At 71.6% G+C, this 55,022-nt stretch carries 59 protein-coding genes (1 of these 59 running past the window's edge); 44 read left to right on the plus strand and 15 right to left on the minus strand.

All coding sequences use genetic code 11. The annotated features are described in order from the left end of the window. Positions 1-207: 207 nt before the first annotated feature. Positions 208-621 carry a peptidase inhibitor family I36 protein gene (locus B9B60_RS00510; RefSeq protein WP_143445372.1) on the plus strand — a complete coding sequence of 138 codons (414 nt, stop codon included), beginning with the start codon at positions 208-210 and terminating at the stop codon, positions 619-621. Between the two features lie 84 nt (positions 622-705). Here B9B60_RS00510 and mce read toward each other — a convergent pair whose 3' ends face one another. Continuing rightward, on the minus strand, positions 706-1,137 hold the full coding sequence (gene mce / locus B9B60_RS00515) for a methylmalonyl-CoA epimerase (protein ID WP_084449378.1): 432 nt from the start codon (positions 1,135-1,137) through the stop codon (positions 706-708). A gap of 153 nt (positions 1,138-1,290) precedes the next feature. Here mce and B9B60_RS17375 point away from each other — a divergent pair, with 153 nt between their 5' ends. The 4 genes from B9B60_RS17375 to meaB all read left to right on the plus strand — a co-directional run bounded on the left by B9B60_RS17375 (position 1,291) and on the right by meaB (position 4,062). Then, the gene (locus B9B60_RS17375) at positions 1,291-1,626 is read left to right on the plus strand and encodes a hypothetical protein (RefSeq protein WP_084449379.1); all 336 of its coding nucleotides are present in this window, start codon (positions 1,291-1,293) and stop codon (positions 1,624-1,626) included. Continuing rightward, on the plus strand, positions 1,623-1,829 hold the full coding sequence (locus tag B9B60_RS17820) for a hypothetical protein (RefSeq protein WP_407656433.1): 207 nt from the start codon (positions 1,623-1,625) through the stop codon (positions 1,827-1,829). The genes B9B60_RS17375 and B9B60_RS17820 overlap by 4 nt, the downstream gene beginning before the upstream one ends. A 62-nt stretch (positions 1,830-1,891) precedes the next feature. Further along, the gene (locus B9B60_RS00525) at positions 1,892-3,091 is read left to right on the plus strand and encodes an acetyl-CoA C-acetyltransferase (protein WP_084449380.1); all 1,200 of its coding nucleotides are present in this window, start codon (positions 1,892-1,894) and stop codon (positions 3,089-3,091) included. Positions 3,092-3,093: 2 nt separating this feature from the next. Next, positions 3,094-4,062: a methylmalonyl Co-A mutase-associated GTPase MeaB gene (gene meaB, locus B9B60_RS00530; protein ID WP_084449381.1), complete on the plus strand. Its 969-nt coding sequence runs from the start codon at positions 3,094-3,096 to the stop codon at positions 4,060-4,062. 202 nt (positions 4,063-4,264) lie between these two features. Here meaB and B9B60_RS00535 read toward each other — a convergent pair whose 3' ends face one another. Then, a complete protein-coding gene (locus B9B60_RS00535; RefSeq protein ID WP_084449382.1) occupies positions 4,265-4,813 on the minus strand; it encodes a hypothetical protein in 549 nt (182 codons plus the stop codon). A 103-nt stretch (positions 4,814-4,916) separates the two neighbouring features. Between B9B60_RS00535 and B9B60_RS00540 the strand changes: the two genes are divergently transcribed. From B9B60_RS00540 to B9B60_RS00565, 6 genes are all read left to right on the plus strand, one after another. Further along, complete coding sequence (locus B9B60_RS00540; RefSeq protein WP_084449383.1) at positions 4,917-6,392, plus strand: serine/threonine-protein kinase; 1,476 nt, start codon at positions 4,917-4,919, stop codon at positions 6,390-6,392. Between the two features lie 12 nt (positions 6,393-6,404). Continuing rightward, positions 6,405-6,716 carry a thiamine-binding protein gene (locus tag B9B60_RS00545; RefSeq protein WP_084449384.1) on the plus strand — a complete coding sequence of 104 codons (312 nt, stop codon included), beginning with the start codon at positions 6,405-6,407 and terminating at the stop codon, positions 6,714-6,716. 89 nt (positions 6,717-6,805) lie between these two features. After that, positions 6,806-7,447 carry a hypothetical protein gene (locus tag B9B60_RS00550; RefSeq protein WP_084449385.1) on the plus strand — a complete coding sequence of 214 codons (642 nt, stop codon included), beginning with the start codon at positions 6,806-6,808 and terminating at the stop codon, positions 7,445-7,447. Beyond that, positions 7,444-8,421 (plus strand): hypothetical protein, encoded by a 978-nt coding sequence (locus B9B60_RS00555; protein ID WP_143445373.1) that lies wholly within the window; start codon positions 7,444-7,446, stop codon positions 8,419-8,421. The genes B9B60_RS00550 and B9B60_RS00555 overlap by 4 nt, the downstream gene beginning before the upstream one ends. Positions 8,422-8,464: 43 nt before the next feature. Beyond that, on the plus strand, positions 8,465-9,472 hold the full coding sequence (locus tag B9B60_RS00560) for a co-chaperone YbbN (RefSeq protein ID WP_084449387.1): 1,008 nt from the start codon (positions 8,465-8,467) through the stop codon (positions 9,470-9,472). A gap of 143 nt (positions 9,473-9,615) precedes the next feature. Next, positions 9,616-10,110: a C40 family peptidase gene (locus tag B9B60_RS00565; protein WP_084449388.1), complete on the plus strand. Its 495-nt coding sequence runs from the start codon at positions 9,616-9,618 to the stop codon at positions 10,108-10,110. A gap of 10 nt (positions 10,111-10,120) precedes the next feature. On the opposite strand, the gene glgB is transcribed toward B9B60_RS00565, so the two are convergent. From glgB to B9B60_RS00580, 3 genes are read right to left on the minus strand one after another with little or no spacing between them, the layout of a single operon-like run. Continuing rightward, on the minus strand, positions 10,121-12,313 hold the full coding sequence (glgB, locus tag B9B60_RS00570) for a 1,4-alpha-glucan branching protein GlgB (RefSeq protein ID WP_084449389.1): 2,193 nt from the start codon (positions 12,311-12,313) through the stop codon (positions 10,121-10,123). Further along, positions 12,310-13,725, minus strand: coding sequence for a maltokinase N-terminal cap-like domain-containing protein (locus tag B9B60_RS00575; RefSeq protein WP_084449390.1), 1,416 nt, complete (start codon positions 13,723-13,725; stop codon positions 12,310-12,312). The genes glgB and B9B60_RS00575 overlap by 4 nt, the downstream gene beginning before the upstream one ends. Then, positions 13,725-15,770 carry an alpha-1,4-glucan--maltose-1-phosphate maltosyltransferase gene (locus B9B60_RS00580; RefSeq protein WP_084449391.1) on the minus strand — a complete coding sequence of 682 codons (2,046 nt, stop codon included), beginning with the start codon at positions 15,768-15,770 and terminating at the stop codon, positions 13,725-13,727. Before B9B60_RS00580 ends, B9B60_RS00575 begins: the two co-directional genes overlap by 1 nt. Positions 15,771-15,842: 72 nt before the next feature. Between B9B60_RS00580 and glgP the strand changes: the two genes are divergently transcribed. Beyond that, on the plus strand, positions 15,843-18,461 hold the full coding sequence (gene glgP / locus B9B60_RS00585) for an alpha-glucan family phosphorylase (RefSeq protein WP_084449586.1): 2,619 nt from the start codon (positions 15,843-15,845) through the stop codon (positions 18,459-18,461). 280 nt (positions 18,462-18,741) lie between these two features. On the opposite strand, the gene glgX is transcribed toward glgP, so the two are convergent. After that, entirely contained in the window at positions 18,742-20,805 is a 2,064-nt protein-coding gene (gene glgX / locus B9B60_RS00590) for a glycogen debranching protein GlgX (RefSeq protein ID WP_084449392.1), read from the minus strand. A gap of 34 nt (positions 20,806-20,839) precedes the next feature. Here glgX and B9B60_RS00595 point away from each other — a divergent pair, with 34 nt between their 5' ends. The 8 genes from B9B60_RS00595 to B9B60_RS17380 all read left to right on the plus strand — a co-directional run bounded on the left by B9B60_RS00595 (position 20,840) and on the right by B9B60_RS17380 (position 27,141). Next, entirely contained in the window at positions 20,840-21,349 is a 510-nt protein-coding gene (locus tag B9B60_RS00595) for a T3SS (YopN, CesT) and YbjN peptide-binding chaperone 1 (protein ID WP_084449393.1), read from the plus strand. Beyond that, on the plus strand, positions 21,346-22,125 hold the full coding sequence (locus B9B60_RS00600; protein ID WP_084449394.1) for an enoyl-CoA hydratase/isomerase family protein: 780 nt from the start codon (positions 21,346-21,348) through the stop codon (positions 22,123-22,125). The genes B9B60_RS00595 and B9B60_RS00600 overlap by 4 nt, the downstream gene beginning before the upstream one ends. Continuing rightward, positions 22,125-23,087, plus strand: coding sequence for a class I SAM-dependent methyltransferase (locus B9B60_RS00605; RefSeq protein WP_084449395.1), 963 nt, complete (start codon positions 22,125-22,127; stop codon positions 23,085-23,087). Before B9B60_RS00600 ends, B9B60_RS00605 begins: the two co-directional genes overlap by 1 nt. Before the next feature lie 13 nt (positions 23,088-23,100). After that, complete coding sequence (locus B9B60_RS00610) at positions 23,101-23,742, plus strand: acyltransferase (protein ID WP_223277779.1); 642 nt, start codon at positions 23,101-23,103, stop codon at positions 23,740-23,742. A gap of 1 nt (position 23,743) precedes the next feature. After that, positions 23,744-24,082 (plus strand): YqfO family protein, encoded by a 339-nt coding sequence (locus tag B9B60_RS00615; protein ID WP_084449396.1) that lies wholly within the window; start codon positions 23,744-23,746, stop codon positions 24,080-24,082. Positions 24,083-24,247: 165 nt separating this feature from the next. After that, the gene (locus B9B60_RS00620) at positions 24,248-25,027 is read left to right on the plus strand and encodes an electron transfer flavoprotein subunit beta/FixA family protein (RefSeq protein ID WP_084449397.1); all 780 of its coding nucleotides are present in this window, start codon (positions 24,248-24,250) and stop codon (positions 25,025-25,027) included. Positions 25,028-25,058: 31 nt separating this feature from the next. Beyond that, positions 25,059-26,000, plus strand: a complete 942-nt coding sequence (locus B9B60_RS00625; RefSeq protein ID WP_084449398.1) for an electron transfer flavoprotein subunit alpha/FixB family protein — start codon at positions 25,059-25,061, stop codon at positions 25,998-26,000. A 226-nt stretch (positions 26,001-26,226) separates the two neighbouring features. Beyond that, positions 26,227-27,141 carry a VldE C-terminal domain-containing protein gene (locus B9B60_RS17380; protein ID WP_143445374.1) on the plus strand — a complete coding sequence of 305 codons (915 nt, stop codon included), beginning with the start codon at positions 26,227-26,229 and terminating at the stop codon, positions 27,139-27,141. 91 nt (positions 27,142-27,232) lie between these two features. Here B9B60_RS17380 and B9B60_RS00640 read toward each other — a convergent pair whose 3' ends face one another. After that, positions 27,233-27,595 (minus strand): ArsR/SmtB family transcription factor, encoded by a 363-nt coding sequence (locus tag B9B60_RS00640; protein ID WP_084449588.1) that lies wholly within the window; start codon positions 27,593-27,595, stop codon positions 27,233-27,235. A gap of 84 nt (positions 27,596-27,679) precedes the next feature. On the opposite strand from B9B60_RS00640, the gene B9B60_RS00645 reads away from it, so the two are divergent. From B9B60_RS00645 to B9B60_RS00685, 9 genes are all read left to right on the plus strand, one after another. Further along, complete coding sequence (locus tag B9B60_RS00645) at positions 27,680-28,147, plus strand: ArsI/CadI family heavy metal resistance metalloenzyme (protein WP_084449401.1); 468 nt, start codon at positions 27,680-27,682, stop codon at positions 28,145-28,147. A gap of 2 nt (positions 28,148-28,149) precedes the next feature. Then, positions 28,150-29,253 (plus strand): ACR3 family arsenite efflux transporter, encoded by a 1,104-nt coding sequence (gene arsB / locus B9B60_RS00650; protein ID WP_084449589.1) that lies wholly within the window; start codon positions 28,150-28,152, stop codon positions 29,251-29,253. After that, positions 29,250-29,873 carry an arsenate reductase ArsC gene (locus B9B60_RS00655; protein ID WP_007928070.1) on the plus strand — a complete coding sequence of 208 codons (624 nt, stop codon included), beginning with the start codon at positions 29,250-29,252 and terminating at the stop codon, positions 29,871-29,873. Before arsB ends, B9B60_RS00655 begins: the two co-directional genes overlap by 4 nt. 24 nt (positions 29,874-29,897) lie before the next feature. Next, positions 29,898-30,320, plus strand: coding sequence for an arsenate reductase ArsC (locus B9B60_RS00660; protein ID WP_084449402.1), 423 nt, complete (start codon positions 29,898-29,900; stop codon positions 30,318-30,320). Continuing rightward, positions 30,317-30,733, plus strand: a complete 417-nt coding sequence (locus B9B60_RS00665; RefSeq protein WP_143445375.1) for an arsenate-mycothiol transferase ArsC — start codon at positions 30,317-30,319, stop codon at positions 30,731-30,733. Before B9B60_RS00660 ends, B9B60_RS00665 begins: the two co-directional genes overlap by 4 nt. A 232-nt stretch (positions 30,734-30,965) precedes the next feature. After that, a complete protein-coding gene (gene cmtR, locus B9B60_RS00670; RefSeq protein ID WP_084449591.1) occupies positions 30,966-31,325 on the plus strand; it encodes a Cd(II)/Pb(II)-sensing metalloregulatory transcriptional regulator CmtR in 360 nt (119 codons plus the stop codon). Beyond that, complete coding sequence (locus tag B9B60_RS00675; protein ID WP_016997609.1) at positions 31,322-31,924, plus strand: cadmium resistance transporter; 603 nt, start codon at positions 31,322-31,324, stop codon at positions 31,922-31,924. Before cmtR ends, B9B60_RS00675 begins: the two co-directional genes overlap by 4 nt. Before the next feature lie 531 nt (positions 31,925-32,455). Further along, a complete protein-coding gene (locus B9B60_RS00680; RefSeq protein ID WP_234993679.1) occupies positions 32,456-32,731 on the plus strand; it encodes an ArsR/SmtB family transcription factor in 276 nt (91 codons plus the stop codon). Continuing rightward, positions 32,728-33,684: a cation diffusion facilitator family transporter gene (locus B9B60_RS00685; RefSeq protein ID WP_084449404.1), complete on the plus strand. Its 957-nt coding sequence runs from the start codon at positions 32,728-32,730 to the stop codon at positions 33,682-33,684. The genes B9B60_RS00680 and B9B60_RS00685 overlap by 4 nt, the downstream gene beginning before the upstream one ends. A 93-nt stretch (positions 33,685-33,777) precedes the next feature. Here B9B60_RS00685 and B9B60_RS00690 read toward each other — a convergent pair whose 3' ends face one another. After that, positions 33,778-33,975: a hypothetical protein gene (locus B9B60_RS00690; RefSeq protein ID WP_084449405.1), complete on the minus strand. Its 198-nt coding sequence runs from the start codon at positions 33,973-33,975 to the stop codon at positions 33,778-33,780. 38 nt (positions 33,976-34,013) lie between these two features. Then, entirely contained in the window at positions 34,014-34,136 is a 123-nt protein-coding gene (locus B9B60_RS17645; protein WP_255494285.1) for a hypothetical protein, read from the minus strand. 340 nt (positions 34,137-34,476) lie between these two features. On the opposite strand from B9B60_RS17645, the gene B9B60_RS00695 reads away from it, so the two are divergent. From B9B60_RS00695 to B9B60_RS00705, 3 genes are read left to right on the plus strand one after another with little or no spacing between them, the layout of a single operon-like run. Further along, positions 34,477-35,661 (plus strand): cysteine desulfurase family protein, encoded by a 1,185-nt coding sequence (locus B9B60_RS00695; protein WP_084449406.1) that lies wholly within the window; start codon positions 34,477-34,479, stop codon positions 35,659-35,661. Beyond that, complete coding sequence (mnmA, locus tag B9B60_RS00700) at positions 35,661-36,776, plus strand: tRNA 2-thiouridine(34) synthase MnmA (protein ID WP_084449407.1); 1,116 nt, start codon at positions 35,661-35,663, stop codon at positions 36,774-36,776. The genes B9B60_RS00695 and mnmA overlap by 1 nt, the downstream gene beginning before the upstream one ends. Continuing rightward, positions 36,773-37,786: a uroporphyrinogen decarboxylase/cobalamine-independent methonine synthase family protein gene (locus B9B60_RS00705; RefSeq protein ID WP_084449408.1), complete on the plus strand. Its 1,014-nt coding sequence runs from the start codon at positions 36,773-36,775 to the stop codon at positions 37,784-37,786. Before mnmA ends, B9B60_RS00705 begins: the two co-directional genes overlap by 4 nt. A gap of 112 nt (positions 37,787-37,898) precedes the next feature. Here B9B60_RS00705 and B9B60_RS00710 read toward each other — a convergent pair whose 3' ends face one another. Beyond that, entirely contained in the window at positions 37,899-39,398 is a 1,500-nt protein-coding gene (locus B9B60_RS00710) for a long-chain-fatty-acid--CoA ligase (RefSeq protein WP_084449409.1), read from the minus strand. A 95-nt stretch (positions 39,399-39,493) separates the two neighbouring features. Here B9B60_RS00710 and ligA point away from each other — a divergent pair, with 95 nt between their 5' ends. From ligA to B9B60_RS00730, 4 genes are all read left to right on the plus strand, one after another. Further along, the gene (gene ligA, locus B9B60_RS00715; RefSeq protein ID WP_084449410.1) at positions 39,494-41,704 is read left to right on the plus strand and encodes an NAD-dependent DNA ligase LigA; all 2,211 of its coding nucleotides are present in this window, start codon (positions 39,494-39,496) and stop codon (positions 41,702-41,704) included. Continuing rightward, positions 41,701-42,174, plus strand: a complete 474-nt coding sequence (locus B9B60_RS00720; protein WP_084449411.1) for a mycothiol transferase — start codon at positions 41,701-41,703, stop codon at positions 42,172-42,174. The genes ligA and B9B60_RS00720 overlap by 4 nt, the downstream gene beginning before the upstream one ends. Positions 42,175-42,344: 170 nt before the next feature. Further along, positions 42,345-44,156, plus strand: coding sequence for a DEAD/DEAH box helicase (locus B9B60_RS00725; protein WP_084449412.1), 1,812 nt, complete (start codon positions 42,345-42,347; stop codon positions 44,154-44,156). Continuing rightward, the gene (locus B9B60_RS00730) at positions 44,156-45,178 is read left to right on the plus strand and encodes a class I SAM-dependent methyltransferase (RefSeq protein WP_084449413.1); all 1,023 of its coding nucleotides are present in this window, start codon (positions 44,156-44,158) and stop codon (positions 45,176-45,178) included. Before B9B60_RS00725 ends, B9B60_RS00730 begins: the two co-directional genes overlap by 1 nt. A gap of 46 nt (positions 45,179-45,224) precedes the next feature. On the opposite strand, the gene tpx is transcribed toward B9B60_RS00730, so the two are convergent. The 3 genes from tpx to B9B60_RS00745 are packed head-to-tail and all read right to left on the minus strand — an operon-like array spanning position 45,225 to position 47,005. Continuing rightward, the gene (tpx, locus tag B9B60_RS00735; protein ID WP_084449414.1) at positions 45,225-45,719 is read right to left on the minus strand and encodes a thiol peroxidase; all 495 of its coding nucleotides are present in this window, start codon (positions 45,717-45,719) and stop codon (positions 45,225-45,227) included. Between the two features lie 54 nt (positions 45,720-45,773). After that, positions 45,774-46,565 (minus strand): hypothetical protein, encoded by a 792-nt coding sequence (locus B9B60_RS00740; RefSeq protein ID WP_084449415.1) that lies wholly within the window; start codon positions 46,563-46,565, stop codon positions 45,774-45,776. Then, a complete protein-coding gene (locus tag B9B60_RS00745; protein ID WP_084449416.1) occupies positions 46,562-47,005 on the minus strand; it encodes an HIT family protein in 444 nt (147 codons plus the stop codon). Before B9B60_RS00745 ends, B9B60_RS00740 begins: the two co-directional genes overlap by 4 nt. 84 nt (positions 47,006-47,089) lie before the next feature. Between B9B60_RS00745 and B9B60_RS00750 the strand changes: the two genes are divergently transcribed. The 5 genes from B9B60_RS00750 (at position 47,090) to gatB (ending at position 51,928) form a co-directional block, all read left to right on the plus strand. After that, complete coding sequence (locus B9B60_RS00750) at positions 47,090-47,623, plus strand: type II toxin-antitoxin system RatA family toxin (RefSeq protein WP_084449417.1); 534 nt, start codon at positions 47,090-47,092, stop codon at positions 47,621-47,623. Further along, positions 47,620-48,459, plus strand: a complete 840-nt coding sequence (locus tag B9B60_RS00755; RefSeq protein WP_084449418.1) for a carbon-nitrogen hydrolase family protein — start codon at positions 47,620-47,622, stop codon at positions 48,457-48,459. Before B9B60_RS00750 ends, B9B60_RS00755 begins: the two co-directional genes overlap by 4 nt. Positions 48,460-48,528: 69 nt before the next feature. Continuing rightward, positions 48,529-48,825, plus strand: coding sequence for an Asp-tRNA(Asn)/Glu-tRNA(Gln) amidotransferase subunit GatC (gene gatC / locus B9B60_RS00760; protein ID WP_072624058.1), 297 nt, complete (start codon positions 48,529-48,531; stop codon positions 48,823-48,825). Between the two features lie 16 nt (positions 48,826-48,841). Next, entirely contained in the window at positions 48,842-50,356 is a 1,515-nt protein-coding gene (gene gatA, locus B9B60_RS00765; RefSeq protein WP_084449419.1) for an Asp-tRNA(Asn)/Glu-tRNA(Gln) amidotransferase subunit GatA, read from the plus strand. A 3-nt stretch (positions 50,357-50,359) separates the two neighbouring features. Then, complete coding sequence (gene gatB / locus B9B60_RS00770; RefSeq protein WP_084449420.1) at positions 50,360-51,928, plus strand: Asp-tRNA(Asn)/Glu-tRNA(Gln) amidotransferase subunit GatB; 1,569 nt, start codon at positions 50,360-50,362, stop codon at positions 51,926-51,928. Between the two features lie 65 nt (positions 51,929-51,993). On the opposite strand, the gene B9B60_RS00775 is transcribed toward gatB, so the two are convergent. After that, the gene (locus B9B60_RS00775) at positions 51,994-52,581 is read right to left on the minus strand and encodes a hypothetical protein (protein ID WP_084449421.1); all 588 of its coding nucleotides are present in this window, start codon (positions 52,579-52,581) and stop codon (positions 51,994-51,996) included. A gap of 126 nt (positions 52,582-52,707) precedes the next feature. Between B9B60_RS00775 and B9B60_RS00780 the strand changes: the two genes are divergently transcribed. Then, a complete protein-coding gene (locus B9B60_RS00780; protein WP_327078562.1) occupies positions 52,708-53,625 on the plus strand; it encodes a 2-hydroxyacid dehydrogenase in 918 nt (305 codons plus the stop codon). A 34-nt stretch (positions 53,626-53,659) separates the two neighbouring features. On the opposite strand, the gene B9B60_RS00785 is transcribed toward B9B60_RS00780, so the two are convergent. After that, positions 53,660-53,926 (minus strand): hypothetical protein, encoded by a 267-nt coding sequence (locus B9B60_RS00785; RefSeq protein WP_072624063.1) that lies wholly within the window; start codon positions 53,924-53,926, stop codon positions 53,660-53,662. Positions 53,927-54,098: 172 nt separating this feature from the next. Between B9B60_RS00785 and B9B60_RS00790 the strand changes: the two genes are divergently transcribed. Both B9B60_RS00790 and B9B60_RS00795 read left to right on the plus strand, forming a co-directional pair. Continuing rightward, entirely contained in the window at positions 54,099-54,620 is a 522-nt protein-coding gene (locus tag B9B60_RS00790) for a SixA phosphatase family protein (protein ID WP_084449423.1), read from the plus strand. Positions 54,621-54,712: 92 nt separating this feature from the next. Further along, on the plus strand, positions 54,713-55,022 hold the 5' portion of the coding sequence (locus tag B9B60_RS00795) for a DUF4189 domain-containing protein (RefSeq protein ID WP_072624065.1). The gene runs 140 nt beyond the window's last position; 310 of the gene's 450 nt are visible here — the first part of the coding sequence; its start codon is at positions 54,713-54,715; its stop codon lies beyond the right edge, outside the window.

Below are 55,022 nucleotides of genomic sequence, written 5' to 3' on the forward strand. Positions count from 1 at the left end.
AGCATCCGTACCCATCGTGTCCCGTCCACCGCGCTGGAGACGGACGTGCGGCCGTGACCTCCCTCTCACAGCCTCGGCACGGGCGGTGGCCCGGCCGTGTCATGGCACTCCCGGACCGGCGCCGACCCCTGCCGACGAGCCCTGCGGCGCACTAGGAATGAGGCAGTTGCCGGCGCAGGGCCGGTGACCGGACACAAGGGGAACACCATGAAGAGCACCATGCGAGTCCTGGCGGTCGCGGCGTCGACCGCCGCCCTCCTCGGCAGCGGCCTGAGCGCCCAGGCGGCGCCGACGGCCAACACGGCGACGGCCGGGACCTCGGGGACCCAGGCCACCTCGGCTGCGTGGTCCTGCCCGGCCTACCGCCTGTGCGTGTGGACCGGCAAGAACGGCACCGGCACCCGAGCGGTCTTCAAGTACGGCGACGTCAACCTCGCCGACAGTGTGGGCCCGCGCGGGATGAACAACAAGATCAGCAGCTACCGCAACCGCACCGGTCGCAACTGGAGCTTCCACAACTACACCAACTACAACGGCACGACGCGCTACGCACACCCGTGGACCTACGGCAACGTCGGCTCGACGATGGACGACCAGGCCTCGTCGATCAAGCGTCGCTGACCACGGCACGACGAAGGGGGCGTGGCACCGGTTCGTCCGGTGCCATGCCCCCTTCGTCCCCGGTGTCTCGTCGCGGCGTCGACGTCAGTGGGCGGCGTCGGCGGCCGGCTCGACGAGCTCGACGAGGATGCCGCGCGCGTCCTTGGGGTGGATGAAGTTGACCCGGGACTTGCTCGTGCCGCGCTTGGGGGTGTCGTAGAGCAGGCGCAGGCCGCGCTCGCGCAGGGTTGCGCACACGGCGTCGATGTCCTCGACGCGGTAGGCGAGCTGCTGGATGCCCTGGCCGTTGCGGTCGAGGAACTTCGCGATCGTCGACTCGGGGGAGAGCGGCGCCAGCAGTTGGATGCACGAGCCCGAGGCGCCGACGCGCATCATCGCCTCGCGCACGCCCTGCTCCTCGTTGACCTCCTCGTGGGCGAGCTCCATGCCGTAGGAGTCGCGGTAGAAGGCGATGGCCTCGTCGAGGTCGGGGACGGCGACGCCCACGTGGTCGATGGCGGTGAAGAGATCGGTCATGTCGGCAGCCTAGAGAGCCGAAGGGGGGCGGCGCGCCCCCCTTCGGCTGTGGCCTGTCCCACCCGCGCGGGGCGGTCAGGAGCGGACGCGCTCCTCGTCGCCACCGGGCCAGCCGGTGGTGATCGGGCGGTCCGGCGATCCGGCGGTGACCTGATGGGTCGTGGTGGTGTCGCTCGTGACGGCCGCGGCCGGCGCGGCGGTGAGCGCCAGCCCCAGTCCGGCGATGGCCCGGGTGAGGCACTGACCGTCGAGCAGATCGAGTCCGCACTGATCAGTGACCGGGACATCGCCGGGCGCGGCCTCGACTGCCGGATGATCATCACGCCCGCCTCGCTCGGACCGGCGCACTGGGACGACTACCTCGGACAGCTGCAGTCCCTCGGGCACCAGCTGCGCCTGCCCAAGGCCGCGACCCAGGTCTGCCTCGTCTTCGACACGTCTCCACCGAGCGGGTCCGACAGGTCGTCGCCCTCCTCGCCCGCGGCATGAAGGACGAGGCGGTCGCCCGTCGCCTCGGGGTCTCCACCCGCACGATGCGTCGACTCGTCGCCGCGACGATGGACGAGCTGGGGCCCAGAGCCGCGTCGAGGCGGGGATCGAGGCGGTGCGGCGCGGCTTCGTCGAATGACCGGTCATGTGTCGTGCCCCACCCGGGCAGGGCTGCCCTCCCTTCGTCCTCGTCGCTAGGGTGAGCGCAAGCCGTGGCGCCGGGACCGGTGCCGCGAGACCACACACCGTTGTTGGAGGCATCCAGATGTCCGATCGTCCCGTGTCCGTCATCGTCGCCGGGGCCCGCACCCCGATGGGCCGCATGAGCGGCTCCCTCAAGGGCTTCTCCGGCAGCGACCTCGGTGGCTTCGCCATCAAGGGCGCGCTCGACAAGGCCGGCGTCAAGGGCGAGGACGTCGACTACGTGATCATGGGCCAGGTGCTCACCGCGGGCGAGGGCCAGATCCCGGCCCGCCAGGCGGCGATCAAGGGCGGCATCCCCAAGGACGTCCCGGCCCTCACCGTCAACAAGGTCTGCCTCTCGGGCATCGACGCGATCGCGCTCGCCGACCAGCTCATCCGCGCCGGCGAGTTCGACATCGTCGTCGCCGGGGGCCAGGAGTCGATGACCAACGCCCCGCACCTGCTGCCCAAGAGCCGCGAGGGCATCAAGTACGGCGACACCAAGCTCAAGGACTCGATGGCCTACGACGGCCTGCACGACGTCATCACCGACCAGGCGATGGGCGCGCTCACCGAGGGCAAGAACGCCGAGGACTCCGCCTTCTCCCGCGAGGAGCAGGACGCCTTCGCCGCCGCGAGCCACCAGAAGGCCGCCCAGGCCTGGGCCGACGGCAAGTTCGCCGACGAGGTCGTCCCGGTCGAGATCCCGCAGCGCAAGGGCGACCCGGTCGTCTTCGACACCGACGAGGGCGTGCGTGGCGACACCACCGCCGAGTCGCTGGGCAAGCTGCGTCCGGCCTTCGCCAAGGACGGCACCATCACCGCCGGCTCCGCCTCGCAGATCTCCGACGGTGCCGCCGCGGTCGTCGTCATGAGCAAGGCCAAGGCCGAGGAGCTCGGGCTGACCTGGCTCGCCGAGATCGGCGCCCACGGCGTCGTCGCCGGCCCGGACTCGACCCTGCAGGCGCAGCCGGCCAATGCCATCGAGGCCGCCGTGGCCAAGGAGGGCATCGCCGTCTCCGACCTCGACGTCGTCGAGATCAACGAGGCCTTCGCGGCCGTCGGCCTGGCCTCGGCCAAGCAGCTGGGTCTGGCCGACGAGCAGGTCAACCCCAACGGTGGCGCCATCGCCATGGGGCACCCGCTCGGCATGTCCGGTGCCCGCATCACCCTCGCCCTCGCCCACGAGCTGAAGCGCCGCGGTGGCGGCGTCGGTGCCGCCGCCCTATGCGGTGGTGGCGGTCAGGGTGACGCGCTGATCATCCGCGCGCCGAGCGCCTGAGCTTGAGCCGCACGGTCGACGTCCCCGTCCTGGTCGAGGAGGCCAGGGCGGGGACGTCGCGCGCCGTCGGGCGACTCATCTCGCTCGTCGACGACCAGCACCCCGCCCTGCCAGAGGTCATGCGCCTGCTCGCGCCGCACACGGGTCGGGCGCACGTCGTCGGCATCACCGGCGCTCCCGGCGTCGGCAAGTCGACGACGACCAATGCCCTGGTCCGCGAGCTTCGGGCCCGCGGGCAGCGGGTCGCGGTCCTGGCCGTCGACCCCTCGTCGCCCTTCAGTGGTGGGGCGCTGCTCGGCGACCGGATCCGGATGACCGAGTCGGCCGGTGACCCCGACGTGTGGATCCGCTCGCTCGCCAGTCGCGGCCACCTCGGCGGCCTGTCCGTCTCGACGCCGCAGGCCGTGCGTGTGCTCGACGCGGCGGGCTTCGACACGGTGCTCGTCGAGACCGTGGGTGTCGGCCAGTCTGAGGTCGAGATCGCCGGCGCCGCCGACACCACTCTCGTGCTCCTCGCGCCGGGGATGGGTGACGGGATCCAGGCGGCCAAGGCCGGGATCCTCGAGATCGGCGACGTCTTCGTCGTCAACAAGGCCGACCGCGAGGGTGCCGACGCGACCGTGCGCGACCTGCGGCACATGATCCAGCTCGGCGAGGGCACCGCCCCGGGCGGCTGGCGCCGTCGGGTCGTGCGCGCCTCGGCGATGAACGGCGAGGGGGTCGACGACATCGCCGCCGCCGTGACCGACCACCTGCAGCACCTCGCCGCCAGCGGCGCCCTGCGGCGTCGCCGAACCGCCCGTGCGCGCGACGAGATCACCGCCCTGGCCATCGCCCGGCTGCGGGCCCGCATGGGCGACCTCGGGTCCGGCGGTCTGCTCGAGCGGCTCGCCGAGCAGGTCGTGGACGGTGGCCGCGACCCCTTCGCCGCGGTCGACGAGCTGCTCGAGACGCTCGACCTGTCCTCCTGACTCTGCATTGCCCTACGGCAATGCAGGGTCAGAGGGCATTGCCGTAGGGCAATGCAGAGTCCGGCCACCGGGATGCTGCATTGCCGTAGGGCAATGCGGAGTCAGGGGTGGAGTGACGGCGCAGTGGGGGCAGGCAGGCTGCACGACGAAGGCCGACCGCACGGGATTGTGCGGTCGGCCTCGGTCGTGCCGGGGGCGTGGGTCAGAGGCCCTCGGAGACCCGGATCTCGTCGAAGCCGCCGATGTCCGAGATGGCGCCGATGCAGGTGGGGTTGTAGTCGGAGCTGCCGGCATCGAGGTAGTCGGTGTTGCAGGTGACGTCGTCGATGACGCTGCCGTCCTTCATGAAGTAGAAGGTCAGGTAGAAGGACTCGCTGGACCCGCTGTCGTTGCGGACGGTCAGACCCGAGATGTCGTCACCGATGACGCTCCAGCCGGACTGGATCGCGGCGCCGCTGACATTGGCCGAGCCGCCCTCGCTGATCGTCGTCGCGCCGGCTGCGTCGGCGTCCTTGGACGAGTTGGCCGAGGAGGTGTAGCTCGAGATCTGGTCATCGGCCTCGTTGACCGCGAAGACGAAGAACCCGCCGACGGCGCAGCAGCACAGGATGATGACCGCGGCGATGATGCCGAGGATCCACCACAGGGTGTTGTCCTTCTTCTGCGGAGCGGCACCGAAGCCGGCGCCCGCCGGGGCCTGGTAGGGGTTGGGACCGGCGCCACCGGGCGGCGGCGGGGCTGGGTACGACATGGGTGGATCCCCCTGGAAAACGTGGCGTCTGGACCGGGCGAGTGCCCGTGCGCGCCAGTCTACGTGCCGGTAGCCCAGCCCGAGCATCTACGCTGGCCCGGACATGACTGACGACACGACGCCCGAGCTGATCGGTGGCCGCTACGAGCGCCTGCGCCCGATCGGCCGCGGGGGCATGGGCACCGTGTGGCTGGCCCGCGACACGGTCCTGGGGCGTCAGGTCGCCCTCAAGCAGATCGGCGACTTCCCCGGCGAGAGCGAAGGGGAGACCCGTCGCGCGATGCGCGAGGCGAGGGCGGCGGCGGCCCTCAACCACCCGAACGTCGTCGCCGTCTACGACGTCACCGAGCACGCGGGCACACCCTGGCTCGTCATGGAGTACGTCGCCGGCCCGACGCTCTCCTCCGCGATCCGCGAGCGCGGACCGATGACGCCGAAGGGGGCCGCGGACCTCGGCGCGCAGCTCGCCGGCGCGCTCGCCGCCGCCCACCGGGCCGGCATCGTGCACCGCGACGTCAAGCCGGCCAATGTCCTCATCGGCGGCGGGCGACCCAAGCTGGGCGACTTCGGCATCGCCCGCGCCGGCACCGACGACCAGCTGACCCAGACCGGCCTGGTGACCGGCACCCCGAGCTACATGGCCCCCGAGGTCGCCGTGGGCGACGAGGGTGGCGAGGCAGCAGACGTCTGGGCGCTCGGCGCGACGATCTACTTCGCCGTCGAGGGCCAGGACGCCTACCCTTCGCAGGGCAATGCCCTGGCCACTCTGCGCAGCATCTCCGCGCACCCGCCGCGCCGCCCCGAGCGAGCCGGTCCGCTCGAGCCGGTGCTCGCCGACATGCTCTCGCGAGACCCGGGCCGCCGCGGCACGATGGCGCAGGTCCTGCGCCGGCTCGAGAGCATCGCGGCCGGCGGCACCGCCGGCACCTCACCGGCGGCCGCCCGCACGACCGTGGCACCCGCGGCCGGCGCTGCGGGAGGTGTGGGGGCCCCCTTCGACCGGCAGTGGAGTGCGCCCGCGCCGCGCAAGGGCAATGGCCTGCTCTGGGCGCTGCTCGTCGCCGGGATCATCGCGTTCGCAGTCGCCGCGATCGCCTTCGCCGCAACCCGCGGCGACGACCCCGGAGCCGGCGAGTCGAGCTCGACGACCCCGACCTCCAGCGAGCCCGAGACGCTCACCGAGACCACGACCGAGACCGAGACCGCCGAGCCGACGCAGGAGCCCACGACCGAGGAGTCCTCGGAGTCGTCCGACGAGACCTCGCAGGAGTCCTCCGACGACGCGCCGATCACCGAGGAGGAGGGGCGCAGCTTCGTCGAGGAGTACTTCGCGACCGTCACCTCCGACCGCGATGCCGCCTGGGACATGCTCGCGCCCGCTCGCCAGACCGATCGTGCGGGCTACGACGAGTTCTGGGAGGGCATCGCCTCCGTCCAGACCGAGGACATCTCGGTCGACGAGGAGGCCTCCACGGTGAGCGTCAAGCTCACCTACAACCCCAAGGGTCGGCCCAAGAGCGTCGAGACCCACACCTACGAGCTGACCCGGATCGACGGCCGGATCAGGATGACCAAGTGACCGGAGGACCCCGTGCTGCTCGCCTTCAGCATCGCGCCGTCGTCGCCTGACGACAGCGGCTCCTACGCCGAGGCCGTGGCCGCGGCGCTGCGCATCGTCCGCGACAGCGGCCTGCCCCACGACCTCGGGTCGATGTTCACGACGGTCGAAGGGGAGTGGGACGAGGTGATGGCCGTCGTCAAGCAGTGCGTCGACGCCATGGAGCCCTACGGCGACCGCGTCGGACTCGTCATGAAGGCCGACATCCGGGCCGGTCGCACCGGGCAGATGAGCGCCAAGGTCGAGCGGGTCCGGGGCCTGCTCGACGACCCCGGCACTTCGTGACGATTTTGTGACCTTCGGGGGTCTTTGGGATGGTGGACCGTCCGCCACGTCGGCGGGCACCCACTGATGTCCCACGGAAAGTCCCCGATGTGAGCACGCTCATCCCGCGCGTGGCCGGCGCCCTCCTGGCCGTCGTCGGCCTCGTCGCCGCGGTCGTCGGCGGTTGGTTCCTCGCCAACCTCGGTACCTCCGGCACCGCCACCTTCACCGCCGAGCCCGGCCAGCGCGTCGTCGTCCTCGAGCCCGACGTGCTCAACCGCGTCGACCACCCCGTCGAGGTCACCGCGACCGGCTCCGGAGAGCTGTGGTCGGGCACGGCCCGTCCCTCCGACGTCGAGGCACTCGTCGGTGACGGTGCCCGCGTGCACGTCGCCGGCGTCGACGTCTCCGACTGGGCCCTGACGTCCACCGACGAGGGCAAGGGTCAGTCCGTCGACCCCGGCAGCCTCGACGTGTGGCAGGAGAGCGCGACCGGCACCGATGAGGTCAGCCGCACCATCGAGCAGGCGGACGCGCCGCAGACCCTCGTGGTCGCCGCGCCCGAGGGCGCCGAGATCGAGTCCGTCGAGATGACCGTCGTCGACGGCTCGTGGGGCACGACCGCGCTCGTCACCCTCGTCGTCGGGATCCTGCTGCTGCTCGCCGGCCTGGCGCTGCTGCTTCGCTCCACCGGGCGCCTGCGGGGGCTGCGCCGGTCCGCCCGCCCGACCACCGAGGAGGGCTCCGCATGAGCCGCCGTCGTACTCCCTTCGTCATGACCGTGGTGGCCCTGCCGCTCGCCCTCGGGGGCTGCGGCCTCGGCTCCTCGATCGCCGGCATCCACGACGCTCCCGCCGAGCAGTCCGGCGGTGCGTCGGTCACCTCCGGCACCGCGACCAAGGTCGTCGAGCGCGTCGTCGGTGACGCCGCCGAGGTCAGCCGGGCCAAGGCCGACTCCGCCGCCCGCCGCAAGATCCTCTCCGGCCCGGCCCTGCGCGAGATCGAGGCGGCCGCGGTGAGCAAGGACTCGGCGGGCCGCACCTCGGCCAAGACCGAGGGCCTCGAGGTGCTTGCCGTGAGCCGTGGCACCGACTGGCCCCGCGCCGTCCTGGCGACCTCGCGCACCGGCGACGTCCAGTACCTGCACGTGCTCGTGGCCGAGAAGGCCGACCGGCCGTACACCCTCTTCGCCGACGTGCCCATGGCAGCCGGGGCCAGCGTGCCGGCACTGCCGGCCGTCGACGAGGGCGCACCCGTCAAGCTCTCCTCCGCGCCCAGCCAGGACGTGGCGACCGCGGCCACGTCGTGGGGCAAGGCCGTGGCCTTCCCCGCGCCGAAGAAGGCGCCGCAGGACGTGTCCGTCGCCGACGGCTTCTCCAGCGCGCTGAAGAAGAACGCGAGGGCGACCAACAAGGACCTCGGCGACCTCGCCGACTACACCCAGCGCCAGGCGATCGCCGACGGCGAGACGGTGAGCTTCGAGCTCGCCGACGGCGGGGCGATCACCTTCGTGCCGATGACCCGGACGGACACGATCCGGGCGACTGACAAGCTCAAGGAGCTGAAGATCGAGCAGCAGGCGCTCAGGCGCGTGCTCGACGCCTCCACGGTCAAGCGGGCGCTGTCGGTCAAGCACGCCGAGACGCTCGCGCTCGTCACGCCCGCCGAGGGCAAGGCCCGCGTCGTCGGCGCGAGCGAGGTCGTGGAGTCGGCTGCGGGCAGCTGATCCCGGGTGACCGGCGGCCCCGCGGGTGGGGGACAATGAGGTCATGAACGACCCGACCCGAGCCCTCCGCGGCGCCGTCGATCTCTCCGGCCTCGGCGGCCCCGCCCGCCCCTCGACCCCCGCGGGTGCGCCCGCCGGCCCGACGCAGACCGGCGCTGCCGGCCCCGCCGCTCCGGCAGCCCCTGGTGCGCCAGGCGGGTCGCCCGGTGGTGCGCCCGCACCTGCGGCCGGTGGGTCGCTCGACGCGCTGCTCGTCGAGGCGACCGATGCGACCTTCAACCAGGTGGTCAGCCGCTCCGGTGTCGTCCCGTCCGTGGCCGTCGTCTGGTCCTCGCAGCACCCCGAGAGCCAGGCGCTGCTGCGCGACGCCCTCGACATCGCCACCGGCCTCGAGGGGCGCCTGCAGGTCGTGAGCATCGACATCGCGACCAACCCGCAGATCGCCCAGGCGATCCAGCCGCCCGAGGTGCCGCTCGCCCTCGGGCTCGTCGGCGGCCAACCGGTCCCGCTCTTCAGCGGGCTCGTCGACCGCGAGCAGTTCCGTCAGGTCCTCGACCAGCTGCTGCAGGTCGCCGTCCAGCACGGCATCACCGGGCGGGTCAGCGCCGACCAGGTGCCCGAGGGGGCCGAGGAGGAGCTGCCGCCGCTGCACCAGGAGGCCTACGACGCCATCGAGCGTGGTGACCTCGACGCCGCGGCCGCGGCCTACGACAAGGCGATCGCCGCCGACCCCAAGGACACCGACGCCCAGCTCGGGCTGGCCCAGGTCGGCCTGATGAAGCGCACCCAGGGGGTCGACCTCCAGGCCGCCCGGGCAGCCGCGGCGGGCGACCCGAGCGACGTCGACGCCGCGCTCGTCGTCGCCGACCTCGACGTCCTCGGTGGCCATGTCGAGGACGCCTTCACCCGGCTCATCGACCTCGTCCGGGTCACCGCGGGCGAGGAGCGCGACCGGGTCAAGACCCACCTGCTCGATCTCTTCGCCGTCGTCGGCAACCATGACGAGCGCGTGCGCAAGGGCCGCACGACGCTGATGAGCGCGCTCTTCTAGGCGACATCGCGCCGGACCCACGAGGGCCGCACTCGCCGCGAGGGAGTGCGGCCCTCGACGCATGGTGACACGCCGCCCGTGATCTCGACTTGACCTCTCCGTGATCCATCTGTGCGCCCCTGCTCCGACCGGAAGTCCTGATCGTGCGCCACATCCTGCCCAAGACCACCACCGCCCTGGCCGCCGTCGCGGTCGCCGCCACCGGCGGCATCGCCGTCGAGACCGCGGCCCCGCAGACGGCCGAGGCGGCCTCGACCGGCACCACCTCCCGCGTCACCGCCAACTCCAGCGACCGCTGGCAGGCGACCAAGCTCGCCTCCGCGCGCGTCAACAAGACGCCCTACCGCTATGGCGGCACCTCGCTGTGGACCGGCGCCGACTGCTCCGGCTTCGTCCAGACCGTCTTCAAGAAGCAGGGCGTGAGCCTGCCGCGCACCGCGGTCCAGCAGAAGTCGGCCGTGCGCAAGATCCACCGCACGTGGCTGCGCGCCGGCGACCTCGTCTTCTACGGCAGCTACCACGTCGGCGTCTACGTCGGCAACGGCTACATCGTCGACGCCCCGTCCTCCGGCCGCATGGTCAGCAAGCACAAGATGTGGTCCGGCTCGCGGACCTACGGCACGCTGCGCCCGGCCTGACCCGAGCCCGTCAGCGCGCCGGCGTGAGGTAGAGCGCGCCGAGCGCGGCCACCGACACCTCGACCGACCACGGCTGGCCCTGCCAGGGCTGCTCGTCGGCGGTGAGCACGACACCGGCCTGGCTCGCTGAGCCCGCCCCGTCGTAGCCCGAGGTGTCGAGCGCGACCTCCCAGCGACCCCCCTTCGGCACACCGATGCGAAGGGGGGTCCGCGCTACCCCACCGAAGTTGACGACGACCGCCACGACGTCGTCGTGGCGTTGCGCGTCGCCGAAGCGGAGGAAGGAGACTGTGTTGCCCTGCTCGTCGTCGGCGTCGAGCCACTGGAAGCCCGCCGGCTGCTCGTCGAGCGCCCACAGGGCCGGGTGCGACGTGGCGAAGGAGTTGAGGTCGGCGACGAGCTCGGCGACCCGCCGGTGGTCGGCGTGGTCGAGCAGGTGCCAGTCGAGGGAGCGGCTCTCCGACCACTCGCTCGTCTGGGCGAACTCGGTGCCCATGAAGACCAGCTGCTTGCCCGGGAAGGCCCACTGGTAGGCGTAGAAGGCGCGCAGCGTCGCGAAGCGCTCGGGGTCGCCGCCGGGGATCTTGTAGGGCATCGAGCCCTTGCCGTGGACGACCTCGTCGTGGCTGATCGGCAGCAGGTAGTGCTCGGCGTAGGCGTACATCATCGCGAAGGTCAGCAGTCGGTGGTGGTGCTCGCGGTTGATCGGGTCCTCCGCGAGGTAGCGCAGGACGTCGTTCATCCAGCCCATGTTCCACTTCAGGCCGAAGCCCAGCCCGCCCTCGCTCGTCGGACGGGTGACGCCCGGCCACGCGGTCGACTCCTCGGCGACGGTGACGATGCCCGGCGAGCGTCGGTAGGCGGTGGCGTTGACCTCCTGCAGGAGCGCGACGGCCTCGAGATTCTCCCGGCCGCCGTGGACGTTGGGCACCCACTCGCCGTCGCTGCGGGAGTAGTCGAGGTAGAGCATCGAGGCGACGCCGTCGACCCGCAGGCCGTCGATGTGGAACTCCTCGAGCCAGTAGAGGGCATTGGCGACGAGGAAGTTGCGCACCTCGGGGCGCCCGAAGTCGAAGACATAGCTGCCCCAGTCGGGCTGCCACCCGCGCCGCGGGTCGGGGTGCTCGTAGAGCGGCAGGCCGTCGAAGCGCACGAGCGCCCACTCGTCGGTCGCGAAGTGCCCGGGCACCCAGTCGAGGATGACCCCGATGCCGGCGCGGTGCAGCTCGTCGACGAGGTGGCGGAAGTCGTCGGGTGTGCCGAAGCGCGAGTTGGGCGCGAAGTAGCTCGTCACGTGGTAGCCCCACGACGGGGGATAGGGGTGGTCCATGACCGGCATGAGCTCGACGTGGGAGAAGCCGTGGTCGCGCACGTGGGCGACGAGCTCGCGGGCGAGGTCGCGATAGCTCAGCCCCTGCCGCCACGAGCCGAGGTGCACCTCGTAGATGCTCATCCGACCGGTGTGCGGGTCGGTCGCGGCCCGCTGCTCCAGCCAGGTGTCGTCACGCCACGTGTAGGTGCTGTCGGTGACGACCGAGCCGGTCGCGGGAGCCGTCTCGGCCAGGCGTGCCATGGGGTCGGCCTTGTGGCGCAGCACGTCGTCGGCGCCGCGCACGGCGAACTTGTAGATGCTGCCGACGGGGACGTCGGGGACGAAGAGCTCCCACACGCCCGACTCGCCGAGCAGCCGCATCGGGTGGGTGCGCTCGTCCCAGCCGTTGAAGTCGCCGATGACGTGCACGGCCTTGGCCCGGGGCGCCCACACCGCGAAGGCCACGCCGGTGACCTCACCCATCGGGCCGTCGTATCGGCGCGGCCGCGCCCCGAGCACGGTCCACAGCTGCTCGTGGCGGCCCTCGCCGATGAGGTGCAGGTCGACCTCCCCGAGGGTGGGGACGAAGCGGTAGGCGTCGTCGCCGACGTGCTCGATGCCGTCCTGCCAGGTCGTGAGGACCCGGTAGTCCATGGTGCGCGTGGCGTCCGGCCGCACGCCGGAGAAGATGCCGTCGCTCTCGTGCGCGAGGTCGATGACGACGTCGTCCTCGAAGCGCACCCGCACCCGGGTGGCCAGCGGGCGACGCACCCGCACGCGCAGCCCGCTCGGCTCGAGGTGCTGGCCCAGGACGTCGTGGGGTTGGCTGCTGCGTCCGTGGGTCACGGCCCACAGGGCGCCGGGCAGGGCGGAGTCGGGGACGGGTGTCACGAGCGTGCCTCCTGGAGCAGTCGGTCGATCGCGTCGGTCGGCAGGCCCAGCCAGGTCGGCCGGTTGCGGGCCTCGTAGACCACCTCGTAGAGCGCCTTGTCGAGGACGAAGGCGGTGAACAGCGGCCCGTGCGAGCGCGGGTCGACACCGACGTCGGCGTAGCCGTCGAGGAAGGCGGTCTGGGCGTCGGTGCACCAGCGGCGCACGTCGGTGGTCGGCTCGGCGCGGGCGACGGTGCCGGCGACGTAGTCGAGGGAGCGCAGCACGCCGGCGACGTCGCGAAGGGGGGAGTCGAGGTCGTTGCGCTCGGCCAGAGGTCGCAGGGGCTCACCCTCGAAGTCGATGAGGACCCAGCCCCGGTCGGGGACGTCGAGCACCTGGCCCAGGTGCAGGTCACCGTGGATGCGTTGCAGCGCAGGCCAGCTCGCCTGCTCGGCCGCGCTCCACACGGTGTCGAGAGCGGCGGAGTGGGCCGCCAGCCCTGGGACCTCGCTCATGGCCATCGCCGCGCGCCGCCGCATCGCCGCCACCCGGCGCACGATGTCGTCGGCCGTCGGGGCGGCCGTGGGCAGGGCTCGGGCCAGGGTCGAGTGCACCTGCGCGGTGACCCGGCCGAGCTCGCGGGCCCGCTCGGTGAAGTCGGTGCCCTCGGCCGCCAGCCGCAGGCAGACGCGCCACGCGTCGGTCGTGCCCTCGAGGTACTCCTGGGCGAAGGCGAGCTGGCCCATCTCGCGCTCGCCGTCGCCCTCGGGACGTTGCCAGGCGCCGGCGACGTGGCCGACGCTGGCCGGGACGAAGGGGGAGTGGGACGCCGCGAGCGCGCCCTGGAGGGTGATGTCGGGGTTCTCTCCCGGCGAGAGGGTGCGGAAGACCTTGAGGATCACCGGCGCCCCGGTCTCGGCGGCGGTCTCGATGATGATCGAGGTGTTGGACTGCTCGCCCGTGAGGACCCGGCTCGAGGCGACGACCGGGTCGTGCGACCACGCCGGGTGCGGAGCCCCGACGATGTCCGGGTCGACGGTGTCGGAGACCGACCCGGCCTGGGCCTCGACGCGTCGCCGCAGCAGGGCGAGCAGCTGGGTGACGTAGACCGGGTCGTGCGGGGCGTCGTAGACCCACCGGTGGCCGAGGACCGAGTGCTCCATCTCGCCGACGAGCGCGGCTTCGGCGCCGGGCAGCGGCGCGCCCCGGTAGGTGAGCGGTACCTGGTAGACGACCGGCGTCGGTGTCGACTCGTCGAGCAGCACGAGGGTCTCGATGCCCACCTCGCCCTCGGGGTCGTCGAGTCGCCACGAGTCGAGCCGGCGCAGGCGCGGGCGCAGGGGGCCGCCGTACCACCGCTGGTCGCCGATCCAGTCGGCGACCAGATCGAGCTTCGAGGGGGTCAGCTGTGCCTCGTGGACGGTCGCCATCAGCGGCGCACCGAGACGATGTGGACCGGCTCGGCGTCGGGGCCGAGGCGCACATAGGTGGCCTGGCCCCACTCCCAGCGGGCGCCGGTCACGTGGTCCTCGACCTCGAAGCGCGCGTCGGGCGCGAAGCCGAGGGCGCCCAGGTCGAGCCGCAGCGTCGACTCACGCGTCGTGTGCGGGTCGAGGTTGGCGACGACGACGACGGTGTCGACGGTGCCGTCGGGCAGGGTGCGTGACTTGGAGTAGGCGATGAGGTTCTCGTCGTCGACGTGGTGGAAGGTCAGGTTGCGGAGCAGCTGCAGGCTCGGGTGCTGCCGACGGGCGCGGTTGAGCATCGTCAGCCAGCCGATGAGCGAGTCGCCGCGCTCGGCGACCTCGTCCCAGCGACGGTCCTTGAGCTCGTACTTCTCGTTGTCGATCTGCTCCTCGGCGCCGGGGCGGGCCACGTGCTCCATGAGCTCGTAGCCGGCGTAGACGCCCCACGTCGGCACCATCGTCGCGGCGAGGGCGGCGCGAACCTGCCACGCGGCCCGGCCTCCGAACTGCAGGTAGGGGGTGAGGATGTCGTGGGTCGTCGGCCAGAAGCTCGGCCGCATGTAGGCCGCCGCCTCGCCGCTCACCTCGGTGCCGTACTCGACGAGCTCGGCCGCGGTGTTGCGCCAGGCGTAGTAGGTGTAGCTCTGCTGGAAGCCCACCTTGGCGAGGGTGTGCATCATCGCCGGCTTGGTGAAGGCCTCGGACAGCCAGATGACGTCGGGGTGGTCGACCGCGACATCGGCGATCAGCCACTGCCAGAACTCCACCGGCTTGGTGTGCGGGTTGTCGACGCGGAAGATCTTCACCCCGTGGTCGATCCACACCTGCACGACCCGGCGCACCTCGGCGTAGATGCCGGCGGGGTCGTTGTCGAAGTTCAGCGGGTAGATGTCCTGGTACTTCTTCGGCGGGTTCTCCGCGTAGGCGATGGTCCCGTCGGCGCGCGTGGTGAACCACTCGGGGTGCTCGGTGACCCACGGGTGGTCGGGGGAGCACTGCAGCGCCAGGTCGAGCGCCACCTCGAGGCCCAGCCGGGTCGCGTCGGCCACGAAGGCGTCGAAGTCCTCGAAGGTGCCCAGCTCGGGGTGGATCGCGTCGTGGCCGCCGTCGGGGGAGCCGATGGCATAGGGGGAGCCGGGGTCGTCGGGGCCGGCGTCGAGGGTGTTGTTGGGTCCCTTGCGAGCCGTCGTGCCGATGGGGTGGATCGGCGTCAGGTAGACGACGTCGAAGCCCATGGCGGCGATCGCCGGCAGTCGCCCGGCGGCGGTGCGCAGGGTGCCGGTGACCCAGCGCCCGGTCGTCTCGTCGAAGTGCGCGCCCTCGCTGCGCGGGAAGATCTCGTACCACGAGCCGAAGAGCGCCAGCTCGCGCTCGACGAGCAGCGGCAGGTCCGTGCTCGGGGTGACCAGCTCGCGCAGCGGGCGGGCCTCGAGCTCCGCGGCAGCGGGCCCGGTCGTCACGAGGTGCAGCGCCGCGGTGGCCTGGTGGCCGGTGCGGTCGCGCAGGACCGCTGCCGCCTGACGAAGGGAGGTCCGCCCCCCTTCGTCACGGAAGGTCTGCGCCGCCGCCCGGTCGAGGACGATCGCCCCCTCCTCACGCATGAGGTCGGCGTCGATGTCGGCCGGGATCTTGATGCCGGCGTCGTGCACCCACGTCGCCCACGGGTGCGACCAGCCCTCGACGCGGTAGTGCCACAGGCCCTCGCGGTCGGCGACGACCTCGGCCTCCCACAGGCTCAGACCGGGGTTGGTGCAGGTCATCGGGAGGTGGCGCTCGGCGCCGTCGGGGTCGGTGAGCACGAGGGTCGCGCCGACCGCGTCGTGGCCCTCGCGGAAGACCTCGGCGCTCACGGTGAAGGGCTCGCCGACGACGGACTTCGCGGGGCGCGCGCCGTGGTCGACCACCGGTCGCACACCCGTGACGGGGATGCGGCCGAGCGGCTGCTGCGGCGCCACGGACACGGGGGCCGTGCTCGCGGGGGCGGGGGCGACGGTGAAGTCGGTGCTCACTCCCGCAACGTTACCCGCGGTCCGCCCGGCGGAGGTTGGCGCGCCGGGGTCGAATCCCCCAAGATGGGGGAGGTGAAGGCCATCCGACGTTTCAGTGTCCGCACCGCCCTCCCCGAGCCCGTCGCCGCCCTCGGCGACCTCGCGATGAACCTGCGCTGGAGCTGGCACACGCCGACGCGCGAGCTCTTCGCCGACATCGACCCCCAGCGCTGGGCGGACGTGCGCCACGACCCGGTCCGACTGCTCTCGGCCTTCTCCGCGAGCGAGCTCGAGGAGCTTGCTGGTGACGGCGACTTCGTCGCCCGGGTCGACGCCGCCAAGGCCGACCTCGACGCCTACCTCGGCTCCCGACGGTGGTACCAGGACGAGGCTTCCCGGTCCCTGAGGAGCGACGAAGGAGCCTCGAAGGGAGCCTCGAAGGGGGACCTGCCCGCCTCGATCGCCTACTTCAGCCCCGAGTACGGCATCACCGAGGTGCTGCCGCAGTACTCCGGCGGGCTCGGCATCCTCGCCGGCGACCACCTCAAGGCCGCCTCCGACCTCGGCGTGCCGATCGTCGGCGTGGGCCTGTTCTACAAGACCGGCTACTTCAAGCAGAGCCTCGACGCCTCGGGCTGGCAGCAGGAGACCTACCCGGTCCTCGACCCCCAGGGTCTGCCGCTGCACCTGCTGCGCGAGGACGACGGCACCCCCTGCGTGGTGACCGTCGCGATGCCGGGGGGCGCCTCCCTTCGCGCTCATGTCTGGCGTGCCCAGGTGGGCCGGGTGCCGCTGCTGCTGCTCGACTCCGACGTGCCGGGCAACGACGACGCGATGCGTGCGGTGACCGAGCGGCTCTACGGCGGCGGAGGCGAGCAGCGCCTGCAGCAGGAGATGCTCCTCGGCATCGGGGGCGTGCGCGCGCTGCGCCTGTGGTCCCGGCTCACCGGTGCGCCCGCGCCCGAGGTCTTCCACACCAACGAGGGCCATGCCGGCTTCCTCGGCATCGAGCGGATCAGCGAGTTCACCCAGGGCGCCGGGCTGGGCTTCGAGGAGGCGATGGAGGCCGCCCGCGCCGGCACCGTCTTCACGACGCACACCCCGGTGCCCGCCGGCATCGACCGCTTCGACGTCGCGCTCCTCGAGCGCTACTTCGGCGGCGCCCAGGAGCTGCCGGGCGTGCCGCTCGACAAGCTGCGCGCGCTCGGCGCCGAGACCTACGAGGGCGGCTCCGAGGGCATCTTCAACATGGCGGTCATGGGGCTGCGCCTGGCCGAGCGGGCCAATGGCGTCTCCCAGCTGCACGGCCACGTCTCGCGCGAGATGTTCGACGGGCTGTGGCCGGGCTTCGACGACGCCGAGGTGCCGATCACCTCGATCACCAACGGCGTGCACGCGCCGACCTGGGTCGACGACGCGGTCTTCGACGTCGCCGCCGAGCACCTCGGGGGTCGAGACGTCGAGGCCGGTGACCAGTGGTTGCAGATCGGGGACGTGCCCGGCGAGGCGATCTGGGCGGCCAAGGCGCAGATGCGCGCCCGGCTCGTCGAGGACGCCCGGGCCCGGCTGCGCTCCAGCTGGGCCAAGCGCGGCGCGACCGACGCCGAGCTCGGCTGGACCGACTCCGTGCTCGACCCCGAGGTGCTGACGATCGGCTTCGCCCGGCGGGTGCCGACCTACAAGCGCCTGACGCTCATGCTGCGCGACCCCGAGCGGCTCAAGGCCCTGCTGCTCCACCCCGAGCGGCCGGTGCAGCTGGTCATCGCCGGCAAGTCGCACCCCGCCGACGAGACCGGCAAGCAGCTGATCCAGCAGATGGTGCGCTTTGCCGACCAGCACGACGTGCGCCACCGCATCGTCTTCCTGCCCAACTACGACATCGCGATGGCCCGCACGCTCTACCCGGGCTGCGACGTGTGGCTCAACAACCCGCTGCGCCCCTTCGAGGCGTGCGGCACCTCGGGCATGAAGGCCGCCCTCAACGGCGGGCTCAACCTGTCGATCCTCGACGGCTGGTGGGACGAGTGGTACGACGGCGACAACGGCTGGGCGATCCCCACCGCCGACGGTGTCGCCGACGAGGCGCGTCGTGACGACATCGAGGCCGCCGCGCTCTACGACCTCATCGAGACCCAGGTCGCACCGCGCTTCTACGACGTCGACGAGCAGGGCCTGCCGCAGCGCTGGCTGTCGATGCTGCGGCACACCCTGACGACCCTCGGCCCCAAGGTCCTCGCGACCCGCATGGTCCGCGACTACACCGAGCGGCTCTACGCCCCGGCCGCCGCGCACAACGCCCGGGTCAACGCCGACGACCACGCCGGCGCGCGGGCGCTGGCCGACTACAAGGCCCGGGCCCGCGCCGGCTGGCCCGCGGTGCGGGTCGACCACGTCGAGGGGTCCGGCATCTCCGACAGCCCGCTCGTCGGGGAGTCGCTGGCCGTCGACGCCTACGTCGCGCTCGACGGCCTGGCGCCGCACGAGGTCGACGTCCAGGTCGTCGCCGGTCGGGTCGAGCTCGGCACCGACGACCTCGTCGACTGGGACGCCACCTCGCTCGACGTCGTCGAGGTCTACGAGGACGGCAAGGCGAAGTTCTCCGGTCGGGTCCCCATCGAGCGCACCGGCCAGTTCGGCTGGACCGTGCGGGTGCTGCCCCGGCACGAGCTCATGGCCTTCCCTGCGAGCCTGGGGCTCGTGGCCAACGCCTGAGCCCTCCGGTCCCTGAGGAGGCGCGCCAGCGCCGTCTCGAAGGGCCCGCGTGGTCCCCTCTCCGTCGCGGGTGCCTCTGGCGTCGCGGGCGAAGGGAGGGGAGGCCCTAAGGAAAAGTCCCGCCACCTGACGGATTCAGCTCACCTCGTCGGGTTGGGCGGGACTTTCCCATGAGTCGGGCCACCCCTCCCTTCGCCCGCTCCTGCCGCGCGTCGGGTGGAGGTGGTGGCGTCCGGCTATCCGGTCGCAGGTACCTCGACTCGCGCTCTCGGCCCGGCGGTCAGGTCGTGTAGAGGCGCAGGCTGAGGGGGGTGAGGGTCTGCTCGCGGTCGGCGGGGCCCGAGTCGGCGGCCTGCGGGCGCTCCCAGGCGCTGTCCCACCTCAGGCGAAGGGGGCCGACCTCCGGCAGCGTGACGGCAGCCTCGGCCAGGCCCCCGTGCACCACGATCAGGGCCGCGGGCTCGCCGGCGAGGTGCAGCTGGAGCGTGCGCCGCTCGTCCTGGGCCCAGGTCTCGTCGGTCATCGGGGCGCCGGTCTCGTCGTACCAGCCGATGACCGACTCGTCGTGGTCGCGCAGCACCGGTACCTCGCGCCGCAGCGCGGTGAGCGCCCCGGCGCTCGCGAGCAGGTCGCGGCGCGCGTCGTCGAGGTCCCAGTCGAGCCAGGTCATCTCGTTGTCCTGGCAGTAGGGGTTGTTGTTGCCGTCGTGGGTGCGACCGATCTCGTCGCCGCTGGCGATCATCGGTACCCCGGCCGACAGCAGCAGCGTGCCGAGGAGGTTGCGGACCGACCGGCGCCGGGCGAGTGCGATGACGGCGTCGTCGGTGGGGCCCTCGGCTCCGTGGTTCCACGAGCGGTTGTGGTCGTTGCCGTCGCGGTTGTCCTCGCCGTTGGCCTCATTGTGCTTCGTGTCGTAGGCGACGAGGTCGGCCATGGTGAAGCCGTCGTGGGCGGTGACGAAGCCCACCGACGACAGGGGAGTGCGCTCGCCGAAGAGGTCGCGGCTGCCGACGAGCCGGGTCGCGATCTCGCGCACTCCCGGCCCGCTCACCTCGCCGCGCGAGAGCGCACCGGCGTCGGCGAGCCAGAAGTCGCGGGTGGCGTCGCGGAAGCGGTCGTTCCACTCCGCCCACGCGCGGGGGAACTGCCCGGTGCGCCACCCGTCGGGCCCGAGGTCCCAGGGCTCGGCGACGTGCAGCACCCGCGAGAGCACCGGGTCCTCGCGCAGCGCGACGAAGAAGGGGTGGTCCGGGTCGTAGCCGAGGTCGTCACCGCGGCCGAGCGCGACGGCCAGGTCGTAGCGGAAGCCGTCGACGTGGACCTCCTCGACCCAGTAGCGCAGCGAGTCGAGCACCATCTCGAGCACGAGCGGCTCGGTGAGGTCGAGCGTGTTGCCGCAGCCGGTGACGTCGACGTCGTGGCCCTGCTCGTCGAGCCGGTACCAGGTCGCGGCGTCGAGGCCGCGCCACGACAGCGTCGCGCCCCCGGTGCTCTGCTCGGCGGTGTGGTTGTAGACGACGTCGAGGAGCACCTCGATGCCGGCGGCGTGCAGCAGCTTGACCATGCCCTTGAGCTCGCGCAGCACCTCGTGCGGGTCGGCGTCGCTCGCGTAGGGCGCGTGCGGGGCGAAGAAGCCCAGCGTGTTGTAGCCCCAGTGGTTGGTCAGGCCGAGGTCGACGAGGTGCGGCTCGTCGGCGAAGGCGTGCACCGGCAGCAGCTCCACGGTCGTCACGCCGAGCCGCTGCAGGTGCTCGATGGTCACCGGGTGTGCCATGCCGGCATAGGTGCCGCGCAGGTGCTCGGGCACGCCGTCGAGCAGCCGGGTCACCTCGCGCACGTGCGCCTCGTAGACGACTCGGGAGTCCCGGGGGTGGGCCGGGGGAGCGTCGTCGCCCCAGTCGAAGGTCGTGTCGAGCACGACGCTGCGCGGGACGAAGGGGGCCGAGTCCAACTCCGAGCGGACGGTCACGTCACCGTCGCCGGACTCGTCGACGGCGTGCCCGTAGACGGCCGGCTCGTAGGTCACGCGGCCCTCGACGGCGCGGCCCCACGGGTCGAGGAGCAGCTTCGCGGGGTTGTGACGGTGGCCGGCGGCCGGGTCCCACGGGCCGTCGACCCGCAGCCCGTAGCGGGCGCCGGGGTGCACGTCGGGGACGAAGCCGCCCCACCAGCCCTCGCCGGCGGCGGGCAGGGAGACGCGAGATTCCTCCCCTTCGTCGTCGAAGAGGCACAGCCAGACGGCGCTCGCGGAGGCCGCCGGCACGGCCACCGTGACGCCGCCGTCGACGGGACGCACGCCGGGTGCGGGCCGGTCGGGGAGCGGCTGGGCTGTGGTGGTCGACATGGCTCACAGGGTAAGCAGTCGGTACGTTGAGGTCATGAGCGATCCCACCGCCCTTCCCAACTTCGGCACCACCCCGACCCCCGATGGCGACCAGCCCGAGCCCGAGGCCCCACTGCGCGACCGCATCGAGGAGGCCCTGCGCGAGCTCGGCCTCGAGCCGCGCATCGACGACGAGGGCGATGTCGCCTTCACCTTCTCCGAGCAGCAGATGTTCGTGCGCGCCGCGGACGACGAGTCCAACGTGCTGCGCGTCTTCGGCCAGTGGGCCCTCGAGGACCCGGTGCCGACCGACCCGATGGAGCGCCTGCAGGTCAGCAACGACCTCAACGTCGCCTTCAACCTCGTCAAGGCGGCCGTCGCCGGCGACACCCTGCTCGTGACCAGCGAGCACATCCTGCCGCGCGGCGCCGACGTGCGCGGTCTGCTCGGCCTGGCCCTGCCGCTCGTCCTGCAGGGCGTCCAGCTGTGGCACCAGCGCGCCACCGGCCAGGAGCTCGAGGACGCCGTCGAGGGTGACCAGCCGGGCCAGGAGCCGCAGGCATGAGCCAGCTCGTCCGACTCGAGGTCGCCGACGGCATCGGCACGATCGTCCTCGACCGCCCGAAGATGAACGCGCTCGACGCCGAGATGCAGCGCCAGCTCGTCGCCGTCGCCGACGAGGCCGCGACCCGCGACGACGTCAAGGCGGTCATCGTCTGGGGCGGCGAGCGCGTCTTCGCCGCCGGCGCCGACGTCAAGGAGATGGCCGAGATGTCCTACACGGACATGGCCGCCCACGTGCGTCTGCTCCAGCGCTTCTCCCGCGCCCTGGCCTCGATCCCGAAGCCGACCGTTGCCGCGATCACCGGCTTCGCGCTCGGTGGCGGCCTCGAGACGGCGCTGTGCTGCGACTTCCGGGTCGTCGCCGACAACGCCAAGCTCGGCCTGCCCGAGATCACCCTGGGCATCATCCCCGGCGCCGGTGGCACCCAGCGGCTGCCGCGACTCGTCGGCCCGGCCAAGGCCAAGGAGCTGATCTTCAGCGGCCGGATGGTCGACGCCACCGAGGCCCTCGAGATCGGTCTCGCCGACCGGGTCGTGCCGGCTGCGGAGGTCCTCGACACGGCCAAGGCGCTCGTCACCCCCTTCGTCACCGGGCCGACGCAGGCCCTGCGCGCGGCCAAGGAGGCCGTCGACAAGGGGCTGGAGACCAGCCTCGACACCGGTCTGGAGATCGAGGCGCAGCTCTTCTCCGCGCTCTTCGCCACGCAGGACCAGAAGTCCGGCATGCGCAGCTTCGTCGACAACGGCCCCGGCAAGGCCACCTTCGAGGGCAACTGATGGGCGGGGCCGGCGCCGCGAGCGCGGAGCAGGTCGAGGCGGCCTGGGCGGACAACAAGCTCGCCCAGGTGCTCTACCACGACTGGGAGGCGCAGACCTACGACGAGAAGTGGTCGATCAGCTTCGACGACCGCTGCACCTCCGTCGTGCGCGACCGCTTCCTCCACGTGCTCGAGTCGACGCGTCGCCCCGGTGAGTCGCTGCCCTTCGGTCGTACGCTCGAGCTCGGCGCCGGCACCGGCTTCTTCTCGCTCAACCTCAAGCTCGCCGGCCTCGTCGACGAGGTCCACGTCTCCGACCTGTCGCCGGGCATGGTCGAGGCGGCCAAGGCCAATGCCCAGCGGCTCGGCTTCGAGATCGAGGGGCAGGTCGCCGACGCGGAGTCGCTGCCCTACGACGACGACACCTTCGACCTCGTCGTCGGCCATGCCGTGATCCACCACATCCCTGACGTCGAGGGTGCGCTGCGCGAGGTGGTGCGCGTCCTCAAGCCGGGCGGGCGCTTCGTCATCGCCGGTGAGCCGACGACGATCGGGCACTGGTACGCGCGGCACATCTCGCGGGCGACGTGGGAGACGGCGACGCGGGTGACCAAGCTGCCGCCCCTGCGCCGCAAGTGGGCTCGTGCGCAGGCCGAGCTCGACGAGTCCTCACGGGCGGCCGCCCTCGAGGCCGTCGTCGATCTGCACACCTTCGACCCCGCTGCGTTGGCCGCGATGGCCCGCCACGCCGGGGCCGAGCACGTCGGCACGGCCACGGAGGAGCTGACCTCCGCGTTCGCCGGGTGGCCGATCCGCACCTTCGAGTACGCCGTGGCCGAGGACGCCCTCGGCTTCGGGTGGGCGAAGTTCGCCTACGGCACGTGGAAGAACCTCATGAAGGTCGACGCAGTCCTCGGCCGCGTCGTGCCGCAGCGCTTCTTCTACAACGTCGGCGTGACCGGCACCAAGCCCCTGCGGTGACGGGGGCCGTCTGATGTCGGCGCAGCGCCTCACCTGGTGGCACTGGGCCCGGTGGGTCGTCGCCAACCGCGCCTGGAGCCACCACCACGTGCTCGGCTACCTGCGCATGGTGCGGGCCCGGGCCCGCACGCCCGGGCTGGTCTTCGAGGGGCCCTGCTTCATCGGTCCCGGTGTCCAGTTCCAGGTGACACCGGGCACCGGGCGGCTCGTCGTGGGCGCCTACACGCACATCGGTGGTGGCTCGGCGCTGCGGGCGCACGAGGGCACCCTGCGCATCGGCGCCAAGACGGTCATCGGGATCCGCAACACCGTCAACACCTGGCTCGACATCGAGATCGGCGAGGCCTGCCTCTTCGCCGACGACGTCTACGTGTGCGACTTCGACCACCGCACCGAGGACCTCGAGACCCCGATCAAGGACCAGGGGATCATCAAGTCCCCGGTGCGCATCGGCGACGACGTGTGGGTTGCGACCAAGTGCGTCATCACCCGCGGCACCGACATCGGCGCCCACACGGTCGTCGGGGCCGGTGCCGTCGTCCGGGGCAGCCATCCCCCCTTCGCCGTCATCGGTGGGGTGCCGGCCCGCGTCCTCAAGCACCGCCAGCCCGTGCCCGTGACCGACGACGACCTCGACCTGCCGGCGGGGTGGTGACGTGAGCACCCGCGAGCCGCTCGACGTCCTCGTGGCGCACATCCCGGCCACCCACACCGACGAGGTGCTGGCGGCGCTCTTCGCCGCCGGCGCGGGGGCGGTGGGGGAGTACCGCGAGTGCGCCTTCGTCCAGCGTGGCGAAGGGAGGTTCCGTCCCGTGGGATCGGCCAACCCGACGATCGGCGAGGTCGGTCGGTCGGAGCGGGTCGTCGAGGACCGGGTGGAGGTCGCCCTCCCGCGATCGCGAAGAGCAGTGGTGGTCGCGGCGCTTCGCGCCGCCCACCCCTACGAGGAGCCTTCCTTCCACGTGCTCGCCAATGTCGCGGACGAGACGCCCTGAGCCGGGTGTGGTGAAGGGCACCCTCACCCGCGTTGGAGGTCTGGGGTCGCGCTAGATAGCGTGAGCGGACTGGGAGCCTTCCCACAGTTCGGGCCCAACCGGCGCGACTGCTGAGAGGATCGCCCGGTACCCAGCCCCCTCACCCAGGAAGAGGACGATTCGCCGATGAACATCGTCGTCTGCGTGAAGTACGTTCCGGACGCACAGTCCGACCGCGGATTCAACGAGGACAACACGACCGACCGCGAAGGCGTGGACGGCCTGCTGTCCGAGCTCGACGAGTACGCCGTCGAGCAGGCCCTCCAGATCGTCGAGGCCGGCGAGGGCGAGGTCACCGTGCTGACCATCGGTCCCGCCGACGCCGCCGAGGCCGTCAAGAAGTCGCTCCAGATGGGTGCCGACAAGGGCGTGCACGTCTCCGACGACGCGATCGCCGGCTCGGACTCCCTTGCCACCTCGCTCGTCCTCGCCGAGGCCATCAAGAAGATCGGCACCCCCGACATCGTGCTCACCGGCATGGCCTCGACCGACGGCACCATGGGTGTCGTCCCCGCGATGCTCGCCGAGCGCCTCGGGCTGCCGCAGGTCACCTACGCCTCCGAGCTGACCGTCGACGGCGGCGTCGCCAAGATGCGTCGTGACGGCGACACCGCGAGCGAGACCGTCGAGGCCTCCCTCCCGGCGCTGATCTCGGTCACCGACCAGATCAACGAGCCGCGCTACCCCTCCTTCAAGGGCATCATGGCCGCCAAGAAGAAGCCGGTCGAGGAGTGGAGCCTCTCCGACCTCGGCGTCGACGCCGGCCAGGTCGGCCTGGCCAACGCGGCCACGGCCGTCGAGGCGACGACCAAGCGTCCGCCGCGCGAGCAGGGCACGATCGTCACCGACGAGGGTGACGGCGGCACCAAGCTCGCCGAGTTCCTGACCACCAACAAGTTCGTCTGAGCGACGACCCGGACACCAAGGAGCAACAGACATGGCTGAAGTCCTCGTCCTCGTCGACCACGCAAACGGTGAGGTGAAGAAGCCCGCCGCGGAGATGCTGACCATCGCCCGCCGCCTGGGTGAGCCCTCCGCCGTCTTCATCGGCCCCGGCGCCGAGACCGCCAAGGACCTCCTCGCGCGCTACGGCGCCGAGAAGATCTACGCCGTCTCCGACCCGGCCGCCCTCGAGCACCTCGTCGCCCCCCAGGCCGAGGTCCTCGCGCAGCTGGTGCAGGAGAAGTCCCCCGCCGCCGTGCTCATCCCGAGCAATGCCGCCGGCAAGGAGATCGGTGCCCGCCTCGCGGTCAAGACCGACTCCGGTCTGATCACCGACGCCGTCGACGTGCAGGAGGGGCCGGTCACGACCCAGTCCGTCTTCGCCGGCAGCTACACGGTCCAGGCCAAGGTCACCAAGGGCACGCCGATCATCTGCGTCAAGCCCAACTCCGCTGCGCCGGAGCAGGCCAATGGCGCGGGTGCCTTCGAGGAGCTCTCCGTGAGCATCTCCGACGACGCCAAGGCCGCCAAGGTCACCGCGTCCGAGCCGAAGAAGGCCTCCGGCCGTCCCGAGCTCACCGAGGCGGCGATCGTCGTCTCCGGTGGTCGCGGCACCGGTGGCGACTTCTCCCCGGTCGAGACCTTCGCGGACGCCCTCGGTGCCGCTGTCGGTGCCTCGCGCGCCGCGGTCGACGCCGGCTGGTACCCGCACTCCTCGCAGGTCGGCCAGACCGGCAAGCAGGTCTCGCCGCAGCTCTACGTCGCGGCGGGCATCTCGGGTGCGATCCAGCACCGCGCCGGCATGCAGACCTCCAAGACGATCGTCGCGATCAACAAGGACGAGGAGGCCCCGATCTTCGAGCTCGTCGACTTCGGAGTCGTCGGTGACCTCTTCACCGTCCTGCCCCAGGCCACGGAGGCCGTCAAGGGCAAGTGACCTCCGGTCATCCCTGACGAAGGCTTGCACTGAGGTGCGAGCGCCAGCGAGCCACGAAGGGGGGCACGCACCAACTCGGTGCGTGCCCCCTTCGTCGTGCCGAGCAGCCTTGGGGGAGAGCCTCTTCACATCCCTTTACCAAAACGTGACTTCCGGGCGAGGTTGTGGCTATGGTGGGTCGCGGCCGTGAGGCCCGTTCCCCTGTTTTCCACCCACGAGGTCTCGCGTGAGCTCCCCCCGTTACGTCGGTCGCCACGGCAGCCGACGCCCCAGCCCCCTGTCCCGCCTGGGCAGCCTGCCGTCGTCGGTCGGCTCCCACGGTGCCCGCACCGTCGCCAAGTCCGTTGCCGGCGTCGGCATCGTCCTCGGGTCCGGTGCCTTCGTCATCGCCCCGAGCCAGGCCGAGGGCAACCCCGCGCCGGTCGCCGACAGCGTGGCCACGGCCCAGACGAGCGTCGAGGACCTCTTCTCCGACCGCACCGGTGACGGCAGCGCCTCGCGCTCGTCCGCCCGGGTCGCGGCAGCGATCACCGCGCCCGACGGCAAGCAGGCCGAGGACGTCCACGACGGCGCGGGTGCCCTCGCCGTCGAGCCGGTCGTGAAGCCGAAGCCCAAGCCGAAGCCGAAGCCCAAGCCCACGCCGAAGCCCGAGGCCGTCGAGCAGACGGAGGAGGAGACCGAGGCTCCGGCGCAGCAGGAGCAGGAGCCTGCCGACGAGCAGGAGCAGACGGTCGAGGCCCCGCAGGCCGAGTCGACGACCAGCTCGACGAACAGCTCGACGGCCGCCGCCCCCGCGACCGACAACTTCGCGTCGCAGGCTGCCGCCCTGGGTCTGGGTGCCAATGCGCAGAAGGTCTACTCGGCTGTGCGCACGCAGTTCCCCGACATGAGCAACATCGGCGGCTACCGCGCCGGCGACCCGGGCGACCACGGCTCGGGCAATGCGGTCGACATCATGGTCACCGGTGCCCGCGGCGACCAGGTCGCGGCCTGGCTGCAGTCCAACGCCGGCTCGCTCAACATCAAGTACATCATCTGGCAGCAGCGCATCTGGATGCCCGGCGGCAGCTGGAAGCCGATGGAGGACCGCGGCGACCCGACGCAGAACCACTTCGACCACGTGCACGTCTCGGTCAGTTGAGACCCGCACCGGCACGCCCCGTCACGCAACCTCGTGACGGGGCGTCCGTCGTCGTGCCCGGGGTCGGTCGCTCGCTCCCGAGCCGAGTGGCTCAGACTTCGAGGACCTGGCGGGCGAGCGCGAGCCGGTCGGGGACGAGGGTGAACCATGCCCATTGTCCTCGACGTTCGCGAGCCAGCAGGCCGGCGTCGACGAGCACCTTGAGATGGTGACTCACGGTCGGCTGGGCCAGGCCGAGGGGCTCCGGTAGGTCGCAGGCGCACACCTCCTGATCGGGAGAGCAGCGCACGATGCCCAGGATCTGCAGTCGGACAGGATCGGCCACCGCCTTGAGCAGCCGGGCCACCACCTCGGCGTCCTCGCGCGAGATTGGTGCGCTCCCCTCGGTGGCGCAGCACCGCTCCACCGCCTGGCTGAGGAGGGTGCGTCCGTCGGTAGAGGGGGCGATCGACATGGCCCCATATTGACATGCGTCGATGCGCAGTGCCAAGGTTGGCATATCGACACACGTCGATATGACCCGATGGAGGAACCCCACGTGAGCCGCGTTCAGATCGCTCTCAATGTCGTCGACCTCGAGGCGTCCATCGCCTTCTACTCCACCCTCTTCGGCGTCGAGCCGCACAAGCGCCGGCCCGGCTACGCCAACTTCGCGATCACCGAGCCGCCGCTGAAGCTCGTGCTCATCGAGACCGACGAGGCGACCCGCGAGAGTGGGCCGCGGGGTGCGCTGAACCACCTCGGCGTCGAGGTCGACGGCGCCGAGCAGGTCAGCGAGGCGCGCACCCGGCTCGCGGATGGCGGGCTGGCGACCTTCGACGAGGACGACACGACGTGCTGCTATGCGCTCCAGGACAAGGTGTGGGTCCACGACCCGGCCGGCGCTCCGTGGGAGGTCTACGTCGTCAAGGACGACAACCCGGCGAATGCGCAGCCGGCCACCGCGTCCCTGCCCGTCCTCGAGCAGTCCTCGCCGTGCTGCGCCCCGCAGGGGAGCCGGGCGTGACGATGTCTGAGGTGGCCACCGAGCGCGCGCCCGCGCGCCTGGCGATGCTGGATCGTTACCTGCCCGTGTGGATCGGCATCGCCATGGTCGCCGGGCTCGTGCTCGGTCGTGGGGTGCCTGGTCTGGGGTCCGCGCTGGACGCTGTGCAGCTGCATGGCATCTCGCTGCCGATCGCCCTCGGCCTGCTCGTCATGATGTACCCGCCGCTGGCCAAGGTCAGGTACGACCGCCTTGATTCGGTCACCCGTGACCGCAGCCTGCTCGGGTCCTCCCTCGTGCTCAACTGGATTGTCGGGCCGGCGCTGATGTTCGCCCTGGCGTGGGCCTTCCTGCCCGACCTGCCGGAGTACCGGACCGGTCTGATCATCGTGGGCCTCGCCCGGTGCATCGCCATGGTGATCATCTGGAACGACCTGGCCTGCGGCGACCGTGAAGCGGCTGCCGTGCTCGTCGCGCTCAACTCGATCTTCCAGGTCATCGCCTTTGCGGGCCTCGGGTGGTTCTACCTGTCGGTGCTGCCTGGCTGGTTGGGTCTGGAGCAAAGCGCGCTGGACGTCTCGTTCGGCCAGATCGCCGTGTCGGTCCTGATCTTCCTCGGGGTCCCCCTGCTCGCCGGGTACCTCTCCCGGCGCATCGGCGAGCGGCGCTGGGGCCGGCAGGCATACGAGGGCACCTTCCTGCCGAAGATCGGCCCGTGGGCGCTCTACGGCCTGCTCTTCACCATCGTCGTCCTCTTCGCCCTGCAGGGCGACGCCATCACCTCGCGCCCACTGGACGTCGCCCGCATCGCGGTGCCCCTCCTGGCCTACTTCGCCCTGATGTGGGGCGCCGGATACCTCACCGGTCGCGTACTCGGGATGACCTACGAACGCACCACCACGCTCGCCTTCACCGCGGCGGGCAACAACTTCGAGCTGGCCATCGCCGTCGCCATCGCGACCTTCGGCGTCACCTCCGGCCAGGCCCTCGCAGGCGTCGTCGGACCTCTCATCGAGGTGCCGGTCCTCGTCGGCCTCGTCTACGTCAGCCTCGGCCTGCGTCGACGATTCCCCCACCCTTCGTCAGCCGTGGCACCATCTCGCATCCCAGCAGAGGACCGCACGTGAGTACCGCACCCCACACGCCCGACACGTACGACCGACTCATCGACGACCTGACCTACGCCTACGACGGGGTCTTCTCACCCGAGACCATCGCCACAGTCGTGCACGAGGCCCGCGCCCTGCTCGAGCCGCGCGCCACGATCACGCAGTACCTGCCGATCTTCGTCGCGAAGCAGGCACGCGAGCAGCTCATGACCGTGGCCCAGGCTGAAGGGAGAGTCGCCAAGCAAGTCCCCGAGATCCTCTTCGTCTGCGTGCACAACGCCGGGCGGTCCCAGATGGCGGCCGCCCTGACCGAGCACCTGTCTGCCCGCAAGGTCCATGTGCGCTCGGCCGGGTCCGAACCCGTGGACACGGTCAACCCCACCGTCCTCGACGCCCTGGCTGAGCGTGGCATCCCGCTCAGCGCGCCATACCCGAAGCCATTGACCCACAGCGCCGTCCAGGCAGCAGACGTCATCGTCACCATGGGCTGCGGCGACGCCTGCCCGGTCTTTCCCGGCAAGCGCTACGAGGACTGGGACGTCGCCGACCCCGACGGCCAACCACTCGACGTCGTGCGGGACATCCGGGATGACATCCAACAGCGGGTGACCCGCCTCCTTCGTGACGTCCTCGCCTGACCTCTCCCACCCTCTGGAGCCCACATGACCGACCAACTCTCAGTCCTCTACGTCTGCGTACACAACGCCGGCCGCTCCCAGATGGCCGCCGCCTACACGCGCACTCTCTCTGGCGGCGCTGTCGAGGTGCGTTCGGCCGGATCGGCACCCGCCGACACGATCAACCCTGCCGTCCGAGAAGCGATGCTCGAGGAGGGCATCGACCTGTCTGCGGAGACGCCCAAGATCCTCACGACCGAAGCCGTCGAGGCCTCCGACGTCGTCATCACGATGGGCTGCGGTGACACCTGCCCGATCTTCCCCGGCAAGCGCTACGAGGACTGGACGCTCGATGACCCAGCCGGGCAGGGCGTCGAAGCGGTGCGCCCGATCCGCGACAACATCCGAGCGCGAGTCGGCGAACTCCTCGACTCCCTCGGCATCGAGCAAGTTGAGGCCAGCTCGTGAGCGCGCGCCCATCCGTGCTCTTCGTATGCGTCAAGAACGGCGGCAAGTCCCAGATGGCTGCCGCCCTCATGCGCCAGCGCCACGGCGAAGCCGTCGACGTGTACTCCGCCGGCACCCGCCCCGGCGGAATGCTCAACGCAGCGTCCGTCGCCTCGCTCGAAGAGGTCGGGGCCAGCGTCACTGGTGAGCACCCCAAGCCCATCGACCCTGCCCTGCTCGACACCGTCGACCGCGTCATCATCCTCGGCGAAGAGGCACACATCGACCATCCGGGCAATGCCCAGATCGACCGGTGGATCACCGATGAACCCTCCACTCGAGGCGTCGAGGGCCACGAGCGCATGGCACTGATCCGCGACGACATCACTTCCCGGGTCGATGCCCTGGCAACGGACCTGAGCCAAGAGGCTTGAGGTACCCAATTTGCTAGCCATTCGCGACCTACTCGCGCTCTTCGAATACGAAATGTTGCCAGTGTGCCGCCCGCGGTCATCGCGAGCATTCTGGGGATTCTCCCCAACACGGCTCAACTGTGGGCGGAGCAGGCCGGAGCGAACTGGCTGACTTATGGTCCGACCAGGGAGTCGCCCTAGCTAGGCTGACGCCTGCGACCGAGTGTTCAGTGCGCGCTGTATAGTTCAGTGCATGCTGATTATTGCTTCGCGTCTCGACGTGATGAACCGCCTGGGTCGTGCACTGGCCGACCCCACTCGATCCCGGATCATCTTGACCCTGCTCGACCATCCCGCTTACCCGGCGGAACTGGCCCGAGATCTGGACCTGACACGCCCGAACGTGTCCAACCACCTGGCATGCCTGCGCGATTGCGGGATCGTCGTCTCCGAGCCCGAGGGTCGTCGGACACGATATGAGATCGCCGATTCGCACCTGGCGCAGGCGCTGACGGCACTGGTCGATGCCACCCTGGCAGTGGACGAAGACGCCCCGTGCATCGATCCCGCCTGCTCGCTTCCCGGATGCGACGCAGCTGGGGAGGGCGCATGATCCTCACCTCGGTCTTGCAGGCGATGGGCCTGTTCGCAGCGACCAACATCGACGACATCATCGTGCTCTCCCTCTTCTTCGCGCGAGGGGCAGGCCAGCGCGGCACTACCGCCCGCATTCTGGCCGGCCAGTACCTCGGGTTCGCCGGCATCCTCGGTGCCGCGGTCCTGGTGACCATCGGCGCCGGAGCATTCCTGCCCTCGGCAGCCATCCCGTACTTCGGTCTCATTCCTCTGGGCCTCGGCCTCTGGGCCGCATGGCAGGCCTGGCGCGGAGACGATGACGACGATGATGACGAGGCCAAGGTTGCCGGCAAGAAGGTCGGCGTGTGGACAGTCGCAGGCGTCACCCTTGCCAACGGCGGCGACAACATCGGCGTCTACACCCCTGTCTTCCTCAGCGTGGAACCTCTCGCAGTAGTCGCCTACTGCATCGTCTTCCTCGCGCTCGTCGCGGTCCTGGTGGCCCTGGCGAAGTTCGTCGCCACCCGCCCCCCGATCGCCGAAGTGCTCGAACGCTGGGAGCACATCCTCTTCCCCATCGTTCTCATCGGCCTCGGCATCGTGATCCTCGTCAGCGGCGGAGCCTTCGGACTCTGACGTAGCGGCAGCGATCCAAACGGCCCCGACCGGGCGCACCCCTCTCGGTTCAGACCGCGACACCTACCTGCAGCCAGGGAGAGTCGCTCGATCATGAGCGGGGAAAGGCGTCTCATTGACCACCGAGCAACGATGTACCGCACCATCGACCGGAGCGAAGAAGATGAGGTGTCGACAATGAGGGAGGGTCTCGGTGACTGCGGCGGGTCCAGCGACGGCCTCGAGTGGTCGGCCGTGTGGCGGCTGGCATGACCTACTTCGGCCTCGCGGTCACTGGACTCGTGGGGAGCGGAACTGGCAGGGCTTAACGGCCTCGGATGCTCGCGAGCACGAGCTATTCGTGCAGTTCGAATATGTGACGTCGCCAGTAGGCCGACACGTCCCGACGGCCCGTCACGCTCGCGCGTGGCGGGCCGTCGGCGTCTGGTGGTCGACTCGTGCGGCATGGCCGCGAGGATGCAGCACGACGTGACCACCTGATGACCCTCGGGGCGGATGATCGCTTTCTGGGTATAACATCGTCATATGGCGATGAATGAGCTAACGCTGGTCTTCCACGCGCTGTCCGAGCCGACCCGGCTGGCGCTGCTCGAGCACCTGCGCAGCGGCGAGCACCGGGTGCGCGACCTCGTCGACCACATGGGGCTGGCGCAGTCCACGGTGAGCGTGCACCTGGCCTGCCTGCGCGATGCAGGTCTCGTGCAGGTCCGGGCCGAAGGGAGGGCCAGCTGGTTCTCCTTTCGTCATCCGGAGGGTCTGCGCGAGCTGCTGCGCTGCGCCGAGGCGCTGGCGGAGGAGGCGGCGTGAGCGGCGGGCACTCCCACACGCACGCGCCGGCCGCCGGCGGTGCCGGCAGTGCCGATCGCGGGCTGCGCAACCGCCTGGCCATCGCCTTCGTGATCACGGCGCTCGTCGTCGTGGCCCAGGCGGTGGGGGCGCTCGTCACCGGCAGCCTCGCCCTGCTCACCGACACCGCGCACGCTCTCGCCGACTCGGCCGGGCTGCTCGTCGCCCTCGTCGCCGCGGCGATGATGCTGCGGCCCCCGAGCAGCCGACGCACCTGGGGCTTCGCGCGGATCGAGGTCATCGCGGCGCTCGGCCAGGCCTGCCTGCTCATCGTCGTCGGGCTCTACGCCGCGATCGAGGGGGTGCGCCGCCTCGTCGAGCCGACCGAGGTGCCGGGGCCGCAGCTGCTCGTCTTCGGCGTGCTCGGGCTGCTCGCCAACCTCGTCGCCATGGCTGTCCTCGCCTCCGGGCGCGGAGCCAACCTCAACATGCGCGCGGCCTTCCTCGAAGTCGTGGTCGACGCGCTCGGCTCGCTCGGGGTCATCGTCGCGGCGATCGTCATCACGACGACCGGGTTCAGCCGGGCCGACACCATCACCGGGCTCTTCATCGCCGCGCTCATCGTCCCGCGGGCGGTCGGCCTGTTGCGGGAGGCGACCCGGGTACTCATGGAGTTCGCCCCGCGAGAGGTCGACCTCGACGTCGTGCGCGCCCACGTCCTCGAGCTCGACCACGTGCGCGCGGTGCACGACCTGCACGCCTCGATGATCGGCACCGGTCTGCCGGTCATCTCCGCGCACGTCGTCATCGATGACGGGTGCTTCGAGTCGGGGCACGCGCCGCGGATCCTCGAGGAGATCCGGCAGTGCCTGCGCGAGCACTTCCCCGTCTCCTTCGACCACGCGACGATCCAGCTCGAGACCGTGGGCCTGCGCGAGCGGACCTGTGACTCGATGGAGCACCAGGCGCACTGACGCTGGGATCCCCGGCCCGGCGGCGTTGGTGTCACTTGGTCCCCCTTCTCCGGGCAACCGGGTGACAGCAAGGCCGCCAGGTGTCCGAGTGACTCAGGCCGGTGGGGTGACCTCGACCTCGCGCCGGTCGCGGACGGCGACGACGAGTGCGACGAGCATGACCACGCCGATGAGGCCGAAGCCGGTGCTCAGGGCGGCGGGCCGGCTGCCGGTGGCGCCGACGACGGCGAAGGTCGCCGACGTGATGACGGCGATGCCGACCGAGGTGCCGATGCGCTGCCGGGTCTGCATGAACCCGCCCGAGCTTCCGGCGTAGGCATTCCGCGACGTCAGTCCGGGCGCAGGCCGCGCAGGTAGACCTCGACGAGCCAGCCGCCGACATCGGGCACGAGGGCGTGGGCGGCCGCCGGCAGGGGGCGGGTGGTGACGGCCAGGCCCATCTGGAACTGCACGGCGGTGACGTCCTCGCGGACCAGGCCGGCCCCCTTCGCCCCCGCTCTCCGGTCTGGCCAACGGGCCCGACTGGCTGCCCGGTGTCTGGGGTGAGGTTGGTCAGCTGCTGCCCATCGGCGCCGCCGGCTCTCTCGTGCGCTCGGTCGCCTACTTCGACGGCGGCGGCGCGACGTCGCACCTCGTCGTCCCGCGGGGTGTGTGCAACTGGTAGCCCTGGGCGCCGGCGACGCTCCTCAGCGAGCGCCGGCGCCCAGGACTACCGGTTCAACACACAACCATCGGTCGGCACAGTGACGACGGGGCGACCCGACCCGACCGTCGGCTCGTAGACTTCATCCGATGACCACCTACCTCGACCACGCGGCGACCACGCCGATGACTCCCGCTGCCCGGGAGGCGATGGTCGAGCAGCTCGCGCTCACCGGCAACGCCTCCAGCCTCCACGGCCCCGGCCGCGACGCGCGCCGGGTCGTCGAGGAGTCGCGCGAGCGCATCGCCGCCGCCCTCGGTGCGCGACCGAGCGAGATCGTCTTCACCTCCGGCGGGACCGAGGCCGACAACCTCGCCATCACCGGCTCGCTCCGTGCGGCACGGGCGGCGGACCCCCTTCGTCATCGGGTCGTCGTGAGCGGTGTCGAGCACCACGCGGTCCTCGACGTCGTCGACCACGCGGTCGAGCACGAGGGCGCGCAGGCGACCTTCGTGGCGCCGGGGGAGTGCGGCACCGTCCAGCCCGATGCCGTGCGTGCCGCGATCGAGGAGGACCCCGCGAGCGTCGGGCTCGTCTCCGTCATGTGGGCCAACAACGAGGTCGGCACCGTCCAGGACGTCACCACGATGGCGGCCATCGCCCACGAGCACGGGCTGGCCTTCCACAGCGACGCGGTCCAGGCCGCTGGCCACCTTCCCGTCGACTTCGCCGCGAGCGGCATCGACCTGATGAGCGTCAGCGCGCACAAGTTCGGCGGGCCGCTCGGCATCGGGGCGCTCGTCGCCAAGCGCGACGCCCGGCTCGTCGCCCTGAGCCACGGCGGCGGGCAGGAGCGCGGCGTGCGCTCGGGCACCCTCGACGTGCCGGCCATCCGGGGCTTCGCGGTCGCCCTCACCGAGGCCGTCGAGCAGCGCGAGGCCGAGGCCGCCCGCGTCGGCGCCCTGCGCGACCGCTTCCTCGCCGGCACCCAGGCGCTCGACCTCGGCATCCGGGTCACCGGCTGCTGGGAGCCCGGCGACGTGACGACCCGCCTGCCGGGCAATGCGCACATCACCATCCCGGGCTGCGAGGGCGACTCCATGCTCTACCTGCTCGACGCCGCCGGCGTCGCGGTCTCGACCGGCTCGGCCTGCCAGGCCGGCATCCCGCAGCCCTCGCACGTCGTCCTCGCGATGGGGCGCTCCGAGGAGGAGGCGCGCGGCTCCCTGCGCGTGTCCTTCGGCTGGACCTCCACCGAGGCCGACGTCGACGCCGTGCTCGCCGCCCTGCCCGAGGCCATCGCCCGCGCGCGACGGGCCAGCGGGGCCGCCTGATGCGCGTCGTCGCCGCGATGAGCGGAGGCGTCGACTCAGCGGTCGCCGCCTCCCGGATGATCGAGGCCGGCCACGACGTCGTCGGGGTCCACCTCGCCCTGGCCAAGAACGCCAAGACCCTGCGCGAGGGCGCCCGCGGCTGCTGCACCATCGAGGACGCCGGTGACGCGCGCCGGGTCGCCGATCGGCTCGGCATCCCCTTCTACGTCTGGGACATGGCCACCCCCTTCGCCCGGGACGTCGTCGACGACTTCGTGGCGGAGTACGAGGCCGGCCGCACGCCCAACCCCTGCCTGCGCTGCAACGAGAAGATCAAGTTCGCCGCGCTCCTCGACAAGGCGCTGGCGCTGGGCTTCGACGCCGTCGCGACGGGGCACTACGCACAGATCGTCGACGGGCCCCACGGCCGCGAGCTGCACCGCGCCGTCGACTCCGCCAAGGACCAGTCCTACGTCCTCGGGGTGCTCGACGAGGAGCAGCTGGCGCGCGCCTTCTTCCCCCTCGGCGACACGACGAAGCCGCAGATCCGCGAGGAGGCCGCCGCGCGCGGCTTCGCCGTGGCCAAGAAGCCCGACAGCCACGACATCTGCTTCATCTCCGACGGCGACACCCGCGGCTGGCTGACCCAGCGGCTCGGCGAGCAGCCGGGCGAGATCGTCGACGAGGGCTCCGGCGAGGTCGTCGGCGAGCACCGCGGTGCCTACGGGTTCACCGTCGGCCAGCGCCGCGGGCTGGGCCTGGACCGGTCCGACCTCGACGGGCAGCCGCGCTACGTCACGCGGGTCGAGGCGGCGTCCAACCGGGTCTTCATCGGCACCTCGGACCTGCTCGGCACCGACGAGATCGAGGCCGACCACGTGCGCTGGTGCGGCCCGGCGGCCTCCGGGCGGCACCGGCTCGGTGCGCAGATCCGGGCCCACGGCGAGGAGATCCCCGCCACTGCAGAGGTCGTGCCCGACGCTGCTGCCGAAGGGGGTCTGCGTCTCGTGGTCCGTCTCGACGAGGCCGTGCGCGGCGCCGCCCCCGGCCAGTCGATCGTCCTCTACGACGGCACCCGCGTCGTCGGCTCGGGCACCATCGCCCGCGCCGGGCGCGCCGCGAGGAGGAGCGCGTGACCCGGGCGTCCGGTGTCGGGTCGTGGCCCGGCACGCGATCGCGCGAGGCGGTCGTCGCCGTCCGCGACCTGCTCGGCGACGGCATCCCGCACCTGCCCGAGCTGCCCGCGCGGGGCGTCGGCGCCGACATGGTCGGCCGGGCCGCGGCGCTGCTCGAGGGTCTGCACGTCGAGACCCAGCCCTACGGGTGGCGATTCGCCGGTCGTCCGGGCCATGACGAAGGGAGGGCCCGCGCCCTCCTGCGCGAGGACCTCGACGAGCTCGCCGAGGCCTACGACGGCTGGTCCGGCCCGCTCAAGGTCCAGGTGACCGGGCCGTGGACGCTCGGCGCGACCATCGAGCTGCCGCGCGGTGAGCGGGCGGTCGCCGACGACGGTGCGCGGCGCGACCTCGTCGGGTCGCTCGCCGAGGGGCTGCGTGCGCACATCGCCGACGTCGAGCGCCTCGTGCCCGGTGCCGAGATCATCGTGCAGGTCGACGAGCCGGGGCTGCCGGCGGTGCTCGAGGGGCGGCTGCCGACCGCCTCGGGCTACGGCACGCTGCGCGCGGTCGACCGCTCGGAGGTCCGTGACGGGCTGCGCGAGGTGCTCGCCGCAGCAGGGGAGCGGACGACGCTCGTGCACTGCTGCGCCGGCGACGTGCCGGTGCAGCTGGTGCGGGAGAGCGGTGCTCGTGGCATCTCGCTCGACACCTCGCTGCTCGACGGCGCCCGCTGGGAGCAGATCGCCGAGGCCGTCGAGGCGGGCGTGATCCTGTGGGCGGGCGCCGTGCCGACGACCGGCGGCGACTGGCGCACGGCACGGCAGCGGCTCGTCGGAGCCTGGCAGCGGATCGGCCTGCCGGTCTCCGCGCTCGCGGACGTCGTCGTCACACCGGCGTGCGGACTGGCGGGGGCTCGCCCCTTCGAGGCTCGTTCCTCGCGCCTCAGGACACCGCCTTCGTCCGCCGTGGCAGCGGTGCGGACCACGACGGATCTTGCCTTGGCACTCACCGACCTCGCCGCCGGCTGAGCCACCCGCCCCGGCGGGAAAACCGCGAATGGCCTGGAAACCCGGAGATGACCGCGCAATTGCACGGTCATCTCCGGTTTTCCCGGCCAGCGGGTCGAGGGACGAGGGGGCGTCAGGCCTGCGGGGCGTGGATCTCGCGCTTGAGGATCTTGCCCGTCGGGCCCTTGGGCAGCTCGTCGAGGACCCAGATGGTGCGCGGGTACTTGTAGGCCGCGACCCGGTCCTTGACGTACTGCTTGATCTCCTCGAGGTCACCCGAGGCACCCTCGCGCAGCGAGACCGCGGCGCCGACGTCCTCGCCGAGCTCGGGGTGCGGCACGGAGACGACCGCGCACTCGAGGACGTCGGGGTGGGTGTAGAGCACCTCCTCGATCTCGCGCGGGTAGATGTTCATGCCGCCGCGGATGATGAGGTCCTTCTTGCGGTCGACGATCGTGTAGTAGCCGTCCTCGTCGACGCTCGCGATGTCGCCGGTGCGGAACCACCCGTCCGGGATCGCGGCCTCGGTCGCCTCGGGCTTGTTCCAGTAGCCCTTCATGACGTTGTCACCGCGGATCGCGATCTCGCCGACGCCCTCACCCGGGCCGACCGCCTGGCCGTCCTCGCCGATGAGCTTCATCTCGCAGCCGGGGATCGCGCGCCCGATCGTGCCGGGCTTGGTCGGCTTGTCGAGCATGTTGAAGGAGGCGACCGGCGAGGTCTCGGACAGGCCGTAGCCCTCGAGCAGGCTGACCTTGAAGGTCTCCTCGAACTCGCGCAGCGTCTCGCCCGGCAGGGACGAACCACCCGAGACGCAGGTGCGCAGGCTCGAGGTGTCGGTCTCGGAGACCGCCGGGTGGTGGAGCATCGCGCCGTACATCGTCGGCACGCCCTCGAAGATCGTCACCTGGTCGCGGGCGATGACCTCGAGCGCCTTGCCCGGGTCGAAGCGGGGGATGAGGGTCAGGGTCGCGCCCTGGCGGACCGCGGCGTTGAGCCCGCAGGTCAGGCCGAAGACGTGGAAGAGCGGCAGGCAGCCCATGATGACGTCGTCGGGCTGGATCCCGATGATGTCCTCGGCGCAGCGCTGGGCGTTGAGGTTGAGGTTGTCGTGGGTGAGCTGAGCCCCCTTCGGCCGTCCCGTCGTGCCGGAGGTGTAGAGGATGACGGCGTCGTCGTCGCCCGCACGCTCGGTGGGGGTGGTGATCGGCTCGCCGGCCGGCAGCGCGTCGGCGGCCGGGCCGACGGGGCCCGAGACGACGACCTGGGTGTCGGTGCCCTCGGCACCGGCCTGCGCCTCCGCGGCGAAGTCGCCCCAGACGAAGGAGAACTTCGCGCCGGAGTCGGTGTAGAAGTACTCGATCTCGTTGGCCTTGAGCAGGGGGTTCATCGGCACGACGACGCCACCGGCGAGCAGGGTGCCGTAGAAGAGCACGGGGAAGGCCGGGATGTTGGGCAGGATCAGCGAGACCCGGTCGCCGGGCTCGAGGCCGGCAGCTCGAAGGGAGCCCGCCGCCTTGGCCGCGAGGCCGTGCAGCTGCGACCACGTCAGCTCGGCATCGTCGAGCTTGATGGCCACCTTGTCCGGGTGGGCCTGGGCGGTGGTGACGAGGTTGCTCGCCAGATTCGTCATCGTCGACTCCTGAATGCTGGTTCGGGTGGCACCATCCAACACGGTCTCCCGCGTGGAGGGAAGGGGGTGTCGGGGGTGTGCGGCAGGATGGTCGGGTGAGCGAGATCCCCGAGACGGACGAGTCCGCGGAGCAGGTCCAGCCGGAGACCCCCGCCGACGTGCCCGACGAGCTGCGTCAGGAGTGGACCGACCTCGCCGAGCAGGCGACGGCCGCGCAGTTCGCCTACCACGTCAAGGACGCCCCGACGATCAGTGATGCCGAGTACGACCGGCTCATCCGTCGGCTGCAGGAGATCGAGGAGGCGCACCCCTCCCTTCGCACTCCCGAGTCGCCGACGCAGCAGGTGGGCGGGGCGATCTTCTCCACCGACTTCACCGCGGTCGACCACCTCGAGCGCATGCTCAGCCTCGACAACGCCTTCGAGGGCGACGACCTGATCGCGTGGGCGCAGCGCGTCGAGGCCGAGGTCAGCGGCTTCCACTACCTGTGCGAGCTGAAGATCGACGGCGTCGCGATCAACCTGCTCTACGAGGGTGGCAAGCTCACCCGGGCCCTGACCCGCGGCGACGGGCGCACCGGCGAGGACGTCACGCTCAACGTGCGCACCATCGAGGGGATCCCGACCCAGCTCGACGACAGCGTGCACCCCGTGCCCGACCTCGTCGAGATCCGCGGGGAGGTCTTCTTCCGCCTCGAGGACTTCGCCGAGCTCAACGCCGGCCTCGTCGAGGCGGGCAAGGCCCCCTTCGCCAACCCGCGCAACTCCGCCGCGGGATCGTTGCGACAAAAGGACCCCCGCGTCACGGCCCGCCGCTCGCTGCACATGCTCGTCCACGGCATGGGTCGCCGCGAGGGCTTCGATATCGACAGCCAGAGCCATGCCTACGAGCTCATGGCCGCGTGGGGGCTGCCGACCTCGCCGCACTACCGCGTGCTCGACTCGATCACGCAGGTGCGCGACTTCATCGCCGACGTCGAACGGCAGCGTCACGACTACGACCACGAGATCGACGGCGTCGTCGTCAAGGTCGACGAGATCGCCGTGCAGCGCCGCCTCGGGTCGACCTCGCGGGCCCCGCGCTGGGCCATCGCGTGGAAGTACCCGCCCGAGGAGGTCAACACCACGCTCCTCGACATCCAGGTCAACGTCGGGCGCACGGGGCGGGTGACCCCCTTCGGGGTCATGGAGCCCGTGACCGTCGCCGGGTCGACCGTCTCGATGGCCACGCTGCACAACGGCCACGAGGTCAAGCGCAAGGGTGTGCTCATCGGCGACACCGTCGTGCTGCGCAAGGCCGGCGACGTCATCCCCGAGATCCTCGGTCCGGTCGTCGAGCTGCGCGACGGGAGCGAGCGCGAGTTCGTCATGCCGACGCACTGCCCGTCCTGCGGCACGAAGCTCGCCCCGCAGAAGGAGGGCGACAAGGACATCCGCTGCCCCAACTCGCGCACCTGCCCCAGCCAGCTGCGCGAGCGGCTGTCGTCGCTCGCCGGGCGGGGCGCCTTCGACATCGAGGCGCTCGGCTGGGAGGGCGCCGTCGGGCTCCTCGACTCCGGCGTGCTCACCGACGAGGGCGGGCTCTTCGGCCTGACCGCGCAGGACGTCGCGCGCGTGCCGCTCTTCACCCGGGCGGCGAAGAAGACCGACCCGGAGGAGGCCGTCCACGACGGTCGGGTCCTGTCGGCCAACGGCGCCAAGCTCGTCGACAACCTCCAGCAGGCCAAGCAGCAGCCCCTGTGGCGGGTGCTCGTCGCGCTGTCGATCCGCCACGTCGGGCCGACGGCCGCACGGGCCCTGGCGCAGCACTTCGGCTCGATGGCCGCGATCCGCGAGGCCGACGAGGAGGCCCTCGCCGACGTCGAGGGCGTCGGGCCGACGATCGCCGCCTCGGTGCGCGAGTGGTTCGACGGCGAGGGCAACGACTGGCACCGCGGCATTGTCGACCAGTGGGCCGCCGACGGCGTGCGCATGGAGGACGAGCGCGACGAGTCGATCCGGCAGACCCTCGAGGGCGTCACGGTCGTCGTCACCGGCTCGCTCGAGCGCTACTCCCGCGACTCCGCCAAGGAGGCGATCCTCGAGCGCGGCGGCAAGGCCTCGGGCTCGGTGAGCAAGAAGACCGACTGGGTCGTCGTCGGCGACAACGCCGGCTCCAAGGAGGCCAAGGCCCGCGAGCTCGGCCGCCCGATCCTCACCGAGGAGGAGTTCACCGAGCTGCTCGAGACGGGTGCGGTGGCGCGCTTCGCCGAGGGGGATGACGAAGGGGGCGACCGCGCCGGTGACACGGACGGCGCCAACGGATGAGCGGCATCGACCGGGCCACCGCCCAGTGGTACGTCGACACCGCCCTGGCCAAGCTGCTCGCCCGGGCCGACGAGCTCGCCGACGCCGGGGGTGACGAGCTGCTCTCCCGCCGTCCGGACGTCGAGGGGGCCAACAGCGTCTACGCGCTCGTCGTCCACTGCTGCGGCGTCATGGAGCGCTGGGGTGGTGAGACGATCGCCGGGCGGCAGATCCATCGCGACCGGGCCGCGGAGTTCACCGCGACGGGCACCATCGACCAGCTCGAGGCGCTGGTCGCCGCCCAGCGGCGGCGCTGGGTCGAGGACCTCGCCGACTACGACGCCGGCGCAGCGCCGCGCGGTCCCGACGGTTGGGAGGAGGGTGACCCCGAGCCGACGACGCAGGGCTTCATCGTCCTGCACGTCATCGAAGAGCTCTACCAGCACCTCGGCCACGTCGACCTGACCGTCGACCTCGTGCACGATCGCTGAACCCGGCCGACACGGCCGCGAGGCCCGTGCACCAGGGGTAGTCCAGAGGCGAAAGGGGCCCTGCCAACGGCATGAGATGCACCAGGACGACCGCTGGTGCACGGCACGCCGTACTCCGGGGTCGCGCCTGTCGTTGGCGCACAGGGGCCCGACCTCACTACGGTCGGGGGGTGAGCACCGAGAGCACGACCCCTGACGCGCCCGAGACCTCCGAGACGACCGAGCCGGAGGGCCCGACCTTCGCCGACCTCGGCCTTGACGACCGGGTCGTGCGGTCCCTGCGGGACATCGGCTACGAGCGGCCCTCGCCGATCCAGGCCGCGACCATCCCGGCGCTGCTCGAGGGGCGCCACGTCGTGGGCCTCGCGCAGACAGGCACCGGCAAGACGGCGGCCTTCGCGCTGCCGGTCCTCAGCCGGCTCGACCCCAAGCAGAAGGCCCCGCAGGCGCTCATCCTCGCCCCGACCCGCGAGCTGGCGCTGCAGGTCTGCGAGGCCATCGAGAAGTACTCGGCCCGCATGCCCGGCGTGCGCGTCCTGCCGGTCTACGGAGGGCAGGGCTACGGGGTGCAGCTGAGCGCGCTGCGCCGCGGCGTGCACATCGTCGTCGGCACGCCCGGACGCATCATGGACCACCTCGACAAGGGCACGCTCGACCTGTCGCAGCTGCGCTTCCTCGTCCTCGACGAGGCGGACGAGATGCTCAAGATGGGCTTCGCCGAGGACGTCGAGACGATCCTCGCGGCGACGCCCGAGGACAAGCACGTCGCCCTCTTCAGCGCGACGATGCCCGCGCAGATCCGCCGCATCTCCCAGAAGTACCTCACCGATGCCCTCGAGATCACCGTCGAGCGCAAGACGACGACCGCACCCAACATCACCCAGCGGCACCTCTTCGTCTCCTATCCGCAGAAGGTCGAGGCGCTCACCCGGATCCTCGAGGTGGAGAACTTCGAGGCGATGATCGTCTTCGTCCGCACCAAGAACGAGACCGAGACCCTCGCCGAGAAGCTGCGGGCGCGCGGGTTCTCCGCCGCCGCGATCAACGGCGACGTCGCCCAGGCCCAGCGCGAGCGGACGGTCAGCCAGCTCAAGTCCGGCAAGCTCGACATCCTCGTTGCGACCGACGTCGCCGCCCGCGGCCTCGACGTCGAGCGGATCAGCCACGTCGTCAACTACGACATCCCGACCGACACCGAGTCCTACGTCCACCGGATCGGGCGCACCGGCCGCGCTGGGCGCTCTGGTGACGCGATCTCCTTCGTCACGCCCCGCGAGCGGCACCTGCTCAAGGCGATCGAGAAGGCCACCCGCACCACGCTCACCGAGATGTCGATGCCGAGTGCGGAGGACATCAACGCCAGCCGGCTGGGGCGCTTCGACGACCGGATCACCGCGGCCCTCGCCTCGCCCGACCTGTCGACCTTCCGTGACGTCGTCGGGCACTACGTGCGCGAGCACGACGTGCCGGAGAGTGACGTCGCGGCCGCGCTGGCGATCGTCCTCCAGGGGGACGAGCCGATGCTCCTCGACCCCGACCCGGTGCGTCCGCCGCGTCGGGAGCGGGACGAGCGCGGACCACGTCGTGACCGGGACGAAGGGGGACGCCGCGGTGACCGTGGGCCGCGCGGCTCCTCGGGCCCCATGGCCTCGTACCGGATCGCGGTCGGTCGCCGGCACAAGGTCGAGCCGCGGCAGATCGTCGGCGCCCTGGCCAACGAAGGGGGCCTGCGTCGCGAGGACTTCGGCCACATCGACATCCGCGGCGACCACTCGATCGTCGAGCTGCCCGCGACCCTGCCCGAGGGCACGGCCGACCGGCTGCAGAGCACCCGGATCTCGGGGCAGCTCATCGAGCTGCGCGAGTGGCAGGAGCGCGGTGGCGCTCGTGGCGGGCCGCGCCGTGACAAGCCCTACGGCAAGAAGCCCTACGCGAAGAAGTCCTACGACAAGAAGCCGCACCGCAAGGGCCGTCGGGACTGATGCCGGCCGAGCTCGACCCGGTGGACCGGCTGCTCCTCGACGAGCTGGGTGAGGTCCCAGCGGGGCGGGTCGCCGTGCTCGGCGACGACACCGGCGCGCTCGCGACCGCGCTCGTGGAGCACACGGGCGAGCGGGTCGTCGCGCACTGCGACTCGCTCGTCGCGGAGCGTCGGGTGGCCCGGGCGCTGGCCGGAGCCGCGGTCGGGGGAGAGGCGGTGCCGATCCTCGCCGAGGCGCTCACCGATGCCGCGCTCGTCGTGCTCCGCCTGCCGAAGTCGCTCGACGCCCTCGACGAGATCGCCCGCACCGCAACGCTGCTCGGCACGGTCGATGTGCGCGTCGTGGCCGGTGGTCGCGTCAAGCACATGACCCCGTCGATGAACGACGTGCTGGGCGCGAGCTTCGAGCGGGTGCACGCCAGCCTCGGCCGGCAGAAGTCGCGCGTGCTGCACGCCGCCGGTCCACGCGCCGTCGAGCAGGTCTGGCCGAAGCATCGGCACCACGCCGACCTCGACCTCACGGTCCACGCGTTCGGCGCGGCCTTCGCCGGGACACGCATCGACGCGGGCACGCGACTGCTCCTGGAACAGCTCGACGGGCTTGCCGACACCGACGGCACCGTCGTCGACCTCGGGTGCGGCACAGGGGTGCTCGCGTCCGTGCTGGCCCGACGCTTCGACGACGTGGTCGCGATCGACGTCTCCGCAGCGGCCGTGGCATCGGCCCGCCTGACGACCGCCGGTGCGGTCGACGTGCGCCGAGGTGACGGGCTCACGGGCCTGGCCGACGCGTCCGTGGCCACGATCGTGAGCAATCCTCCCTTCCACGTCGGGACGGCCAAGGACTCGACGCCGACGCTGGCGATGATCGCCGACGCGGCGCGCGTCCTCGTCCCCGGCGGCGAGCTTGTGCTCGTCTACAACTCGCACCTGCCCTATCTGCCGCGGCTGCGCGAGGTCGGGCCGACCGAGATCCTCGCCCGCGACCGCAGCTATCTCGTCACCCGCACCCTGCGGGCATGACGAAGGCGCCGTCCTGGGACGGCGCCTTCGTGATCGTGGAGTCGGTTCAGCCGAGCGCGGAGACCGCGGCGTCGTAGTCCGGCTCCTGGGTGATCTCGGGGACGAGCTCGGTGTGCAGGACCTTGCCGTCGGCGTCGAGGACGACGACCGAACGGGCGAGCAGGCCGGCCATCGGCCCGTCGGCCATCGTGACGCCGTAGTCCTTGCCGAAGGTGGAGCGGAAGGCCGAGCCGACCTTGACCTTGTCGATGCCCTCCGCGCCGCAGAAGCGGGCCTGGGCGAAGGGGAGGTCCTGGCTGACGTTGACGACCGTCGTGTTGTCGAGGCTCGCGGCGAGCTCGTTGAACTTGCGCACGCTCGCGGCGCAGACGCCGGTGTCGATGCTGGGGAAGATGTTGAGCACGACGCGGCCCGGCACGTCGGCGGAGGTCAGCGCGGAGAGACCCTCGCCGACGAGGTCGAAGCTCGGCGCCTGCGCGCCGGCGGCCGGCAGCTCGCCGACGGTGTTGACGGGGTTGCCCTTGAATGCGGTGGTAGCCATGCCCCATGCCTACACCCCGAAGGGGGTCGTGGCCACATGCGGTCTGCGGAGCGGTCAGCCCACGAGGGCCTTGACCCCGAGGGCGAGGGGGACGAGGACGAGCGCCGACAGGCCCATCGCACCCATGACGAGAGCGCCCTTGGTCTCCGAGTCGAGCGCCTCGCGCCAGCCGGCGCGCCCCAGGATCTCCTTGACCGGCACGTTGATCTCGGCGGTGGAGAACTCGTAGTCGACCTGCTTCCGGAAGCCCTCGAGCCCGAGGGACCACTCCTTGCGCCGGGTGTAGGTGAACTCGCGGCCGGAGCTGACGGCGATCTGGGCACCCAGCCCGCTGATCCCGGCATGCGACTCGACCTGCCGCGACTCGTCGGTGCGCTTGACGATCCCGGGCTTGTCCGTGGGGGTGAAGCGGGCGATGAAGGCGTGCTCGAGGTGCCGGCGGGTCGCGAGGTGCCGCCAGCGCGCGTCGGCGAGGTCGGCGTGCACCAGCACCGAGTGGCCGTTGGAGCGCACGACGTAGGGCGTGCCCTCGAAAGCGGTCGCCAGGGCCGGCGCCAGCCATTCGTAGGGCCACGGGGTGCTCTTGTCGGTCGCCGGGGGCAGGGGTGTGGTGGGCGGCGTGACGACGACGTGCTCGTCGGCCGTGGCGTCGGGGTCGGTCTCGCGGAGGAAGCCGATGAAGGCGACGAGGGTGACGACGATGGCGATGCCCCAGACGACGCCCCAGCCGAGCGCGGGCCAGGTCTGCCCGTCGGAGAGGAAGAGCCAGACCCCGCCGGCCAGGGCGAGGCTGAAGGCGACGAGTGCCGCGACGAAGGTGACGAGCTTGCGCAGGCGGCTCGTCATGCGGGCAGCGGCCCCGGCGCCGCGACGTGTTCGCCGTGGCCGTCGGCGCGCAGCCGCGAGCGGAGGCGCTCGGCCGCCTCGTAGAAGCGCTCGTCCCTGACGTCGCGCATCGGGGCGTGCGGGTCGAAGTCGTCGGGGGAGAAGGCCGGCCAGGTGTGGATGTGCAGGTGGGGCACGAGGAAGCCCTCGAGGAGCATGCCGACCCGCGGCGCCTCCCACTCGGCCTGCTGGGCCCGGCCGATGATGCCGGCCACCCGCTGCAGGTGCGTCCACGTCTGCTCGTCGGCGTCGGTCCACTGCTCGATCTCGGCGCGCGGCACGACCATGGTGTGCCCGTCGGTCAGCGGCTCGATCGTCAGGAAGGCCACGCAGGTCTCGTCGGACCACACGAACCGTCCGGGGATCTCACCCTCGATGATCTTCGTGAAGAGTGTCGCCATGCCGCCCACCCTATGAGTCCGGTGGCTCAGGTGTGACGAGCGCAGCGAGGAGCCTCGAAGCTCCCTGGCTCCTACAGTGGAGTCATGCCGCAGGTCAGCGCAGATGTGCACGTGCCGGTCCCGCCGGACCTCGCCTTCGCCGTGTCCCAGACGACGGGGGCGGTCCGTCGCCGGTGGGACCCCTTCATCCGCGAGCAGCGCTTCCTCGACGGGGCGAGCGAGCCGGGGGTGGGGGTGCGCACCTTCACCCGGTCCTCCTTCGCCGGACCGCTCTCGCCGAGCATGGTCAGCGAGTACGCCTCGTGGCGGCCGCCGACCTCGGCGGGGATGACGATGGTCCGCGGCCCGTGGTTCTTCGGGCGCTTCGGCGGCGGGTGGCGCTTCCAGCCCGATGGTGACGGCACCCTCGCGGTGTGGAAGTACACCTACGACGTCCGCCCGTCGTGGCTGCAGCCGCTCGCGCACCCGATCGGGCAGTGTCTCCTCGGCCGGGAGATCACCCGGCGCATCGAGGGCTTCGCCGCCGGGTGCCGTGACGAGGTGGTGCTCGCGGCGGCCCGGGCGGACATGGTCCGTCGCGCCGAGGCGATGCAGGACGAAGGGGGGAGGTCGGCGTGAGCACCCCCCCTTCGAGGCTCGTCCCTCGCACCTCAGGACAGCGCCTTCGCCTGGCCGGATGCCAGTGGACCGCGACGGCCGAGCCCGTTGACAACCTGCGCCGTATCGACGAGCTGACGGGTGAGGCGGCCAGCCGTGGGGCGCGGCTCGTCGTCCACCCGGAGGCGGCCATGGCCCCCTTCTCCCGTCGCCTCGACACCGCCGCCGAGCCGCTCGACGGGCGCTTCGCCGACGGGGTGCGCGAGGTGGCGCAGCGGCACGGGGTGACGCTCGTCGTCGGCATGTTCACCCCCGCCGACGAGATCACGACCGCCGAGGGCAAGGAGCGCGCGCGGGTCCACAACACGCTGCTCGTCACCGGTGGCGGGGTCGAGGAGACGACCTACCGCAAGATCCATCTCTACGACGCCTTCGGCAGCCGCGAGTCCGACACCGTCGCGCCCGGCGAGCAGGTGCGCACGGTCGACGTCGACGGCTGGTCCGTCGGGCTCGCCACCTGCTACGACGTGCGCTTCGCCGATCAGTTCACGCAGCTGGGCCGGCGCGGCGCCGAGCTCGTCGTGCTGCCGGCCTCGTGGGGCGACGGGCCGGGCAAGGCGAGCCAGTGGGACCTGCTGACCCGGGCCCGTGCGCACGACGCGCAGGCCTGGCTGCTCGCCGTCGACCAGGCCTGGACCCCGGACGCGGTCAACGGTCCCTGCGGCATCGGGCGCTCGGTCCTCGCCGACCCGACCGGCGAGGTGCGCGCCCGCCTCGGCGGGGGAGAGGACGTGCTCGTCGCCGAGGTCGACCACGAGACGGTGGCCCGCACCCGCGGGACCATCCCGATCCTCTAGCCGCGCAGTGGTGGCGCCACGCGAGCACCGGGGACGCCGCCCCCTTCGCCGGAACCTAGACTGTCCCGCATGGCTGACCTCTCTCGCGACGACGTGGCGCATCTGGCCTCGTTGGCCCGTATCGACCTCTCCGACGCCGAGCTCGACCGCATGGTCGGCGAGCTCGGGACCATCATCTCCTCCGTCGAGGCCGTGCAGCAGGCTCCGATCGAGGGCGTCGAGCCGATGAGCCACCCGATGCCGATTGTCAACGTCACCCGGCCCGATGTCGTGCGTCCCTCGCTCACCCCCGAGCAGGCCCTGGCGATGGCGCCGGCCTCCGAGGTCGGGCGCTTCGCCGTGCCGCGCATCCTGACCGAAGACTGAGCCCGAAGGACCCCACGTGAGCGACCCCACCCGTATGACCGCTGCCGCGCTCGCCGACGCGCTGGCCAGCGGCGACCTCTCCTCCGAGCAGATCACCCGCGCGCACCTCGACCGCATCGAGGGCGTCGACGAGCAGGTCGGCGCCTATCTCCACGTCGCGGGCGAGTCCGCGCTCGCCGAGGCCCGCGCGGTCGACGAGCGCCGGGCGAAGGGGGAGAGCCTCCACCGCCTCGCCGGCGTCCCGATCGCCGTCAAGGACGTCATGACGACGACCGGCATCCCGACGACGGCCGGGTCGAAGATCCTCGAGGGCTGGATCCCGCCCTACGACGCGACCGTCGTCAGCCGGCTCAAGGCGGCCGGCCTGCCGATCCTCGGCAAGACGAACATGGACGAGTTCGCCATGGGCTCCTCGACGGAGCACTCGGCCTACGGCCTGACCCGCAACCCCTGGGACCTCGAGCGCATCCCCGGCGGCTCCGGTGGTGGCTCGAGCGCCGTCGTCGCGTCGTGGCAGGCGCCCCTGGCGACCGGCACCGACACCGGTGGTTCGATCCGTCAGCCCGCGGCCGTCACCGGCTCGGTCGGCGTCAAGCCGACCTACGGCGGGGTCTCCCGCTACGGCCTCGTCGCCATGGCTTCCTCGCTCGACCAGGCCGGGCCGTGCGCGCGCACCGTGCTCGACACCGCGCTGCTGCACGAGGTCATGGCCGGGCACGACCCGCTGGACTCGACGTCGATCGACCAGCCCGTGCCGGACATCGTCGGTGCCGCGCAGCGGGCCGACGTCGCCGGGATGAAGGTCGGCATCGTCCGCGAGCTCACCGGTGAGGGCTTCTCTCCGCTCGTCCAGGCGCGCTTCGACGAGTCGGTCCAGCACCTCGTCGACGCCGGTGCCGAGGTCGTCGAGGTCTCGATGCCCAACGTCGTCCACGCGCTCGGCGCCTACTACCTGATCATGCCGAGCGAGGCGAGCAGCAACCTCGCCCGCTTCGACGCGATGCGCTACGGCCTGCGGGTCGGGCCCGAGGGCGTCGACGCCCCGAGCGCGGAGCAGGTCATGGCGGCCAGCCGCGACGCCGGCTTCGGCGACGAGGTCAAGCGCCGCATCATCCTCGGTACCTACGCGCTCTCCTCCGGCTACTACGACGCCTACTACGGCAGCGCGCAGAAGGTCCGTCGCCTCATCGCCGACGACTTCGCGCGGGCCTTCGAGACCGCCGACGTCCTCGTGTCGCCGACGGCCCCGACGACGGCCTTCCGCTTCGGCGAGAAGTCCGACGACCCGATGGCCATGTACCGCGGCGACATCGCGACGATCCCCGCCAACCTCGCGGGCGTGCCCGGCATGTCCCTGCCGAGCGGCCTCGCCGAGGACGGTCTCCCGGCCGGCTTCCAGATCCTCGCGCCGGCGATGGCCGACGACCGTCTCTACACCGTCGGCGCCGCCCTCGAGCAGCGCCTCGTCTCCGCCTGGGGTGGGCACCTGCTCGAGCAGGCCCCCGAGCTGGCCATCACGAAGGGAGCCTGAGACATGGCGAGCACCACCACCGACGCGGTCCTCGGGTACGACGAGGCCCTCGCCACCTTCGACCCCGTCATGGGCCTCGAGGTCCACGTCGAGCTCGGCACGGCGACGAAGATGTTCTGCGGCTGTGCCACCGGCTTCGGCGCCGAGCCCAACACCCAGACCTGCCCGGTCTGCCTCGGCCTGCCCGGCGCGCTGCCGGTCGTCAACGCGACCGGTGTCGAGTCCGCGATCCGCATCGGCCTGGCGCTCAACTGCCAGATCGCCGACTGGTGCCGCTTCGCCCGGAAGAACTACTTCTACCCGGACATGCCGAAGAACTTCCAGACCTCGCAGTACGACGAGCCGATCGCCTTCGACGGCTATCTCGACGTCGAGATCCCGGGACAAGATGGCGAGACCTCAGAGATTTTCAGAGTCGAGATCGAGCGCGCCCACATGGAGGAGGACACCGGCAAGAGCATGCACATCGGTGGTTCCACCGGACGCATCCAGGGCGCCGAGTACTCCCTCGTCGACTTCAACCGAGCCGGCATCCCGCTCATCGAGATCGTCACCCGCCCCATCGTCGGCGCGGGCGAGCGCGCCCCCGAGGTCGCCAAGGCCTATGTCGCCGCGCTGCGCGACCTGCTGCGCGCCCTCGACGTCTCCGACGTCAAGATGGAGCAGGGCTCGATGCGCTGCGACGTCAACCTCTCCCTTCGCCCCAAGGTCGGCGACGACCCGGCGGCGCAGGCCCAGCTCGACGTCCCGCTCGGCACCCGCACCGAGACCAAGAACGTCAACTCCCTTCGCTCCGTGGAGCGGGCGGTGCGCTACGAGGTCTGCCGCCACGCCGCGGTCCTCACCAACGGCGGGTCGATCCTGCAGGAGACCCGCCACTGGCACGAGGACACCGGCGTCACGACGAGCGGCCGCGAGAAGTCCGACGCCGAGGACTACCGCTACTTCCCCGAGCCCGACCTCGTGCCGGTCGCGCCGAGCCGCGACTACGTCGAGCAGCTGCGGGCCACCCTGCCCGAGCCGCCGGCTCAGCGCCGCAAGCGGCTGCAGGGGGAGTGGGGTTACTCCGACCTCGAGATGCGTGACGTGCTCAACGCCGGCGCGACCGAGCTCATCGAGGCCACCGTCACCGCCGGCGCCAAGCCGCAGGCCGCGCGCAAGTGGTGGCTCGGCGAGCCGTCCCGCCGCGCCAACACCGAGGGCGTCGACCTCGCGACCTACGCCGAGCAGACCGGCGTCACGCCCGAGCACGTCGCCGAGCTCGAGTCGCTCGTCGGCTCCGGCCGGCTCAACGACAAGATGGCCCGTCAGGTCCTCGAGGGTGTCCTCGACGGCGAGGGCACCCCGACGGCCGTCGCCGACGCCCGCGGGCTCGAGCTCGTCCAGGACGACGGCGCGCTCGAGGCCGCCGTCGACAAGGTCATCGAGGCCAACCCCGACGTCGCCGACAAGATCCGCGGCGGCAAGGTGCAGGCCGCCGGCGCGCTCATCGGCCAGGTGATGAAGGAGATGAAGGGCCAGGCCGACGCCGGCAAGGCCCGCGAGCTCATCCTCGCCAAGCTCGGCGCCTGACGCAGGCAGCACGAAGGGGACGGTGCCGGGTCGATCCGGCACCGCCCCCTTCGTCATGGTGCTGGTCAGACCGGGCCGTACCCGGAGATCTGGCCGTACCGGGTCGTCCCGGCGAGGATCGGCTTGCCGGCGAAGCTGCCCTGCGGCCGCGCGGCGCGCCACCAGGAGTAGAAGGTCCCGTCGCCGTCGTCGGTCGGTGGCTCGGTGGCGTAGAGCGTGAAGCTGGCGTCGAAGGGCCACGACCTCGACCCGCTCGTGCCCATGAGGTAGCCCCTCTGGGTGGCCGAGTTGCCGCTCGAGCTGACCCAGCCGACCTTGTTGCCGCCCTGGTTCTTGAGGTAGATCGTCTGCCGGTGCGTGCACCGGGACGAGGCCCATCGCGGCGAGACGGTGGCGCCGCTCGGGCAGTAGAAGGATCGGATGAATCCGCTGACCTTGCCGTTGTCGGTGCGCAGCCGCACCTGGTGGCGGTTGCCCTTGATGGGCGAGCCGAACTCCACGGTCCAGGCCCCGCCGAGGACGACCTCGGACAGGGCGGCCTTGTGGTGGCTCGTCGGTGGGTACTCGGCCGGCGCGGCCTGCGCCGGTCCGGCGAGGGCCAGCCCCGCGGTCATGAGTCCGGTGGTGGCGATGGCGCTGAGCGTCCGCTGCATGGCGGTGTCCTCTCGTGGTGGCGTGCTTCCCCGATGACGCACGCCTGCCTCCATGGACCCACCGTGAGAGGGGGCCGTCCATGGGTACCCGTACTCACCGGATCCGGTCCACCTACGATGACGCGCATGGTCACCGTCTCCTTCCCCGACATCACCTGGCGCGACCAGGTCGGCCCGATCGACGGCGTGACGGCCGTCGTGTGGGACCCGCAGGAGGCTCCGCCGCAGGAGTCGGTCGACGTCTACATCGCGCCGTACATGACCAAGCCCACGGGCGTGGCCGTCGTCGCGGAGCAGCCGTCGGTGCGCCTCGTGCAGCTGCTGTCGGCCGGCTTCGACAACATGCTCCCGGTCCTGCCGGAGGGGGTCTCCCTCGCCAACGCGAAGGGGGTCCACGACGCGGCCACCGCAGAGCTGGCCCTGACCCTCGTCCTCGCCTCGCAGCGTGGGTTCGACGACTTCGCGCGCGCCCAGGCGCAGGGGGAGTGGACCTCCCGCCACGTGCGCCCGGGCCTCGCCGACAAGCGGGTACTGCTCCTCGGCTACGGCTCCGTGGGCCGGGCGATCGTGGAGCGGCTCGTGCCCTTCGAGGTGTCGGTCACGGCCGTGGCCTCGCGGGCGCGCGCCGGCGACGATCTCGTCGACACGGTGCACGGGGTCGACGAGCTGGCCTCTCTGGCACCGCAGCACGACATCATCGTCTCGGTGCTGCCGGGCTCCGACGCCACCCACCACGTCTTGGGCGAGGAGCTGCTGAGCTCGCTGCCCGATGGCACGCTCGTGGTCAACGTCGGCCGTGGGCCGGCGCTCGACACCGAGGCCGCCCTGCGGCACGCGGGCCGCCTGCGCTTCGCCCTCGACGTCACCGACCCCGAGCCGCTGCCGACCGGGCACTCCCTGTGGTCGGCACCCGGTGTCATCATCAGCCCGCACGTCGGTGGGATGACCCACGCCTTCCGCCCCCGCGCGGTGGCGCTGCTGCGTCGCCAGCTCACCGCTCTCGCAGCGGGCGAGCCGCCGATCAACCTCGTGCACGAGGGTTGACCGGCGGCTCGGCGGCGACGCTGACGCGAATCCGTCAGAGGCGGCCGAAGCTATCGTCGCGGTCGGGCTGCAGCGGGGCGCCGTTGACGTGGCCTTTGACCCAGAAGGGCTGACCACCCTCGGACATCCGGTAGATGCTGAGGTTGAGGGCCACGACCCGCGATGCGGTCGAGGTCCGGCTCTTGGCGAGCACGGGCGGGCAGTAGTAGGAGCGGATGTAGCTGCCCTTGGTCACGTAGCCGTTGACGGTGTCGAGCACCACCTGGTGTCGGTTGCCGGCGAAGCCCTCGGCCTTGCCCACCGCGACGCTCTGGCTCGAGGTGGCCCAGTCGTTGTAGCCGCCCGCCGTCGTCGAGTCCGGTTGCGCCGCACTTCAGATCTGACCATTTCCTGACGATCCGGCTCCCGTGAGAGGTCGCCGCGCCGACCCGTCAGGGGTGGCGCGTCGGTGTGCTCCGGGCCACACTCGCTCTATGACGACGTCAGCAGAGGACCGGACCCTGATCCTGCTGCGGCACGCCGACCCGGAGCCGGGCCGTGCCGGTCAGGACGACCGCGAGCGACCCCTGTCGGAGCACGGGCGCAACCAGGCCGCCGACGTCGGTCGGTGGCTGCGCGAGCAGGGGCTCGGCTGCGACGAGGTCATGTGCTCGCCCTCGCTACGCACCCGCGAGACGATGCAGGAGCTCGCCGCGGCCGGGTGCCCGGAGGCTGAGGTGCAGATCGAGCACCGGCTCTACAACGCCGACGCCGACGACGTGCTCTCGGTGATCCGGGGCTCGACCAACGACGCGAGCATCCTGCTCGTCGTCGGTCATGCGCCGGGGCTGCCGGCTGCGGCCAGTCTGCTCGCCGACGGTGAGGGCAGCGAGGAGGCGCACGAGCGACTGAGCGGCGGGTTCCCGCCGGCCGCTGCGGCCGTGCTGCGCTTCTCGGGGCACTGGGACGACCTCGACTTCGGGGCCGCGGCGCTCGACGACTTCCGCACACCCTGAGTGGGGAGAGCTCCCCTTCCCAGGTGAGGACCGATGCGCAAGACTGCCCTCGGCGACCACAGGGGACGCCACCTCACCAGGGGAGAAGACACATGAAGACAGTGCTCCGTCGCGCTGCAGTCATCGGCGCCACGACGATGACCGCGGCCACGCTTGCCGTGCCTGCCGCCCAGGCAGCGCCGACCGCTGACAGCTCGGCCTCGGCCCGCACCTACTACGGTGCGATCGCCCTCAACAGCCGCACGCTCGCCGTCGGCACCTCGGTCAATGCCAAGACCGCCACCAGCGCCAAGAGCGCGGCGCTGACCCGCTGCAAGAAGTACAGCTACTCGTCCTACTGCCGCAACGTCGTGTGGGTGAGCAATGGCTGCGCCGCCGTCGCCGTCAAGTACGACAGCAAGG

The organism is Janibacter indicus (assembly GCF_900176385.1).
In the GTDB taxonomy this organism is placed as follows: Bacteria; Actinomycetota; Actinomycetes; order Actinomycetales; family Dermatophilaceae; genus Janibacter; species Janibacter indicus.

Excerpts from the sequence above, each read along its gene's own strand:
- gatC (WP_072624058.1), top strand. The coding sequence starts at position 48,529 with ATGGCTGACCTCTCTCGCGACGACGTGGCGCATCTGGCCTCGTTGGCC.
- B9B60_RS00775 (WP_084449421.1), bottom strand. The coding sequence starts at position 52,581 with ATGCAGCGGACGCTCAGCGCCATCGCCACCACCGGACTCATGACCGCG.
- B9B60_RS00575 (WP_084449390.1), bottom strand. The coding sequence starts at position 13,725 with ATGGCGACCGTCCACGAGGCACAGCTGACCCCCTCGAAGCTCGATCTG.
- B9B60_RS00595 (WP_084449393.1), top strand. The coding sequence starts at position 20,840 with ATGAGCGATCCCACCGCCCTTCCCAACTTCGGCACCACCCCGACCCCC.
- B9B60_RS00540 (WP_084449383.1), top strand. The coding sequence starts at position 4,917 with ATGACTGACGACACGACGCCCGAGCTGATCGGTGGCCGCTACGAGCGC.
- B9B60_RS00605 (WP_084449395.1), top strand. The coding sequence starts at position 22,125 with ATGGGCGGGGCCGGCGCCGCGAGCGCGGAGCAGGTCGAGGCGGCCTGG.
- B9B60_RS00610 (WP_223277779.1), top strand. The coding sequence starts at position 23,101 with ATGTCGGCGCAGCGCCTCACCTGGTGGCACTGGGCCCGGTGGGTCGTC.
- B9B60_RS17820 (WP_407656433.1), top strand. The coding sequence starts at position 1,623 with ATGAAGGACGAGGCGGTCGCCCGTCGCCTCGGGGTCTCCACCCGCACG.
- B9B60_RS00620 (WP_084449397.1), top strand. The coding sequence starts at position 24,248 with ATGAACATCGTCGTCTGCGTGAAGTACGTTCCGGACGCACAGTCCGAC.
- B9B60_RS00555 (WP_143445373.1), top strand. The coding sequence starts at position 7,444 with ATGAGCCGCCGTCGTACTCCCTTCGTCATGACCGTGGTGGCCCTGCCG.
- tpx (WP_084449414.1), bottom strand. The coding sequence starts at position 45,719 with ATGGCTACCACCGCATTCAAGGGCAACCCCGTCAACACCGTCGGCGAG.
- B9B60_RS00720 (WP_084449411.1), top strand. The coding sequence starts at position 41,701 with ATGAGCGGCATCGACCGGGCCACCGCCCAGTGGTACGTCGACACCGCC.
- B9B60_RS00675 (WP_016997609.1), top strand. The coding sequence starts at position 31,322 with ATGATCCTCACCTCGGTCTTGCAGGCGATGGGCCTGTTCGCAGCGACC.
- B9B60_RS00560 (WP_084449387.1), top strand. The coding sequence starts at position 8,465 with ATGAACGACCCGACCCGAGCCCTCCGCGGCGCCGTCGATCTCTCCGGC.
- B9B60_RS00690 (WP_084449405.1), bottom strand. The coding sequence starts at position 33,975 with ATGCAGACCCGGCAGCGCATCGGCACCTCGGTCGGCATCGCCGTCATC.
- B9B60_RS00660 (WP_084449402.1), top strand. The coding sequence starts at position 29,898 with ATGACCGACCAACTCTCAGTCCTCTACGTCTGCGTACACAACGCCGGC.
- mce (WP_084449378.1), bottom strand. The coding sequence starts at position 1,137 with ATGACCGATCTCTTCACCGCCATCGACCACGTGGGCGTCGCCGTCCCC.
- B9B60_RS00535 (WP_084449382.1), bottom strand. The coding sequence starts at position 4,813 with ATGTCGTACCCAGCCCCGCCGCCGCCCGGTGGCGCCGGTCCCAACCCC.
- B9B60_RS00600 (WP_084449394.1), top strand. The coding sequence starts at position 21,346 with ATGAGCCAGCTCGTCCGACTCGAGGTCGCCGACGGCATCGGCACGATC.
- cmtR (WP_084449591.1), top strand. The coding sequence starts at position 30,966 with ATGCTGATTATTGCTTCGCGTCTCGACGTGATGAACCGCCTGGGTCGT.
- B9B60_RS00745 (WP_084449416.1), bottom strand. The coding sequence starts at position 47,005 with ATGGCGACACTCTTCACGAAGATCATCGAGGGTGAGATCCCCGGACGG.
- B9B60_RS00525 (WP_084449380.1), top strand. The coding sequence starts at position 1,892 with ATGTCCGATCGTCCCGTGTCCGTCATCGTCGCCGGGGCCCGCACCCCG.
- B9B60_RS00510 (WP_143445372.1), top strand. The coding sequence starts at position 208 with ATGAAGAGCACCATGCGAGTCCTGGCGGTCGCGGCGTCGACCGCCGCC.
- B9B60_RS00695 (WP_084449406.1), top strand. The coding sequence starts at position 34,477 with ATGACCACCTACCTCGACCACGCGGCGACCACGCCGATGACTCCCGCT.
- gatB (WP_084449420.1), top strand. The coding sequence starts at position 50,360 with ATGGCGAGCACCACCACCGACGCGGTCCTCGGGTACGACGAGGCCCTC.
- B9B60_RS00780 (WP_327078562.1), top strand. The coding sequence starts at position 52,708 with ATGGTCACCGTCTCCTTCCCCGACATCACCTGGCGCGACCAGGTCGGC.
- B9B60_RS00750 (WP_084449417.1), top strand. The coding sequence starts at position 47,090 with ATGCCGCAGGTCAGCGCAGATGTGCACGTGCCGGTCCCGCCGGACCTC.
- glgX (WP_084449392.1), bottom strand. The coding sequence starts at position 20,805 with ATGTCGACCACCACAGCCCAGCCGCTCCCCGACCGGCCCGCACCCGGC.
- B9B60_RS17375 (WP_084449379.1), top strand. The coding sequence starts at position 1,291 with ATGGGTCGTGGTGGTGTCGCTCGTGACGGCCGCGGCCGGCGCGGCGGT.
- B9B60_RS00680 (WP_234993679.1), top strand. The coding sequence starts at position 32,456 with ATGAATGAGCTAACGCTGGTCTTCCACGCGCTGTCCGAGCCGACCCGG.
- B9B60_RS00730 (WP_084449413.1), top strand. The coding sequence starts at position 44,156 with ATGCCGGCCGAGCTCGACCCGGTGGACCGGCTGCTCCTCGACGAGCTG.
- B9B60_RS00740 (WP_084449415.1), bottom strand. The coding sequence starts at position 46,565 with ATGACGAGCCGCCTGCGCAAGCTCGTCACCTTCGTCGCGGCACTCGTC.
- B9B60_RS00710 (WP_084449409.1), bottom strand. The coding sequence starts at position 39,398 with ATGACGAATCTGGCGAGCAACCTCGTCACCACCGCCCAGGCCCACCCG.
- arsB (WP_084449589.1), top strand. The coding sequence starts at position 28,150 with ATGTCTGAGGTGGCCACCGAGCGCGCGCCCGCGCGCCTGGCGATGCTG.
- B9B60_RS00640 (WP_084449588.1), bottom strand. The coding sequence starts at position 27,595 with ATGTCGATCGCCCCCTCTACCGACGGACGCACCCTCCTCAGCCAGGCG.
- B9B60_RS00625 (WP_084449398.1), top strand. The coding sequence starts at position 25,059 with ATGGCTGAAGTCCTCGTCCTCGTCGACCACGCAAACGGTGAGGTGAAG.
- mnmA (WP_084449407.1), top strand. The coding sequence starts at position 35,661 with ATGCGCGTCGTCGCCGCGATGAGCGGAGGCGTCGACTCAGCGGTCGCC.
- B9B60_RS00790 (WP_084449423.1), top strand. The coding sequence starts at position 54,099 with ATGACGACGTCAGCAGAGGACCGGACCCTGATCCTGCTGCGGCACGCC.